Genomic DNA, 56392 nt, shown 5'->3' with positions numbered 1-56392 from the left:
GTCGGTGGTCGGGAACTTCCCGTTCGTGCACATGATGCTGGAATACGGAACGGCCGAGCAGAAAGCGCAGTTCCTGGAGTCGATGCTCACCCGGACCACCCGGATCGGATTCGGGCTGACCGAGCCCGAGCACGGCAGCGACGCCACCTGGATGGAGACCACCGCCGTACGCGATGGTGGCGACTGGATCATCGTGCACGAGAACCGCATCCGGCAGGCGGCCTCCGGGGTCGGGGCCGGCCAGTACTGCATCGACCGCAGCGTCTCCTACGCGCGCGAGCGCAGGACGTTCGGCCGGCCCCTGGCCACCCGCCAGGAGATCCAGTGGCCGCTGGTGGAGCTGCAGACCGAGGCCGAGATGGTGCGCGGGCTGGTCCGCAAGACGGCCTGGGAGCTCGACCGGGTCCCGCACATGCAGATCAGCGACAAGGTCTCGATGTGCAACTACCGGGCCAACCGGCTGGTCTGCGAGGCCGCCGACCGCGCCATGCAGGTGCACGGTGGGCTCGGCAACACCCGGCACGTGCCGTTCGAGCACATCTACCGCCACCACCGCCGGTACCGGATCACCGAGGGGGCCGAGGAGATCCAGATGCGCAAGGTGGCCGGCTACCTGTTCGGCTTCGCCGGGCCGGGCAAGGTGCGGTCGTGACCGCGCCCGGTCCGTCGGCCGACCGCCCGGCCGTCACGTGATGGCCGCCCGCGCGCGAGTAGCGTGGCCCGTCCGCCGCCCAGGCCCCGGCGGATCGGACGGGAGGTGGCCCGGTGGCGGGTGCGGCAGGCTCCGACCCGACCGCCCGTCCGGCGCCGGTCGGCGAGGCGGCGATCCTGCAGGCGGCGATCGCGGTGATGGCCGAGCACGGCTACCACGGCACCTCGGTGCGCGACATCGCCGAGCGGGCCGGGCTGAGCGCGGGCGCGCTCTACCACCACTTCGCCTCCAAGCAGGAGGTGCTGGCCACGATCATGGAGCGCGGGATCAAGGCCCTGCTCAGCCGCACCCGCACCGCGCTGGACGGGGCCGGGGACGACCCGGTCGCCCGGCTGCGCGCGCTGGTCGAGGTGCAGATCCTGTTCCACCTGCAGGACCAGCGCGGCACGCTGCTGGGCACCAGCGAGCTGCGGGCGCTGGAGGAGCCGGTGCGCACCCGGCACCTGGCCAAGCGCGCCCAGCAGCAGCGGTTGTTCGACGCGGTGGTGGCCGACGGCGTGGAGCGGGGTGTGTTCGCCACGCCGTTGGCGTCGGAGGCGTCGCGGGCGATCGTGGTCATGTGCACCGGCGTGGCGGCGTGGTTCTCCCCGTCCGGGCGGCTGTCCGGACGGCAGCTCGTCGCGCGCTACCAGCGGTTGGCGCTGGCCATGGTGGGCGGGCCCGCCCCGGAGGACGACACGGGTTGAGGGGCCGGCGATGACGGCTCGTCCGGTCGAGGGCGCCCGGCGCGCCGACCCGGCCGCCGCCGCGGATCCCGCGGTGCTCGCCGAGCTGCTGGCCGCCCGGTTGAGCGGTGTGCTCGGCGCGGGCGTGCGGATCGTCGACCTGCGCCGGCTGACCGGGGGCGCCAGCCGCGAGACCTGGTCGTTCACCGCGCGGCTCGACGGCGACGACCGGCGGCTGGTGCTGCGCCGCGACCCGCCCGGCATGGGCCGGCCCGCGGGCATGGCCCTGGAGGCGGCCGCGATCGGCGCGGCGGGCGCGGCCGGCGTCGCGGTGCCCCACCTGGTCGACGCCGGCACCGACCCGGCCGTCGTCGGCGCGCCCTACCTGGTCACCGAGCACGTCGACGGCGAGACCATCGCCCGGCGGCTGCTGCGCGAGGACCGCTACGCCACGGCCCGCGCCGGTATGGCGGCCGAGCTGGGCGCCACCCTGGCCCGCATCCACGCGCTGCCGCTGGCCGAGGTGCCGGGCCTGCCCAGCATCGACCCGCTGGAGCACCTGCGGGCCTCCTACGACGCGCTCGGCGAGCCGCTGCCGACCATCGAGATCGCGCTGCACTGGCTGGCCGAGCACCGGCCGGAGCCGGTGGCGGACACCGTCGTCCACGGCGACTTCCGCACCGGCAACCTGATCATCGCCGAGGACGGCCTGCGCGCGGTGCTGGACTGGGAGATCGTGCACCGCGGCGACCCCCGCGAGGACCTGGGCTGGCTGTGCGTGAGGTGCTGGCGGTTCGGCTCGCCGCTGCCGGCGGGCGGGTTCGGCTCCGTCGAGCAGCTGCTCGACGGCTACGCCGGCGTCGCGGGCTGGCGTCCCGACCCGGCCGACGTGCTGTGGTGGCAGGTCTACGGCACCGCCCGCTGGGCCGTGGGCTGCCGGGGGATGGCCGAGCGGCACCTGTCCGGGCAGAGCCGCTCGGTGGAGCTGGCCGCGATCGGGCGCCGGGTGTGCGAGCAGGAGCACGACGTGCTGCTCGCGCTGGGGCTGCCCGCCGAGCCGAGCCCGCCACCGTCGGGGGAGCCCCTGCCGTGGTCCGACCTGCACGGTCGGCCCGCTTCACCGGAGCTGGTCGCCGCGGTGGCCGAGTTCCTGCGCACGGAGGTCATGGCGGCCACCGACGGCCGGCTGAACTTCCTGTCCCGGGTCGCGGCGAACGTGCTCGACGGCGTCGAGCGCGAGCTGCGCCTGGGCCCCGAGCAGGCGGGTCGGCAACGGAGCCGGCTCGCCGCCCTGGCCCGCGACGACCAGGCCGGGCTGGCGGCGGCCATCCGGTCGGGCGCGCTGGCCGCCGACGACCCGGCGGTGCTGGGCGCCGTGCGCGCCGCGGTGACCGACCGGCTCGCCGTGGCCAACCCGCGCTACCTGCAGCAGCCGGGCCGGTAGCGCCGTCAGCGGGAGATCGACGACGAGGAGGTCGAGCAGATCGTGAGCCGGTACGAGGACATCCGCTACGAGGTGGACGGCCACGTCGGCGTCCTGACGCTGGACCGGCCGGACGTGCACAACGCCCTGCGCCGGCGTACCTACGACGAGCTGACCGAGGTCGTCCGGACGACGACCGCCCGCGTGCTGGTGATCACCGGCGCCGGCCGGTCGTTCTGCTCCGGCGACGACGTCCGCGAGCTGATGGGCGGCGGCGAGGCGAGCTCGGCCCCACGACCGGCGCCGCGGCTCACCCCCGCGGCCGGCGCGCTGCTGGGGTCCGACGTCCCGGTGATCGCCGCGGTCAACGGCCCGGCCGTGGGCTGGGGTATGGAGCTGGCGCTGATGGCCGACCTGCGGGTCGCGGCGCGGCGGGCGCGGTTCGGCGAGCTGTTCGTGAAGCGCGGGCTGTGCAGCGACGTGGCGGGCATCGCCCGGCTCGCCCAGCTGGTCGGTCGCGAGCGGGCCGCCGAGCTGCTGTTCACCGGGGAGGTGATCGACGCCGAGCGGGCCGAGCGGATCGGGCTGGTCGGCCGGGTCGTCGACGACGAGCAGCTGCTGCCGGCGGCGCTGGAGCTGGCCGGGCGGATCGCGGCCAACCCGCCGCTGGCGGTCGCGGCGCTCAAGCGCGGGCTGCGCCGGGCGCTGGACCCGGACTGGTCCGAGCTGGGGGAGTGGGTCAGCACGACGCTGGGCGAGCTGTTCGCCACCGAGGACCACCGCGAGGGCGTGCGGTCGTTCCTGGAGAAGCGCGAGCCGCATTACGTCGGGCGCTGAGCGGGCCCGCGGCCGTCAGCGCGGCGGGCGCAGCCGGTCGGCCAGCAACCCCTGGAAGTGCGGGCAGGCCATGAGGTCGTCGTGCGGGCACTCCAGACCGCCCTCGAGCATGTCGAGCGCGGCACGCGCCCGGGCGATCCGCTCCAGCAGCCGCTCGCGGTGCCCGGTCATGACCTCGTGGCGGGTGGGTGCCGACCGCGCGGCCAGCATCGTCCGGATGTCGGGGAGGCCGAAGCCGGCCTCCTTCGAGATCAGGATGGCCGCCACCCGGTGCACGTCCGCGTCGGAGTAGCGACGGCGGTCGCCCTCGCGCGCCGGTGCCAGCAGCCCTTCCGCCTCCCAGTGCCGCAGCACGTGCGTCGGCAACCCGAACCGGGCCGCCACGTCGCCGATCGACCACATGCCGTTCATTGCAGTACCGCGCCGGTGCGCGTGTCCACCGGTGTGCGCTCACCGCTCGTCGACGCCCAGGCGGTGGCGGGGGGCGCCAACGTGCGGCGCCGGTCAGCGGAGGCGGTGGGCCAACCGCCCGAGGGCCAGGGCATGCGTCCCCGGGATGTGGCAGCGCTGTTATATTAGCACTGTGACATCTTCGGATCCCACGAGGTCCCGAGGTCGGTGGCAGCCGCTGCGGGACCTGCTCGCCGAGATCGAGGCTGAGATCGAGAACGTCTACGCAGCCCGGGGCCTGCACGACGTGCGCCCGCGGTACGTCCATCCCCTGATCCGACTGGCCCACACCGGGCCACTGACGATCCGCGAGCTCGCCGAGTCGCTCGGTCGCACCCACTCGGCGATCAGCCAGACCCTGGCCGGCATGCGCCGGGAAGGACTGATCGACTCCGAGCCCGGCGAGGACGCGCGCACCCGGCGGATCACCCTCACCGAGCGGGGCCGCTCGCTCGTACCGTTCCTCGAGGCGGAGTGGCGGGCCACCGAACAAGCGGTTGCTCAGCTCGACGACGAGGTCATGCCTCACTCCCTGAGCCGAGCGGTGATCGCCACCACGGAGGCGCTGCGCCGGCGCAGCATGAAGGACCGGATCTCCGACCTCATCGGTGGCGCCATGCCTCCCCAGCCGCCGGACGACCAGAAGGCAGCACGGCAGGAGACGACCGGCGATGCCGGCGGCCCGGACGACGACGCTGATCCCGATGCCGGCTCGACGACATCGGGACCTGGTGCGAACAGGTGACCGGGCCGAGGCCGACAGCGCGGCGCCGGCCCGTTGCGGCCCAGCGGATTCGGGTTCGGCCGGCTGGGACGTGCCTGGGTCGGCACAGCCACGGGTCATCGGCCGCTGTCTCACTTCGCGAGGAGACGTAGTGCGGACGGGACTTCTGGACATCGGCCCGCTGCGGACATCGCCGGAGTTCCGCCGACTGTGGAGCGGGACGGTGGCGATCCGGTTCAGCGGGCAGATGGCCGTCGTCGCGGTGCTCTACCAGGTGTGGGAGCTGACCCGCAGCCCGTTGTGGACCGGCGCGATCGGTGTGGCGACGGCCGTTCCGACGATCGTGCTCGGCCTCGTCGGAGGGACGATCGCCGACACGTTCGATCGCCGCCGCGTGGTGCTGCTGACCAGCGTGGGTGCGGTCGTCGCAGCGGCGTTGCTGGCGGCGCAGGCGGTGGCCGGTCTCGAGTCTGCGGCGCTGGTCCTGGCCCTGGTCGCCGCGCAGACGTCCTGCACCGCGCTGGGCTTCGCGTCGCGGCGGGCGTTCATCCCCCGGCTGCTGCCGCGGCCCCAGGTCGCGGCCGGGGTGGCGCTGGAGATCCTCGCGTTCCAGGTGGCGATGCTCGTCGGCCCGGCGGTAGCCGGGGTGGTGCTGGCCCGCTGGGGTCTGGGCTGGGCCTATGCCGTCGACGCCCTCGCGATTCTGCTCTCGCTTTACGGGGTGGCCCGGCTGCCCTCCATGCGTCCCGAGGGCGGCACACCACGGGCGGGACTGCGCGCCACCGGCGAGGGACTCGCGTTCCTCTGGCGACGCCCGGCACTGCGCGGGGTACTGGCGACCGACCTGGCCGCGACCGTGCTGGCGATCCCGGTCGCACTGTTCCCGGCCATCAACCAGGAGCGCTTCGGCGGCGACCCGCACACCCTCGGACTGCTCCTCACCGCAGTCGCGGTCGGCGGCATAGCGTCCGGGCTGCTGTCGGGCGCGGTCACCAGCGCCGCCCGACCTGGCGCGGTGATGCTCGGTTCGGTCGGGGTGTGGGGGCTGGCGCTGGCCGGGTTCGGCCTGGTCGACGGCCTCGCCGCGACACTGACGTGCCTGGCCATCGCGGGCGCCGCGGACAGCGTTTCGGTGATCTCGGGAGGAACGCTCGTGCAGCTGGAGACACCCGACGGATTCCGCGGCCGAATCAACTCGGCGCAGTACGCCGTCGGTGCGGGTGGGCCCGGACTCGGCGACGCGCGGGCAGGGCTCGTCGCCGGCCTGGCCTCGGCCTCGGCCGCGGCCGTCAGCGGCGGGCTGGCCTGCGTGCTGGCGGTGGCCGTGATCGCGGGAACGCATCCTGCACTGCGACGGTGGCGACGCCGGGACCCTGACGACGACGAGGCCTGATCGCACCATCATCGAACGGCGGCCAGACCACCGAGGACTGCGGCGGTCCGCGGACATCGCCGTTCCGGTGGGCTTCCACGGTGCGGCGAGCCCGCGCACTGGTCGGCCCGGTCGGACGATCACCGCGGCCTGAACGCTTGTTATGTTGTCGCCGAGGTGCCCGACGACGACTCGGGCCCGCCCCACGAGGAAGTGGATGGTGCCCGGATGCGCATCGGACTGACCGGCTTCGGGACGAGCGTGGAGCAGGTGGTGCGCCAGGCCGAGCGGGCGGAGGCCGACGGCTTCGCCGCGCTCTGGTACCCCAGCGCCGTGCTGGGCGACCCGCTGGTCGCGATGGCGCTGGCCGGGCGGGCCACCTCCAGCATCGAGCTGGGCACCGCCGTGCTGCCCAGCTACACCTGCCACCCGGTCCTGCAGGCCGGCCGGGCCACCGGCACCGCAGCGGCCATCGGGGGCCGGCGGTTCACGCTCGGGATCGGGCCCTCGCACCGGCCGGTCATCCAGGACCGGTACGGGATGTCCTTCGCGACCCCCGGCCGGCACACCGAGGAGTACATCGGCGTCCTGGCGCCGCTGCTGCGCGGCGAAGCGGTGTCGTTCGACGGGCAGGAGTACCGGGTGCGGGCCCAGCCGCCCGCGCTGCCCGAGGGCGGTCCGGTGCCGCTGCTGCTGGCGGCGCTCGGGCCGCGGCTGCTGCGGGTCGCCGGGCAGCGCACCGCGGGCACCATCCTCTGGATGGGCACCGCCACCGCCATCGAGAAGCACGTCGCCCCGCGCATCCGCGAGGCGGCAGCGGCCGCCGGGCGGGCGCAGCCCCGGATCGTCGCCGGGCTGCCGGTCGCCGTGCACGACGACGTCGCCGAGGCCCGCGCGGAGGCCGCCTCGGTCTACTCCGTTTACGGCACCCTCCCGAACTACCAGCGCATCCTGGCCCACGGCGGGGTGGCCGGCCCGGGCGACGCCGTCCTGGTCGGCGACGAGGCCGCCGTCGAGGCGGGGATCCGGGCGCTGTTCGAGGCCGGGGCGACCGACGTCTGGGCGGCGCCGTTCCCCGTCGGGGACGACCGGTCGGCCTCCCGCAAGCGCACGCGGGCCCTGCTCACGGGGCTCGCTGCCGGGTAGCGCCCCGCTCGCCCGAATCCGCTTCGGGGTGCGGCCGATCGACTCTTGACTTCCCGCCACCGGGGCCCAGACTCAGAAACCGGTTCTAGGATCCGGTCCCGGCTGGATGGTCCTCGACACGTCAACGACGACAGGGGGAGTCGTGAAGGTGTCCTACGTGCGGTACCTCGACAGCTATCCGACCGGGCGACGCCGCGCGTTCCTGCTCACGATGGCCGTGCTCGCCAGCCTCATCACCTCCTACGAGGCGGCGATCGCGCCGGTGGTCCCGCTGCTGCTCGACGACCTGCAGATGACGCTGCCGACCTACGGCGCGATCTCCGCGGCGGCCGCGATCGCCGGGGCGGTGTCCGGGATACTGGCCGGTCGGATGACCGACAAGGTCGGGCGGGTCAAGCTCCTGGTCCCGGCCATGCTGATCACCGCTTTGCTGTGCTTCGCGATGACCCTGGTGACCACCCCCGGCGAGCTGCTGGTGGTGCGGTGCGTGCTGTCGTTCGTCGACGGCATCGCGATCGCCTGCACCGCCCCGCTCGTGCGCGACTTCTCCCCGCGGATGGGCCGTGCCACGGCGTTCGGCTTCTGGACCTGGGGCCCGGTCGGGGCGAACTTCCTGTCCGCGGCCATCGCCGCGGCCACGCTCAACCTCTTCGGCAACTGGCAGTCCCAGTTCGTGATCATGGGCGCGGTCTCGCTCGTGGTCTCGATCGTGATCGCGGCCAACATCGCCGAGCTCTCGCCGGCGCTCAAGGCCACCATCCGCCAGACCGAGCTCACCGCCGTGGGCAAGGCCACCGAGTCGCGCGAGCCGCGCATGGCCGACCTGCTGCGCAGCCGCTGCATCTGGGCGCACGTGCTGGGCATCTCGTCCTGGCTGGTCATCTACATCACGCTGCTCGTGTTCGGCCAGACGATGCTCGTGGCGACCTTCGGCGTCACCCCGGCCGAGGCCTCGCAGATCATGACCGCGTTCTGGATCCTGGACATCGTCGTGCTCATCGCGGCCGGGCGGTACTCCGACCGCCTCCAGCTGCGCCGCCCCTTCGCCGCGGTCGGCACCGCGCTCGCCCTGGTCGTGCTGGGCGTGCTGATCTGGATGACCGGCAACCCGGAGAGCACCTCGACGATCGGGCTGATGATCACCGGGATGCTGCTGGGCGGCAGCCTGGCGCTGGCCTACGCGCCGTGGATGGCGAACTTCTCGGAGAACGCCGAGGACATCGACCCGCGCCTGCAGGGCACCGCGTGGGGTCTGTTCGCGTTCGTCACCAAGGTCATCGCGGTGGTCGTGCTGCTGGTGGCGCCGCTGGTCGTGGCGTCGGTGGGCTGGTCGGGCTGGCTGATCGTCTCGCTGGTCTGCCTGGCCGCGTTCGGCATCGCGATCCTGTTCTTCGAGGGCCCGTGGCGGCGCTCGCAGCTGGCCGGGACCGCCGCGGGCGACGCGGTGCTCGCGCCCACCGCCTCGGCCGACTGACCGCGGGGCGCCCCGACCCCACCGGACGGCGGGTGGTGTGATCCACCCCGCCGGGATCGGTGGGGGAGGGGTGGCGGTGCTCGGGGTGCCGGTCTTCGCCACCGTCGGGCCCGCGGGGGTGGCCGTGTTCTGCGCGGTGTTCCTGCTGCTGGTCGGCATCGGGGTGCTCATCCCGGTCGAGGGCGGTGCCTTCGGGCTCTGAGCTCCGGCGCGGCCCCCTGGTCCCGGCGGCACCGCATCAGCTCTGGTCGAGGGGTACGGGTCGGCGCGGTCGGCTCCCCGGCAGCTGCTTGCGGGCGTACTTGTGGGTGTACATCCCGTAGTCGGCGCGGGCGAGCAGCTCGTCGGCGTCGACCGGGTCGTCGGGCTCCCCGAGCTGCACCGCCCCGGCGCTGACCTGCGCGGTGAGCTGCCGGCCCGCGATCGGGAACGGCGCGCGCAGCGCATCGGCGATGCGCGCCGCGCAGCGCTCGGCGTCGTCGCCGGACTCCAGCAGCACCGCGAACTCGTCGCCGCCGAGGCGGGCGACCGTGTCGCCGGCGCGGGCCAGTCCGGCGATGCGCCCGGCCACGCCGATCAGCAGCGCGTCGCCGGCCGCGTGCCCGAGCGTGTCGTTGACCAGCTTGAAGTCGTCGAGGTCGAGGAAGACCAGGCCGACCGGGCGCCGGTCGCGGGCGTGCAGCCCGAGGGCGTGCTCGAGCCGCTCGCGGAACTTCGTGCGGTTGGCCAGGCCGGTCAGGGCGTCGTGGTGGGCCGCGTGCTGCAGCTCCTCCTCCCGGGCCGCGACGCGCGCCACCAGCGCGGCGTTCTGGCGCAGCGCCAGGTACTGGCGGGCCAGCAGAAGGGCGATCAGCACGAGCGTGGCCAGCTTCTCGAGCAGCGACGAGCTCCGCCCGGTCACCTCGGTGCCGCTGACCACGATGAGGGCGAGGGCGACCGGCAGGTAGGGCAGCAGCCCGCCGGAGGGCACGATCGCCTCGCGGGTCGTGCGGCGTCGCCGTCGCCAGTCGCGGCCGGGGTCGAGCAGCGCCGCGACGGCCATGCAGCCGAACCCGAGGTTCCAGGTGACGTCCAGGACGGTCCCGGGCTCGTAGCCCTCGGTCGCGGTGAGGAAGACGAACGCGCTGTCGGCGACGCTGAGCACGAGCAGCCCGACGGTCAGCAGGGCCAGCGGCCGCCGGGGCGCCCCGGCCGGCACGCGGGCCATCGTGAGCACCGCCAGCACCGCGACCGCGATGTCGAGGACGGGGTAGACCACCGACACGGCCGAGGCCAGCGGTCGGACGTCCTCGGCCGTGCGCACCGCGGCCCCCAGCGCGGTGGCCCAGCTGATCAGCAGCAGCGCCGTGCTCGCGGCGAGCCCGTCGATGACGCTCTGCAGCCGCCGCACCCGTCCGCCGCGGACCGGCATCAGTAGCAGCCCGACGCAGGTCAGCGGGCCGAACCCGAGGAAGGCCAGGTCGGCGACCGAGGGGAAGGGCTCCCGGCCGGTGGCCTGCAACCACGTCCAGATCGCCTCGCCGACGGCCCAGCAGGCGAGCCCGGCCCCGAGGGCGGTCCAGGCGTGGCGGCGGCGCCCGGTGGAGCGCGACGCGCGCCAGAACCCGCACGCGGCCGCCATCGCCGAGGTGACCAGCGCGACCAGGTTGGCCACCAGCGTCTGGTCCAGGCCGGGGAGGTCGGGCAGGAAGAGCGCACCGACGGCGAGCGCCGTGACGGCGACGGCCGCGGGGATGGCCGGTGCGGAGTGCCGGCTCGGTGGTACGCCCATCGACCGTTCCTTTCGTGCCGATGGGCGATCATCGCCTGCGCGGGCCGGATGCGACATCACCTGAAAGCGGCTCAGGTGCCCGGGCAGGACCGGTTCGACGAGCCCGGGGTCGTGCGGGTGGCCACCGCGCCGTTCGCCGCCGCGGGTCAGGCCGGGTCGGCGACCACGCGGGCGAGCAGGTCGCGCAGGGTCGCCTGCTCGGCGGCGGTGAGCCGGCCCAGCTGCCGTCGGCCGCCCGCGCCGGCCAGCTGCGCGGCGCGCTCGCGCAGCTCCCGGCCCCGCGCGGTCGCGGCGACCAGCTTCGTGCGGCGGTCGTCGGGGGAGGGGGCGCGCCGCACGAGCCCGCGCCCGGCCAGCTCGTCGACCAGCGCGACGACCTGGCTGGGGTCAAGGCCGAGCGCGGCGGCGAGGTCGCGCTGGCTGATGCCGCCCTCGTGGTCGCAGGCCAGGACCAGCACCGAGTAGGGCCGCACTCGCAGGCCGATTTCGGCCAGCGACTCGTTGGTGGCCCGCACGACCAGCCCGCTCGCGCGGGAGAGCAGGAAGCCGAGGTCGTCGGCCAGCGGGGACATGATTTGCTTGATCTCCTCAACGATTGACAACGCCGACGTTAGCGGCCTGGTGTCGCCGCGGGAAGCGCCGGGCGACCACCGCGGATCCCGGCCGCGCCGGCGAGCGAGGGCTCTCAGTCGGTTCTGCGCGCCTTCCCAGCGGCGCGCGGTCCGCTGGGCGGGTCAGCTACAGACCCGCTCCTCGGAGGCCCGCATGAGCGTCCCCACCGTCCCGGCAGCCGCCGGGATCGACCCCGGCTTCAACACCTCGACCCCCCACCACCCCGATCTCGTGGTGCGCGCCACCGCGCCGGCCGACGTGGTGGCCGCGGTCCGGCTCGCCCGGGAGACCGGGCGGACCGTCGCGGTCCGCGCGACCGGGCACGGCGCCGGGCCCACCGGGCCGGGCACGATCCTGGTCGACACGGCCGGCCTGGCCGACGTCTCGATCGACCCGGTCGCGCGCACCGCCACCGTCGGGGCCGGCGCCACCTGGCAGCAGGTGCTCGACGCGGCCGCGCCGTTCGGGCTGGGCGGGTTGGCCGGCTCCGCGCCCGGCGTGGGAGTGGTCGGCTACACCCTCGGCGGCGGGCTCGGGCCGGTCGCGCGCACGTTCGGGCTGGCCGCCGACCACGTGCTGGCCCTGGACGTGGTCACCGCGGACGGCGGGTTCCGCCGCGTCGACGCCGTCGGCGATCCGGAGCTGTTCTGGGCGATCCGGGGCGGCGGGGCCGCGTTCGGGCTCGTCACCGGGCTGACCATGGGCCTGGTCGGCATCCGCGAGGTCTACGGCGGCGGGTTGTGGTTCTCCGCCGACGTCGCCCGGACCGTGCTGCGCGCCTGGCGCGACTGGACCGCGACCCTGCCCGCCTCGACGAGCAGCTCGCTGGCCCGGCTCAACCTGCCGTCCGCGCCGGAGCTGCCCGAGCCGCTGCGCGGGCGGCCGGTGGTGCACGTGCGGGTCGCGCACGTCGGCGACCCGGCGCAGGGGCAGCGGCTGGTGGCGCCGCTGCGGGCCGCGGCCACCCCGCTGCTCGACGGCCTGGGCGTGCTGCCCTACGCCGCCCTCGGCGCCATCCACGCCGACCCGACCACCCCGATGCCGGTGCACGAGCGCGGGGTCCTGCTCGCCGCCCTGCCCCCGGCCGCGGTCGAGGCGTTCGCCGACGTCACCTCGGTCGCCACCGGCCTGCCGATCGCGGCGGCCGAGCTGCGGCTGCTCGGCGGGGCGGTCGGCGGGCCCCCGGCGGTGCCCAGCGCCGCGCCGGGCCGCGACGCCGCCTTCACCCTGCACGCCCTCGGCGTGCTCGCCCCGCCGATCGCCGACGCCGTGCCCGCCGCGGTCGACGCCGTCCTGGCGCGGCTGGAGCCGTGGTCGACCGGCGGCGCGATGCCCAACTTCGCCGGCCCACCCGACGCGGTGGCCGGCGCCCGCATCCGCCGCGCGTTCGGCCCGGACGCCCTCGCCCGACTCGACGCGCTGCGCGCCGCCCTCGACCCGCGCGGCCTGTTCGCCCCCGCGGCCCGCTGGACGGCGGCCCGGTCGTGAGCGGGTGGCTGGACGCGATGCTGACCCGGGCGGCGCACCGGCACCGCACCGGTCCAGCGCCGCAGCCGTGAGCCCCGCTGCTCGGGGAGCGCCCGGCACCCGCTCAGCCGAGCAGCTCCCCGAGCAGCGCGTCGACCTCCGCGCGCCCGAGGTCGCGGCCCCGGGCGAGGTGGCGGGCCAGGTCGGCGGGGTCGAGCGCGGCGCGCACCGCCTCCGCCTCGCGCGGACCGTCCACCGGGTCCATCCGCCCGGGATGGAACCCCACCCGCTCGCCGAGCGCGTCGACCGCGCCCATCAGCGTCGCCGCCTCGGCGGCCCGGCCGGTCCCGGCGAGCACCCCGGCCGTCGTGTGCACCAGCACGAGCCAGGACGTGACGTCGCCGTCGGCACTCAGCGGCCCGCGCATGCGGGCCGCGGCGGCCAGGGCCGCGTCGAGATCGCCGTCGTCGACCGCGGCCTTCATCAGCGCCCAGGTCGAGGAGACCACGGCCCAGCCGTGCCCGGCCGCCTCGGCCACGTCGACGGCCCGGGCCAGCACCGGCCGCGCCGGCGCGGCCCCGGTGCGCCTGCGGGCCATGCCGGCGATCATCAGCGCCTCCGCGTGCACCCACGGCTCGGTGCCGGCGGCCGCCTCGGCGGCCGCCTCGGCCGCGGCCAGCGCCTCGGCCGCCGGGTCGAGGAAGGTCCGCATGTGCGCCAGCCAGGCCGCGGAGTGGGCGGTGAGCACCGCCTCGCCCGCGGCCGCGGCCAGCTCGGTGGCCGTGCGCAGGGCCCGGGCCGCGCCCGCCGCGTCGGCGGCGAGGTAGCGCAGGCCGCCCGTGCCGTGCAGCACCTGGGCGCGCAGGCCGTCCTCGACGGCGCCGGGCAGGTCGAGCGCGGCCGCGGCGAAGCGCAGGCCCTCGCCGATCGCCCCGTCGCGGTACCAGAACCACGACAGCGCCGCGCACAGCCCGGCCGCCGCGCTCGCGTCGCCCGCGGCCAGCGCCGAGCCCAGGGCGGCGCGGTGCTCGGCGCGGTCGCGGCGCAGCCCGGCCATCGTCGCGGCGGCCGCCGGACCGCGGATCTCCCGCTCGGCGGCCACCGCCGCGCGCAGCACGAACCGGCGGTGCGCGGCCTCGGTCGCGGCCCGTTCCCCGGCGCCCGCCCGCAGCAGCGCGAATTCGCGCAGCGTGCGCAGCATCCGGAACCGGCGCGGCCCCGCTCCGGGCACGGTGGCCAGCAGCGAGCGCCGGACCAGCCCGGCCACCAGCGGGACCGCGTCGTCGAACGGGTCGTCCGGGCGGGCGGTGCCCGGCTCGGCCAGCGCCGCGGCCGCGGCCAGGTCGAACGGCCCGGCGAACACCGCGAGCCTGCGGAACATCCGCCGCTGGGGCTCGTCGAGCGAGGAGTAGCTCCAGTCCGCCGTGCGCTCCATCCCGCGCTGGTGGGCCGGGGCGCCGCCCTGGCCGTCGGACGGCAGCGCCAGCCGCGACCGGTCGATCGCCGCCGCGAGCTCCTCGGCGGAGAGCACCCGCATGCGGGTCGCGGCCAGCTCCACGGCCAGCGGCAGCCCGTCGAGCTGCGCGCAGACCCGGGCGACCGCGGCCAGCTCCGCGGCGTCGGGCCGCCACCCCGGGGCCGCCGATCGCGCGCGCTGGACGAACAACCGGGTCGCCGCCCCGGCCGGGTCCAGCGGCGGCACCTCGCGCACCAGCTCGCCGGGCAGCTCCAGGGTGGCCCGGCTGGTGGCCAGCACCCGCAGTCCGGGGCAGCGCGCCAGCAGGTCCGCGAGCAGCCCGGCGACCGCGCCCACCAGGTGCTCGCAGTTGTCCAGCAGCACCAGCACCGCTCGCCCGCCGAGCAGCCCGGCCAGCGCGGCCGGTTCGGCCGCGCTCAGCCCGAGTGCCGCGGCCAGGGTCGTCGTCAGCAGGGCCGGGTCGTCCAGGACGGCCAGCTCGACGAGCACGGCGTCGGTCGCCGGCCCGAGCCGGGCGGCGACCTCCAGGGCCAGCCGCGTCTTGCCGACCCCGCCCGGCCCGGTCAGCGTGACCAGCCGGTGGTCCCCGAGGTCGGCGACGACCTCGGCGAGCAGCTCGTCGCGCCCGACCATCGCGGTGAGGGGCACCGGTATCGCGGCGCTCGGCGCCGGGGCCCGCGGAGCAGGCGCGGGGGGTGCGGTCTCCTGGGCCCGCACGGCGGCCTCGACCCGCAGCAGACCGGGCCCGGGGTCGAGCCCGAGCTCCTCGGCGAGCAGCCGGCGCACCGTGGCCACCGCGGCCAGCGCCTCGGCCTGGCGCCCGGCCCGCGACAGCGCCAGGACCAGCAGCTCCCAGCCGCGCTCGCGCAGCGGGTGGCGGGCGGTGTGCTCCCGCGCGGTCGCCACCGCGACCGCGGTGTCGCCGGCCCGCAGCCGGGCGTCGATCAGGTCCTCGGCGGCGGCCAGCCGCAGCTCGCCCAGCCGGGTCAGCTCCGGGGCCAGGAACCCGGCGTCGGCCACGTCGGCGTAGGCCGGCCCGCGCCACAGCCCCAGCGCCGCCTCCAGCAGCTCGACGGCCCGCGGCCGCCCGTCGGCCAGGGCCTGCGCGCCTTCGGCGGCCAGCCGGGCGAACCGCCGGGCGTCGACCGCCTCGTCCGGCAGGCGCAGCGCGTACCCCGGCCCCTGCCGGACGACGACCGCAGGCGGCTCGCCGCGCGCCCGCGACGGTTCCAGAGCGTGCCGGATCTGCGAGACGTAGTAGTGCAGCGTCCCGACCCCCGGCGCGGCGTCGCCCCAGACGTCGGCCAGCAGCCGGTCGACCGTGACGACCCGCGGGCCGGCCAGCACGAGCGCGGCGAGCACGGCGCGCTGGCGGGGACCGCGCAGGTCGACCGGGCGGCCGTCGACGGTGGCGGTGAGCGGCCCGAGCACCGACACCGAGACCGACCCCGGTGCCGTCACCGCGGGACCGGTCACCGGATCCGCCGCCGGACGGGTCATCGACGCTCCTCAGGCCTGCTCAGCGTGCCGACCGACGGTACCCGCCGCACCGTCCGAAGATCACTGGGAGCTCGCTCTCAGCGGCGTCCCAGTGATCTCCCAGCCGGGCCGGGGACGGTGGGGCCGACCGATCGGGAGGAGAGCGAGATGGAACGCGACCTGCACGTCGTCGTGGGCGCGACCGGGGGGACCGGCACCGCGCTGGTGCACGAGCTGCGCCGGCGCGGTCACCGGGTCCGGGCGGTCAACCGCGGCGGCACCGGGCGCCACGGCGCCGACGTCGAGGTGGCCGCGGGCGACGCCACCGACGCCGCGTCCATGCGGGAGGTCTGCCGCGGCGCCACGGCGGTCTACAACTGCGTCAACCCGCCGTTCGCCGCCTGGACCAGCACGTTCCCGGCCGCGGTGCGGGGCACGATCGAGGGCGCCGCGGCGGCGGGCGCCCGGCTGGTCTTCGCCGACGACACGTGGATGTACGGGCGGGTCGACGCGCCGATGACCGAGTCGACCCCGGCGCGCCCGGTCGGGGGCAAGGGCGTGCTGCGCGCGTGGCTCGCCGAGGCGGTGCTGGCCGCGCACGCCCGCGGCACCTGCCCGACCGTGATCGGGCGGGCCGGCGAGCTGTACGGCCCGCTGGTCGAGTCGGTGCTGGGTGCCGGGCTGTTCGGCGCGGCCGTCGCCGGGCGCCCCCCGCGGTGGATCGGCGCGCTGGACCGGCCGCTGACCCCGACCTACATCGGCGACTTCGCGCGCGTGCTGGCCACGCTGGGCGAGGAGCCCGACGACCGCGCCGCGGACCCGCTGCTGGGCCGCGTGTGGCACGTCCCGCACCCGGCCCCGCTGACCGGGCGCGAACTGGTCGGGCTGGTCCGGGCCGGCACGGGCTCGCGCGCCCCGCTGCTGCGGATCGGGAGCCCGCTGGCGCGCCGGCTGGCCGCGGTCTGGCCGCTGGCCCGCGAGGGGGCCGAGCTGGTCTACCAGTTCGAGATGCCGTTCGTGGTCGACGGCTCCGCCTTCGCCGCGCGCTTCCCCGGCTTCGACCCCGTGCCGTGGGCGGACGGGGTGGCGCGGACCCTGGCCTGGTACCGGGACCCGGTCCCGTCGCCGGACGCCGCGGCGGCGCCCGGTCGCGAGCGGGTTGTCACCGGGTAGGACCGTTGCTACGGTCGCTCCGTTGCGTTTCGCAACTCAACTCCGCGCCGACGTCGGAGCCGACGCCGGTGCCGACGGGAGGAGCGGCCGGTGAGGTACGCCGACGGGCCGTCCGTGCAGGTCGAGGTGCTGGTCGAGGCCCCCGTGCAGCGGGTGTGGGAGCTGGTGACCGACATCGACCTGCCGGCCCGGTTCTCCGCGGAGTTCGTCGGGGCCACCTGGCTGGACGAGGGCCCGCGGCTGGCCGCGCGGTTCGTCGGGCGCAGCCGGCACGACGCGCTGGGGGAGTGGGAGACCACCTCCACGGTGAACCGGTTCGAGCCGCCGCGGGCGTTCGGCTGGGCCGTCTCCGATCCGGACAACCCCTCCTCGAGCTGGTGGTTCGAGCTCGATGACGGCCCCGACGGCGTCCGGCTGCGCCAGGGCACCCGGATGGGTCCGGCCCGCTCCGGGCTGAGCCTGGCCATCGACCGCATGCCCGACAAGGAGGAGCGGATCGTGGCCCGGCGGCTGCGGGAGTTCGAGGCGAACATGCTGGCCACCGTCGAGGGCATCAAGCGCCTCGCCGAGGGGGCGCCGCGGTGACCCTGCGCGTCGGGGTGAACGCCCAGCCCGAGCAGCCCGGCATGGTCGACTACGTGCGCGAGGCCGAGCGGCTGGGCGCCGACTCGGCGTGGGCCGCGGAGTACTGGGCCGGCGACGCGCTGACCCCGCTGGCCTTCCTGGCCGCTTCGACCTCGACCATCCGGCTGGCCAGCGGGATCGTCCAGCTCGGCGCCCGGACGCCGGCCATGCTGGCGATGTCGGCGCTGTCGCTGCAGGCGCTGTCGGGCGGCCGGTTCGTGCTCGGGATCGGGGCCAGCGGGCCGCAGGTCATGGAGGGCTGGCACGGCGTGCGGTTCGACCGGCCCGTGCGGCGCACCCGCGAGACCATCGAGATCCTGCGCCGGGTGAGCGCCGGGGAGCGGCTCGAGTACCGGGGCGAGCTCTACGAGCTGCCGCTGCCCGGCGGCGCCGGCCGGGCCCTGCGCGCCCGGATGCCACCCACGCCGCTGCCGGTGCACGTCGCCGCGCTCGGCCCGGCCAACCTGCGGCTGACCGGCGAGCTGGCCGACGGCTGGATCGGCAACTCCTTCCTCCCCGAGACCGCCGCGACCTTCCTCGACCCCATCCGGGCCGGCGCGGCCGCCGCCGGCCGCGACCCCGGCGAGGTCGAGCTGACCGTGGCCGTCGGGCTGGAGCTCACCGACGACGTCGAGGAGGCCGGCCGCCGCCACGCCGAGGGCTACGCGTTCACCTTCGGCGCCATGGGCTCGGCCGGGGCCAACTTCTACGTCGAGGCGTTCGCCCGCCAGGGCTTCGACGAGGACGTGCGCGAGGTCCAGCGGCTGTGGTTGGCCGGTGACCGCGACGCGGCCCGGGCGCGGGTGCCCACCGCGATCGGGCTGGGCACCAACCTCGTCGGCACCGACGACATGGTCCGTAAGCGGCTGCGCCGCTACCGCGACGCCGGTGTCACCACCCTGCGGGCCGGTCCGGCCGGGGCGGACGTGCCCGCCCGGCTGGCCCAGCTCGCCCGGTTGCTGGAGCTGGTGGGCGAGGTCAACGCGGAGGCCCCGGCGGCGGCGGTTGCGCCAGCCGCGCGGCCAGGCCGTCCAGGATGACCTGGACGCCCAGCTCGAAGACCGCGCCGGGGTCCTGCCGATCGAACTCCGGGGCCACCCGGCGCAGGCTCGGGTAGGCCGCCATCCGCTCGCGCATCGCGGCGAGCTCGGCGGGGTCCGGACGGGGTCGCGGCGGCGGCACCGAGCTCAGCACGTGCGCGGTGAGCAACCGGCTGATCGCGGCGGCGTCGGGCCCGTCGAAGCCGGCCCCGAGCAGGATGCGCAGGGTCGTCTCGACGTGCCCGAGCCGGTGCGGCCCGGTGGGCGGGCGCTCGCGCAGCAGCTCGGCGACGTCGCGGTGGGCCAGCAGCAGCGCGCGGAACTGGCGCAGCCCGTCGGCCAGCTGGTCGCACCACGGCAGCGATGCGTCGATGTCGAAGGCGTCCGCGCACACGGCCTCGGCGACGAGGTCGAGCAGCGCGGCCTTGTCCCGCACGTGCCAGTAGAGCGTCGGTGACCGCACGCCGAGCTTCGCCGCGAGCCTGCGGGTCGACAGGCCGCTCAGCCCGACCTCGTCGAGGAGCTCCACCGCGGCCCGGGTGATGCGGTCGATGTCGAGGGGGGTGCGTGCGTCCACCGCCGCACTCTATCGGTGATAGGATCGCTCTATCAGTGATAGAGCGAGGACTGGGGTGGACACGCTCTGGACCCGCCCGTTGCAGGTGCTCACCGTCGTCTGCTCGGCGGTCTTCGTGCTCGGCACGGCGGCGCAGGCGTTCCTGGTCATCGACACCGACCTCGTCGCGCACGCGATGCGCCTGGCCGGGACGTCCGCGGCGGCGGCCGAGCGGGACGCGCCCGGCTTCGTCGCCGCGCTGCGCGTCACCGGCCTCGCCTACCTGCTCGGCAACGCCGTCGGTCTGCTCGCGCTCACCGGCCGCGCGTGGGTGTTCGCCGTCGTGCTCGTCGTGAACGCCACGCAGGCCGCGGGGGTGGTCGCCGGACTCGTGCCGGTCGTCGTGCTGCAGGCCTCGCACGACCGGTTCGGCGTTCCCGGGCTGCTGCCGACCCTGGTCACCGACGCCGGGGCGGCGCTGCTGGTGCTGGTGCTGGTCGGGTTCCTGGTCCGCTTCCGCGCCCCGTGGGCCCGCCGCCGGACCGCCGTCAGGGCCTGACGACCGGGGCGCCGCGCACGAGGGTGACCACCCGGGTCAGCGACGGGGCGCGCGGCGTCGAGCCGAACCCGAAGCGGACCGGCGGGTCGACCGGGGCGAGCGGACCGAGGTCGGTGCCGTCCCAGGTGGCACCGGCCGCCTCGATGCGGTGCAGGTCGAGGGCGCCGTAGAACTCCTCCCGGCCGGCCCCGGCGCTGCCCCGCGTGCGGACGCCGGGCAGCACCAACCGGGCCACGACGTCGACGGTCGCGATCCAGCCCGGCCGCACGGCCAGCGCGCGGGGTACCAGCCGCAGCAGCCTGCCCAGCGGTGCCCGACCGCCGGTGCTGAAGGCCAGGGCGAGCGAGGGCGCCTCGACCCGCCAGTGCACGCCGTCCGTCCGGGCGGTCACCGGGCCCACCCGGACCTCGTCGAACCGGTAGGTGGCCGCGATGAACTCCGCGACGGCCGCGGTCGGGGCCAGCAGCAGCCGGTGGCCGTCCGGCTGCTCGACCATGACGTCGGTGAACGGCCCGAACGGCGAGCGCGGCCAGTGCCCGACCACCAACCGCACGCCCGCCGCGGTGCCCAGCCCGGCGATGAACCCGTCGAAGCGCTCCGTCACGCGGTTGACCTACCCGGTCCGCGGCGCTCCCGCGCATCCGGCCCCCGTTCAGCCGCGGTCGGGTGCTCCTGCCGACCGGCGCCGCCCCGGGACGAAGATCACGTCCGGGCGGTTCGGCGCTGTCGGTGCACCCGGGCACAATGCGCGCAGTCGGGAGCAGGGGCGATCGGGTGAGAGGGGCAGGCACATGGTGAAGGGGGGCTCGCTGTCGGAGCAGGACCTGGCGGGGGCGCGGGCCGAGCTGGGCGAGGGCAAGGCGGTCACCGTGTGGTTCACCGCGGCTGCGGTGGGCGTGCCGGCCGGGGGCTCGGCGAAGGTCGTCTCCATCGGGGACCCGCCGGAGGGCGACTTCGTCCAGGTCCGCCCGGCCGGCTCGCGCGACACGATGTTCTGCGCGCCCAACGAGCTCACCCGCGTGCGCCCGACCCGCAAGCGCGCCCCGAAGGCGGCAGTGCCTGCGCCTGCACCTGCGCAGCAGGAGAGCGCCCCGGCGCCGCGGGCCCCGGTGCCGACTCCGCGGTCCGCTCCGGCCCCCGCGGCCCCCGCCCTCACGGTCGTCCCGCCGCCCCAGGCCGCCGACGGGCCGTCCGCACGATCGACTGCACCGCCGTCGTCCGCGCCGCCGTCGTCCACCCCGCCGTCCGCTCCGTCGTCCGCCGAGCGCGCCCGTCCGTCCGCGGGCCGGGCGCCGGCGCGGCCGCCGGCCGGAGTCGTGGTCACGCTGACCGCGACGCCGGAGGGCGAGTGGTCGGTGGAGGTGCTCGTGGGCAAGAAGCGCACGGTCCGGCCCACGCCGGTGTCGCCGGGGGAGGTGGCCAAGGCCGCGCGCGCCCTGCCGCCGGTCGTCACCGAGGCCATCGAGTCCTCGCTGGAAGCGGCCCGCACGCGCCAGCTCGAGCGGGTGGAGCGGCTGCGCGCCGAGCTGGAGGCCGCCCAGCGGGCCCTGCAGGACCTCAGCGACTGACCCCGCTACCCGTGCACGACCTCCCGCACCCACCGCTCCCGCGGCTGGGTGTGCAGGCGCCAGTAGTGCTCGGCGATGTCGTCGGGGTCGAACGCCGTCCCGGGAGCCACGGCGCCGGCCACGGTCACCATGGCCACGTGCACCCCGGCCGGTCGGTACTGCCGGTCGAGCAGGTCCACCAGCGTGCGCGCGGCCGCCTTCCCCAGTGAGAGCGAGACGTACCCGGGCACCGGCTCGGGCATGCCGCCGGTCACCAGGAACGAGCCGCGGCCCCGTGCGGCCATGCCGGGCAGCACGTGCTCCGCGGTGGTGAGCGCTCCGAGCACGTTCACCGCCCACGCCCGCTGGTGCTCGTCGACCGACAGCTCGCCGAGGGCGTCCGCGCGGACGAGCGCGGCGTTGTAGACCACGACCTCCGGCGGCCCCAGGCGGGCCGCGGCCTCGTCCAGCGCGGCCCCGAGCCGCTCGGGCACCGCGGCGTCGGCGGTCAGCACGACGGTGTCCGCATCGAGCGGCTCGACCCGCCGCCGGGCCACGAGCGCCACCGGCAGGCCCTCGCGGGCGAAGCGCCGCGCCACCGCCCGCCCGATCCCCGGACCCACCCCGACCACGACCGCTCCTGCCACGTCCCGCTCCTTCTCCGCACCCGGTCCGACGCCGCGACGCTAGGGTCTGACACCGGTGTGAAGGTCAAGCCGGACGTGCGGGGGCGGGCTGCGCGGCCCCTCACGCCTCCTCGACGACGACCTCCACGTCGTCCGGCGCGATCCTTCGGACCACGGCCACCCGCCGCGCCTCGGCCGCCAGCTCCGCGCGCTCGTCGCGGCGCAGCGCGCGGAACGGCTGCACGGTGAGCGCGAGCCGCTTCCCGCGCTTGCGGGTCCGCCACGCGCCGGCGACGTCCGCGCCGGCGAGTACGGCGCCGGGCGCCCCGAGGGAGGGCCACAGCGCCTTGCGGTGCGCCGGATCGGGCACCAGGACCTCGCGGTCGCGGCCCTGCAGCAGCGGGTCCGACGGCGGGAGGAGCCGGACGACCTCGGCCGGGCGGGCCGCGCGCAGGGCGTCGAGCTGGTCGGCCGGGACGTGCGCGGCCCGGCCGTCGACCTCGACGGCGACCAGGTCACCGGGCCAGTCGGGGTGCACGGACCGGCGGTTGGTGCCCAGGAAGCCCGCCGCGTCGGACTCGCCCGCGGGGGAGAAGAACCGCAGGTAGGTGGCGACCGCGCGGGCGAGGTCGGCGCCCTCGTCGGCGGGGGTCCCCGGCGGGTCGGGCAGCGGCTCGGCGACCAGCGGGGTGGTGTCGGGCCGGATGCGCAACCCGCCGGCCAGCCCGGCCAGGCGCAGCAGCTGCTCGGACACGTGGTGGACGCCGCACGGCTGGCAGTAGGGCGCCAGCTCGGGCCGGATCCGCCCGGTCACCGCGCTGCTCAGCTCGGACTTGGTCAGCGGGCGGTCGAGCACCGCCGCCACCGCCCCGGCGACCTCCCGGTACGCCGCCCGCGCGGCCATCCCCACCTTCGCCAGCCGGGCCCGCTGCCACCCCAGCCGGGCCGCGGCATCGGCGTCGTCGCGCGGCCAGCCGGCCGCGGCCAGTGCCGGCAGGTCCGCGGTGCGGTGCAGGTGCGGCGCCCCCCGGAAGGTCCAGACGATCGTCAGCGCCCCGTCCGCGGTGACGTCGGCGTCCGGCGCGAGCGGCTCGGCCAGCCGCGCCGCCAGCGCCACCCGCAGCGACCCGGGGGGCGTGTCCTGCACGCCCAGGTCGAGCACGGCGAGGTCGGTCAACCGCTCAGCCCGCTCGACCAGGCCGTGCACCGCCACCCGGTGGGCGATCACCTGGTCGCGGCTGAGCTTCTCGGCGGCGGGCACGGCCCCCATCCTGGCGCAGCCCGCCCGTCCCCCCGCCCCTCCCCGTCGAGAACGACGTTGTCGTCGGATCGAATCGATTCAGATGACAACGAGTTCGTTCTCGCGGGGGACCTCAGCACCGGGATGCCGGCGTCGCGCAGCGCGCGGGTGGTCAACCAGCTGCCCCGGGCGTCCTCGGAGACCGTTCGGGTCGGGGACGGTGGGGCGCGGCGAGTGATCTCGTGGTCACCGGGCGAGGCGCACCTCTCAATATGCGACAGTTAACTATGCGAGCGTCCTTCTAAGTGTCTCCTGATAGGGTGGGTGGCGAGGAACGGTTCGGTGGTGCGGGGGAGGTGGCGACGATGGTGGCGATCGACCTGCCGCGCGCGCAGATCGGCGCCGAGCCGCAACTGCTGCTGACCTCGCTGCTGGGCGACTTCTGGTACCGGCGCGACGAGCACATCCCCTCGGCCGCGCTGGTCCGCCTGCTCGCCGAGTTCGACATCACCGCCGACGGAGCCCGCGCCGCGATGCGCAGGCTGGCCGCCCGCGGCCTGCTCACGGTGGCGCGCAGCGGGCGGACCACCGGCTACGGCATCCCGGCCCGCACCTCCGAGGTGATCGTCGAGCGCACCCACCGGATGCTGACCTTCGGCGCGAGCGCGCCCGCGTGGGACGGGCAGTGGACCGTGGTGGCGTTCTCGGTCCCGGAGAACGCCCGGGAGGTCCGCGGGGCGCTGCGGGCGCGGCTGCGGGTGCTGCGCTTCGCCGCCCTCTACGACGGGGTCTGGGTCTGCCCGTACGACCGCGTCGAGCAGGCCAGGGCGGCCCTCGCCGAGCTGGGCGTGCCCACGGCGACGGTCCTGCGCGCCACCGAGCCCCCGGGCGGGGCGGGCGGGGGCGGCCCGGTCGGCGCGTTCGACCTGGGTCCGCTGGCCGAGGACTACCGCGCCTTCATCGAGCGCTACCGCCCGCTGCTGGCCGAGGTCGAGGCCGGTCGGGTCGGTCCGGCCGACGCGCTGCGGCTGCGCACCGCGCTGCGGGTCGACTGGCGCCGCTTCCCGGAGACCGATCCCGACCTGCCCGCCGAACTGCTGCCCCCCGACTTCCCGCGGGCCCGCGCGCAGCGCGTCTTCGCCCAGATCTACGACCGCCTCGGGCCGCTGGCCGAGCTGCGGTTCCGCCAGCTGCTGGGGGCGGTGTCCCCGGAGCTCGCCGCGCTGGCCCGCCACCACGACTCGGCCACGGTCGCCGAGCTGTTCGCCCAGCTGGGTGATCGGCGCGCGCGCGGCGACACGGCCTCCGAGCGGGCCGCGCAGGCCCGGCGGCTGGCCGAGGTCGACCCCCGGTCGCGATGACCGCGAATCCCGGCGCGGTCGCTGCGGGCGACGATCGTCGATCGGATCGACGTTCGTCCGCCCCGCGCCCCCGTCCGACGCGCCTACCGGTCGGCGGTCCTCGCTGTACGCCCTGACCTGCGCTCACTCGGACGGAGAAGCCTGCGTCCGAGGTGGTCACGGATTGCGGTGATATCCGTGGCACCATGACGCCTCGTTGGTCCTGCCGAGGGTGGTGGCACGCCTCTGGGGCAGACGCTCGTCACCTGTGGTGACTTCTGACGCCGGGCGTACCGCACCGGCGGCAGAACCGGGACGCCCCGCTCGATGTCCCGGCGCCACCCGACGCAGGGAGACCAGGAATGCGCCGTCCCGCCCCGGCGCGGTACCTCGCCGCCGTCGCGCTCGCCACCGCGCTGGCCACCGCGCTCGCGGGCTGCGGCTACTCCGAACTGCGGCCCGAGCACCTCCGCCGCGCCCCTCGACGCCGCGCCCGCGCTGCACGCCCTGCTGCCGCAGAAGGTCAAGGACGCGGGCGTGCTCGTCTTCGCCGCCGCCTCGCACCCGCCGTACCGGACCATCGGGCTCGACGGCACCATCACCGGCATCGACAAGGACCTGCAGGACGCCCTGTCGCGCGTGCTCGGCGTGCGGGTCGAGATGGAGCAGGTCGACGACCTGCCCGCGGCCCTGGACGGCATGCTCGCCGGCCGGTTCGACGCGTTCAACGGCCCGGTCAAGGCGACCGCCGAGCGCGAGCAGCAGTTCGACTCCATCACCTGGATGACCACCCACACCTCCTACGTCGTGCCGGTCGGCTCCGCGGCGGGGACCACCGAGCCCGAGGACCTCTGCGGCAAGCGGGTGGCCGTCGTGGCCGGCAGCGTGGTGGAGGGCCGGCTCGCCCGGCTCTCGGCGTTCTGCCGGCGCAGCGGGGCGGCCGAGGCGACCGCGGTGCTCGTCGGCGACACCAAGGCCACGCTCGACGCGGCCCAGGCGGGGCCCGCCGACGCGGCCGGCATGACCCAGGCCGCCGCGATCGACGTCACCACGGTGCGGAAGGGCGTGTTCAGCTACGTCACCCAGACGCAGGGCCAGGGCGCGAGCACCGACCTCCTGGCGATGCTCGTGCCCAAGGACGAGGCCTGGGCCCGGTCATGCTCAAGGCGTTCCAGGAGCTCTTCGACGACGGCACCTACGCCGACGTGATCGTCCGCTACGGCCTCGGCGACGTGACGCTGCCGGCACCGGTGTTCAACGTCAGCTCGGTGACCGGGGCCGGGGAGGCGCAGCCGCCGGGCGCGGGCGGCTGACCCGATGATGGGCGCCGACCCTCCGGAGGGAGCCCACCCATGCCCGACTCGACCTCGCCCCCACGGCCGACGACGACCCCGTCGCCGACCGCATCCGCGCCGGGGGTGTTCGCGGCGCTGCGCGAGCACAGGGCCGTCCGGCGCGGGGTCAGCCGCCCGAGCGCGAGGAACTCCGGCGGATGCCGCGCAGCGAGCGGCGGGCGGCGGTGATCGTGCGCCGGGCCCGGCGCAGGCCGTCGATCTGGGTGGCCTGGTGCAGCCGGAACTGCCACGCCGCCTGGTCGCCCCGCCTACCCAGCAACGAGTACGCGAAGCGCACCGGGTCGGCGCCGGTGGCGATCTCGGAGTCGACGTTCTCGAACCAGTGCATGCTGCGCCGGGCCATCGCCTGCACCCCGTCGAGGACCGGGCGGCGCCGGGCGTCGTAGTCGGGCAGGGCGGTCGCGAGGTCGGCCCCGCAGGCCCGGATCGACTCGGCCAGCGCGATCGCGTCCTGCACGGCCAGCACCGTGCCCGAGCCGATCCCGAAGTGGGTGGTGTGCGCGGCGTCGCCGACGAGCACCATGTCGCCCCGCCGCCAGGTCGTGTTGCGGACCTCGCGGAAGTTCCGCCACGGGGCCGGGCCCAGGCCGTCGGGCGGGGAGAGCAGCCGGTGGCCCTCCAGGGCGCGGTCGAAGATCCCCTCCAGCATCTGCAGCCCGGCCGCGGGGTCCATGGTGTCGAGCCCGAGGCCGGTCCAGGTCCGCGGGGCGCACTCGACGATGCAGGTGCCGGCGCTGGCCGTGGACGGGTAGGCGTAGAACCACACCCAGCCCGCCGGGGTGGGCTCGAACGCGAAGGTGAACACCGGCGAGATCCGCGAGGTGCCGAGCCAGACGTAGCGGTTGCGCCCGGTGGTGAGCGTGGTGCCGAAGTGCTCGGCGTGCGCGGTGCGCAGCCGGCTGCCGACGCCGTCGGCCGCGATGACCAGGTCGGCGTCGACCTCGTCGGCCGAGCCGATCTCGCGGCCGAACTCGAAGCGCACGCCCAACCGGTGGCAGCGCTCGGTCAGCACGTCCAGCAGGCGGGCCCGGCCCAGGCTGTAGCCGTACTTGCCGCCCAGGTGCACCGGTGCCCGGTCGGCGACGCGGACGACCTGCTCGGTCCACACCGTCGCCGCGTCGTGGATGGCCCGCGCACTCTCCGGGTCGTTGGCGTGCAGGTCGTCGAGGAAGTCCTCGCCGAAGGTGACCCCCCAGCTGTGGGTGGCGTCCGGGGGGTTGCGCTCGACGACCACGACCTCATCACCCGGCGCGGCCAACCTGGCCAGCGCGGCGGAGTAGAGCCCGGCCGGACCACCGCCCACACAGACGATCTTCATATTTTCTCCTGCCTCCCGCTCCCGCAACGGAGGGGAACGGAAGATAGCAACGGTCGGTCCGCTCACCCGTTCCGGCGATGCCGGTGCCGGCCGGAATCACCACCGGTAGTCGATTCGACCGGTGTCGGCGGGCAAAGGGTCGTGCACTACCGTCACGCCGCACTCGGTCGGTATTGCGGGGATCCGCCGATTCCGACATCGAAGACGAACGGGAGCGTTTCTCAGTGTTCGCGCGCAACATCGTCGTCGTCGGCACCGGCTATGTGGGGCTCACCACCGGAGCCTGTCTGGCATCCCTCGGACACCGGGTCCTGTGCGCCGACATCGACACGGCCAAGGTTGAAATGCTGAGAGCCGGAGACGTCCGGATATCCGAACCGGGGCTGGCCGAGCTGGTCGCCGAGGGAATGGCGGCGGGGCGGCTGTCCTTCGTCGTCGGCGCGGCCACCGCGCTGCGCGAGCGGGAGCCCGCGGAGGTCGTGTTCCTGTGCGTCCCGACGCCGATGGGCGCGGGCGGGGTCGCCGACCTGAGCGCCGTGGAGGCCGTCGTCGAGGAGACCCGCGACCTGATCCCCCCGGGCTGCGTGGTGGTCAACAAGTCCACGGTGCCGGTCGGCACCGCGGACCGCACGGCCGAGCTGCTCGACCGCGAGGACGTCGCCGTGGTGAGCAACCCGGAGTTCCTGCGGGAGGGCTCCGCGGTGCGCGACTTCCTCAACCCCGACCGGATCGTCGTCGGCTCGAACTCCTCGCCCGACGCCGCCGAGCGCGTCGCGGCGCTCTACGCCCGCCTCGGCGCCCCGACCGTGCTGACCGACGCGGCCAGCGCGGAGATGATCAAGTACGCGGCGAACTGCTTCCTGGCCATGAAGCTGTCCTACGTCAACGCGCTGGCCGAGCTCTGCGAGCGGCTCGACGCCGACGTCGCCGACGTCACCGAGGGCATCGGCTTCGACAAGCGCATCGGGCAGTCCTTCCTGGTGCCCGGGCCGGGCTGGGGCGGATCCTGCCTGCCCAAGGACGTGCACGCGCTGCTGCAGGTCGCCGACGCGGCCGACTTCGAGTTCCGGCTGCTGCGGGCCACCATCGACACCAACACCCGGCAGTTCCAGCGGATGGTCGAGAAGATCCGCACCGCGGTCACCGGGCGCCGCGGCGGCTCGCTGACCCGCAGGCGGCTGGCGCTGTTCGGGCTGACGTTCAAGGCAGGCACCGACGACCTGCGCGCCTCGCCCGCCCTGGAGGTCGCGGCGCTGCTCAAGCAGGCGGGAGCCGAGCTGGTCGGCTACGACCCCGGCCTCGCCACGGGCGGGTCGGCGCCGGTCGACCCGGCCCTGCTCACCGTCGTCGACGACCCGTACGTGGCCGCCAAGGACGCCGACGCCGTCGTCGTGCTCACCGAGTGGCCGCAGTTCCGCGGGCTGGACTGGACGCGGCTGGCCGACGCGGTGGCCCGGCCGACGCTGGTGGACACCCGCAACCTGCTCGACCCCGCGGTGGTGCGCCGGGCCGGGTTCAGCTGGGTCGGCGTCGGGCGGGCGGCGTGAGCGCCGGCCCGCGGACCGCCGGGGAGACCGGGCGGGCGCTGCGCCGCGAGCTCGGCGTCCCGCTCTACCTCAACGCCTACGCGCTGATGCTCAACACCGTCGTGAACTCAGGGTTCGGGCTGCTCTACTGGATCGTCGCGGCGCACGCGTTCTCCCCGGCCGAGGTGGGGCGCGGCAGCGCGCTGGTCTCGCTGATGCTGATGGTCTCGGTGCTGACCCAGGTCAACTTCGGGCAGGCGCTGATCCGGTTCCTGCCGCGCTCGGGCGCGGGGGCGCGCGGGCTGCTGCTGGCGGCCTACGGGATCTCGGCCGGGGTCGCGGTGCTCGGGGCGGGCGGGGTCATGGCGTACTGCCACCTGGCGCTCGACCCGGGCGACCCGCTGCACGTCTCGCTGCCCTTCGCCTGCTGGTTCGTCGCCTCGACCGCGCTCTGGTCGGTGTTCAACCTGCAGGACTCCGCGCTCACCGGACTGCGCGCCGCGGTCTGGCTGCCGCTGGAGAACGGCGTGTACGGGCTGGTCAAGCTGGGGCTGCTGGTGCTGGTCGCGCAGACCTCGCTGGCCGAGGGCGTGTTCACCTCCTGGACGCTGCCGGTGGTGGCGCTGCTGGTGCCGGTCAACCTGCTGATCTTCCGCCGGGTGCTGCCGCGCCACCTGCGCGACGCCGCGCCGCAGGACCGGACCCCGTCGCGCCCGGTGCTGGTGCGCTACATGGCCGGCGACTACACCGGCCAGGTCTTCACCCAGCTGTCCTCGTCGTTCCTGCCGGTGCTGGTCGTCGTGCTGCTCGGGGCCGAGCAGGGCGCCTACTTCCTGCCCGCGCAGACGGTGTTCGTGGCGATGACCATGCTGTCGCTGGGCATCACGTCGTCGCTGGTCGTGGAGGCGGCCAAGGACGAGGCGCGGGCGGCGCACTACGCGCGGGCCGTGCTGCGCCGGATCGGGGTGACGGTGCTGCCCGCCGCCGCGCTGGTCGCGCTGCTGGCGCCGCTGCTGCTCGCGCTGTTCGGCCCGCAGTACCGCGCGAACGCGACGCTGCTGCTGCAGCTGCTGATGGTCTCGACGTTCCCGCGGGTCGTCGTCTCGCTCTACATCACGATGTCGCGGCTGCACAACCGCACCGCGGCGCTGGCGGTGCTGCAGTTCGTGCAGGCCGTGGGCATGATCGGGGGCACCGTGCTGCTGTGCGGGCCGCTGGGCCTGGACGCCATGGGCTGGTCGGCGCTGGGCGTCGAGCTGCTGCTCGCGGTGGCGGTGGGCCCGCGGGTGGTCGCGTGGCTGCGCTCCGACCGCGGCGACCGCGCGGTCCCCGCCCCGGTGGGCTGAGGGAGAAGGCCGGGCCCGCGGAGGGGCTGGGCCGGCACCCGTCGGCCCAGCCGCGGGCGGATCAGCGGCGGACGAACCGGTCGGCCAGCGGCATGCCGAAGCGCCACAGCTCACCGAGCGCGCGGTCGAACTCGCGCGGCCGCAGCCGCACCAGGCCGCCGCCGGGGTTGTGGGTCAGCTCGCCGAAGTACACCCGGCCGTCGACGTCGTAGAGGTCGACGCGGACGAAGTCGAAGTCGGTGCCCAGCTTCTGGGCGACCTCGATCATCTCGGCGTATCCCGCCGGACGCCGGGGCAGCACCGCGGCGCTGTCGAAGCGCCCGGTCACCGCCAGCTCGCGCCAGTCGGGGGTGAGCAGCGTCGAGGTGTGCCGGGAGAACCGGTCCTGGTCGACCACGACCATCGCCGGCCTGCCGTGGAAGACGAAGAACTTGTAGTCCGTGGGCGGCGTGCGGCCGTCGCCGATGAACTCCTCGACGACGACGCGCCGGGGCAGCCCCCGGTACGGGCTCTCCCGCCACCCGGCCCGGTAGAAGTCGGTGTCGAGCCAGCCGCGCACCGTCGCCCGCACCGCCTCGTGGTCCAGCGCGGCCGGGTCGGGCACCAGCAGCGTCATGTCGCAGCCGTGGGTCCCCTTGATGACGCAGGGGCCCCGCAGCGCGTCGAGGTCGAGGTCGTCGGCGTCGTCGACGACCTGCAGCAGCGGGATCAGGTACTGCTCCCCGACCCGCTCGGCCACGTGCCTGCGCACGGCGTACTTGTCGGCGGTCGTGTGCACGAGCGAGGGCTGCGGACGCAGGTTCCTGGCCGCGAGCAGTTGGGAGTAGGTCCGCGGGCGGCGCAGCGTGGTCAGCTCGCCCTGGAACAGCGCGTGCATCGCCGATGCGAACAGCGGGTGCGGGAGGAAGCGCAGTCGGCGCGCGACCTTCACCCGGACAGAGAAAGACACGACCGAAAAGATAGCGGAGCGTCGAAATGTGTCGACCCCTCATTCCAACGAGTCGGCGCGAACGGTGCCGGTGACCCAGTGTCGCCGGTCCTCGCCCGCTCGGGCGGAAATTCACGCGAACGAATGAGGACGGGGTGACCGGACGGTTCACCATCCGTTCCGGCAATAGGCTGACCGGCGTGCGAAACCAGTCGGCTCTCGTCACGGTGATCACCCCGGCCTACAACGTCGAGCCGTGGATCGGTGAAGCCATCGACTCCGTGCTGCAGCAGAGCGAAGGGCGTTTCGAGTACATCGTCGTGGACGACGGCTCGACCGACGCCACCGCCGACGTGGTGCGCGCCCGCGCGGCCACCGACGACCGGATCCGGCTGGTCCAGGTGCCCAACGGCGGGTCCGGCGCCGCCCGCAACGTGGCGCTGGAGCAGGCGCGGGCGCCGTTCGTGGCCTTCCTCGACGGCGACGACCGGTGGGGCCCGCAGTTCCTGCGCTGCCAGCTCGACGCGATCGCCGCGGCCCCGCCGGAGGTGGGGGTGTCGTTCTGCCACACGCGGGTGATGACCGAGGGCGGGCAGGTCGTCGGCCTGCGCTGGCAGCCGGCCGGGCCGTGCGACGCCGACCGGATCCTGGTCGAGAACAACCCGCCCCACCACGGCAGCTCGCTGCTCATCCGGCGCAGCTGCTTCGACGAGCTCGGCTTCTTCGACCCCGGCATGCGCAGCGCGGTCGACTTCGAGATGTGGCTGCGCATCGCCACCCGCTCGTCGACCCCGCTGTTCTGGGGCGTGCGCCGCTACCAGGTCGACATGCGGCTGATGCGCACCGGCTGCATCAGCGCCGACCGGGGGGCGCGGTTCGAGGCGCTGGACCGGCTGCTGGCCCAGTACGCCCCGAAGATGAACCGCCTGCCGCCCGGGCTGGCCTACTTGCGCCCGGCGGTGTTCGCCTACCGCGACGGCTTCGACGAGCTCGCCTGCCGGTGGGCGGGCGAGGCGCTGACCGCCGGCACGACGGAGCTGGCCCGCAGCGTGTGGGGGCAGTCGCTGCTGGCGTGGCACAAGGCGGGCCCGGCCGGGCGGGAGCGGCTGCGCGCCGCCCGCACCGGCACCCGCTCCGCGCTCTACGGTGGCGCCACCGTCGCCTCGCGCGCGGTCCGCCACCTCGGGCGGCTCGTCTAGTCCGGTGGACCTTCCTGGTCGCCCCACTAGCCCGTCATCCCGCTGGGTCGGGCAGGACCGAGCGGCGCGTTCGGCCCACCTGCCTGCGCGAGCGCGTCGTCCGCTCGAGGCCGGGTGGGGGTCGGGCGAGGGAGCCGCCCGGCGATCATGTCCCGGTGAGCACTCCGCGCGTGCGGCGCATCGGCCAGGTCATCGGCGTCCGACCGGAGCGGCGGGACGAGTACCTGCGCCTGCACGAGGCCGTCTGGCCCGAGGTGCAGGCCACCCTGACCCGGGCCGGCGTCCGCAACTACACGATCTTCATCCACGACGACCTGCTGTTCGGCTACTTCGAGTACACCGGCGACGACTTCGCCGCCGACATGGCGGCCGTCGCCGCCGACCCGGTCACCCGGGACTGGTGGACGCACACCGAGCCCTGCCAGCGCCGGCTCACCGACGGCCCCGGCGGCCCGTGGACCGACATGGCCGAGGCCTTCCACATGGACTGAGGATGCGCGAGGGACCGGCGGTGAGCGCGTCGCGGCGGGAGGCCGTGTCACGATCGAGCCGGGTGCGCCGTCAGCACGGCATGGACGAGATCGTGGTCACCGGATCCACCGGCGTCATCGGCCGACGCGCGGTGCGCGAGCTGCTCCAGGCCGGCCACCGCGTCACCGGCGTGGCCCGCTCCGCGCCCGGCCGGGCGCGGCTGGCGGCCGACGGAGCGCACGCCGTCGAGGCCGACGTGCTCGACGAGGCGTCGCTGCGCCGCGCGTTCGCCGGGGCGGACACCGTCGTCAACCTGCTGACGCACATCCCGAGCACCGACCGCATGCCCGACCCGTCGGCCTGGGCGGAGAACGACCGCCTGCGCACCGCGGCGTCGGCCGCGATCGCCCGCGCCGCCCGGGACGCGGGCGCGCGACGGCTGGTGCAGGAGTCGATCGCGTTCGTGTACGCCGAGGGCGGTGACGCGTGGCTCGACGAGGACGCGCCGGCCGTCGGCGGTGGCGTGACGACGACAGCGCTGACGGCCGAGCGCAACGCCCGCGAGCTGTTCGACGGCGACACCGTCGTGCTGCGCTTCGGGCTGTTCCTGGGACCCGACAGCGAGTCGGCGCTGGCGGCGCTGGAGGCCGCGCGCGGCGGCGCCTCGGTCGCGGTCGGGCCGCCCGGCGCGTTCCGGCCGATGATCTGGCTCGACGACGCGGCGGCGGCCGTGGCCGCGGCACTGCGCGTCCCGGCCGGGACCTACAACGTCGCCGACACCGACCCGGCGACCAACGCCGAGATCGACGCCGCGCTGGCCGCCGCCGTCGGCGTCGGGTCCCTCCGGACGGGGACGCCGCAGCCCGGTCCGTTGGCGCGCTCGCAGCGCGTGTCGAGCCGCAGGCTGCGCGAGGCGGGCGGCTGGGCGCCGCGCATGCGCGCGGCCACGCAGGCCTGGACCCGGATCGTCGGATGACCGACCGAGGACACCCCGACGACGCGGAGCGCTTCGCGCTGGCGCGCCCGCGGCTGCTGCGGCTGGCCTACAGCGAGCTCGGCGACCTCGGCGAGGCGGAGGACGTCGTGCAGGAGGCGTGGCTGCGGCTGCAGCGCGCGGACGCGCGGGTGATCGAGAACCTGGACGCCTGGCTGACGACGGTGGTCGGCAGGCTCGCGCTCGACCGCCTGCGGTCCGCCCGCGCGCGCCGCGAGACCTACGTCGGCCCGTGGCTCCCGGAGCCGGTGCCCTCGCCCGACCCGGCGGACCGCGTCACCCTCGACGAGTCGGTGAGCTACGCGCTGCTGACCGTGCTGGAGCAGCTCTCCCCGGCGGAGCGCACGGCGTTCGTCCTGCACGACGTGTTCGACGTGCCGTTCCCCGACGTCGCCGAGGTGGTCGGCCGCTCGCCGGAGGCGGTCCGCCAGCTCGCGTCGCGCGCCCGCCGCCACGTCGCGCGGGCGAGCCCGCGCTTCGCGGTCTCCCGCGACGAGCACGACCACGCCGTGCGGGCGTTCGCGCGGGCGGCGTCCGGGGGCGACCTGCAGCGCCTCGTCGCGGTGCTCGACCCGGACGTCGTCTGGACGTCGGACGGCGGTGGGCGGGCGGTCGTCGCGCGCACGCCGCTGCGCGGTGGGGAGCGCGTCGGGCGGGCGTGGGCGGCGTTGGGCCGCGGGTTCACCGACGGGCCGGTCGAGGTCGAGCTCAACGGGCGGCTCGGGCTCGTGGTCGCCGGCGGAGACGGCCACCGCGCCGCACTCTCGTTCGTCGTCGTGGGCGGTCGGATCGCGCGCATCGACGCGGTCCGCAACCCGGAGAAGCTCCGCCGGATCTAGTGGCCCGTCCAGCGAGGTCGGTGGGTATGTCGGTGGATCCTGGTGTTCGCGGGCAAGGCGCCGGTCGGCCCTCGTACCAGGCGTACTCGGGTCGGCCGGCACCGCAGCCGGCGGGCACCTGGGCCGCCGAGATACCCGGCGAACCTTGCTGGACGCGCCATTAGGGTCGGACCATGGCCGACGGTGGCGCGGGGTTCGCGGGGTTCGAGCTGTCACGGGTGGAGCTGGGGGAGGTCACCCTGCGCGTGCGCCGCGGCGGCAGCGGGCCGGGGCTGCTGCTCCTGCACGGCTATCCGCAGACGCACCTGATGTGGCTGCGGATCGCGCCCGTGCTGGCCGAGCACTTCACCGTCGTCGCCCCCGACCTGCGCGGCTACGGCGAGAGCTCGAAGCCGACCGCCACCGCCGACCACGGCGCGCACAGCAAGCGGGCGATGGCCGCCGACGGCGTGGCGCTCATGCGCGAGCTGGGGTTCGAGTCGTTCCACGTGATCGGCCACGACCGCGGCGGGCGGGTCGCCTACCGGATGGCGCTGGACCACCCGGGCGCGGTGCGCCGGCTCAGCGTGCTGGACATCGTGCCCACCGCCGAGGTGTGGGCGCGCGCGGACCGGTCCTTCGCGCTGGGCTACTGGCACTGGTCGTTCCTGGCCCAGCGGGCGCCGCTGCCGGAGACCCTCATCGGCGCCGACCCGGAGTACTTCTTCCTCGACGCCCAGTTCGACGGGGTGCTGCGCGGGTTCCCGGAGGAGGCCGTGCGCGACTACCGGCGGGCGCTGGCCGACCCGGAGGTCGTGCACGCGATCTGCGAGGACTACCGGGCGGGCGCCGGGTTCGACCGCGAGCTCGACGAGCGCGACCGCGCCGCGGGCGCCACCGTCGACTGCCCGACGCAGGTCCTGTGGGGCACCCAGGGCGCGCTCCCGGCCTGGTACGACCCGCTGGAGGTGTGGCGGGCGTGGGCGCCGGGCGTGGTCGGCGGGCCCGTCGAGGGCGGGCACTTCTTCCCCGAGCAGAACCCGGCCGACACCGCCGCCGCGCTGAGCGCGTTCCACGTCCCGGGCTGAGGCCGGTCGGGGCGCCCCGTTCCCGCGCCCCGGCGGTTACCGTCGCGAAGATCGGGCAGCGGAGCCCGGTCGGGAGGGAACCGATGGACGCCGCGCACCACCTGACCCGCGACCGCCTGCACCCCTTCGGCGGCACCGACGTCTGGCAGCTGCTGCGCACCCGGGCGCGCACCCACGCGGGGCGCCCGTTCGTGGTGTGGCAGCCCTTCGACGCCGAGCCGGTGACCACGGCGTTCGACGAGCTGGCCGCGGAGGCGGCCGCCGTCGCGGCGGGGCTCGCGGCCCGCGGGGTGCGCACCGGCGACCGCGTGCTGATCCACCTGGAGAACAGCCCCGAGTTCGTGGTGTCGTGGTTCGCCTGCGCCGCGCTGGGCGCCGTCGCGGTGACCACGAACAGCCGCTCCACCGCCGACGAGCTGGCCTACTTCGCGCAGGACTCGGCGGCCGTCGGGGTGATCACCCAACCGCGCTTCGTCGACACCGTCACCGCCGCGGCGCCCGGGCTGCGCTTCGCCGCCTGCACGGGCAACGACAGCGGCGTGCCGTCCGACCACGCGGGTGGTGCGGAGGCGTTCGCGGCCCTGCGCGGCGACCCGGACGCGCTGCCGCCCCGACCCACCGACCCGCTGGCCCCCTGCTCGGTGCAGTACACGTCGGGCACCACCTCCCGCCCGAAGGGCGTGCTGTGGACCCAGGCCAACGCGCTGTGGGGCGCGCGGGTCAACGCCGCGCACGAGACCCTGCGCCCCGACGACTGCCACCTCGTCTACCTGCCGCTGTTCCACACCAACGCGCTGGCCTACTCGATGCTGGCCAGCCTGTGGGTCGGGGCCCGGTTCGTGCTCGTCCCCAAGTGGTCGACCAGCCGGTTCGCCGACATCTCCGTGCGCCACGGCTGCACCTGGATGTCGCTGATGGGGCTGTCGACCCGGGCGCTGGTCGAGTCGGCCCCGCCGCCGGGGCACTCCTACCGGATGTTCGGCGCCGGGGTGTGCGACCTGCCCATCGACGCCGCGTACGGGGTCAAGACGCTCGGCTGGTGGGGGATGACCGAGACGATCTCGCACCCGGTCGTCGGCGACGCCTTCGTGCCCAACCGGCCGATGAGCATGGGCCGGCCCAGCACCGACTACGAGGTGAAGGTCGTGCGCCCGGACGGCGAGCGGGTCGAGCCCGACGAGTCCGGCGAGTTGAAGGTCCGCGGCGTGCGGGGGCTGTCGATGTTCGCCGAGTACCTCAACCGCGCCGCCGACACCGCGGCCGCCTTCGACGCCGGGGGCTGGTTCGCCACCGGCGACCTGGTCACCCCGCACCCCGACGGCCACCTGACGTTCGAGAACCGGGTCAAGGACATGCTCAAGGTCGGGGCCGAGAACGTGTCGGCCGCCGAGGTCGAGCGGGTCGTGCTGGGCGTGCCCGGTGTGCTGGAGGTCGGCGTCGTCGGGCGCCCGGACGCCACGCTCGACGAGGTGCCCGTCGCGTTCGTGACCACCGAGGGCGACGCGCCCGCGGTGCTGGCCCGGGTGGAGGCGGCCTGCGCGGAACTGCTGGCCGACTTCAAGCGGCCGCGCGCGGTCTACCGGGTGTCGCAGCTGCCCCGCTCCACCCTCGCCAAGATCAACAAGGTGGAGCTGCGGGCCGTCGCGGCCCCGGACGCCGACCGGGCGGGTGCCGAGGAGCGCTGGATCGACGCCGCGCTGGCCGACCCGTCGGGCAACGCCGGCTGATCCCCGCCCGCTGATCCCCGCCGGTGTCACCGGCTGGTCGCCGACGCCCTTCCACCGTGTGATGTCGGGCGGTCCGGTCGGGAGCAGGATCGACCCGGGCGAGAAGCGGTGGCGATGGGCGCGACGACCGGCCGTTCGGCGATCGCCGCGCGGCCGGGTGTCGTCGCCGCGGCGGTGCCGGCGATCGTCGTCCTCCTGCAGCCCGACCTGCCCTGGCTCGACGACCGGCTGGCCGCGTACGCGGTCGGCATGGGCATGTCGACGCCGGCAGCCAGACCGGCGACGACGCGCACCGGCCGGCGTGGGCGTGGTCGAGCTGGGCCGCGGCGACCCGGTCCCATCGGCCGAGGAGATCCTCGCCCACGCCGACATCGCGATGTGCACCTCGAAGCGGCTGGCCACGCGGGCCGGGACGCCCCCGGTGACCTCCCGGTGACGCCCCGGCCGCGGGGTCAGCGGATCTTCGCCCCGTAGACGTTCTCGACGGTCATCGCCATCAGCACGCGCCGGTCGGAGACCATCACCGAGCGGTACTCGTCCCAGTCCGGGTGCTCGCCCGCGGCGGCCCGGTAGTAGTCGACCAGCGCCTGCACCTCCGGGCCGTCCGGGTCGGTGCCCGGGCCGGTCAGCGTGACGGTGCCGTCGGCGGTGGCCCAGGCCCAGCCGTCGGCGCTGGTCACCTCGAGCGCGGCGCGCGGGTCGCGGCGCAGGTTGGCCGTCTTGGCGCGGCCCTCGGTCATCGACACGAGGATCTTCCCTGCCGCCCGGTCGTAGAAGGGCGTGACCGGGGAGAGCTGGGGGCGGCCGTCGGCGCGGATCGTGGCCAGGACGCCGAGGCGGGCCTCGGCGAGCAGGGCGTGCGGGTCGAACGGTGTGGCGGTCGTCATGTCCGGGCCAACCCCCGCCGCGGGCGCCGAATTCCGCCTCCGGCGCCCGCGGCGGGGGAGCGACCTCAGCCCTTCGGCCCGCCGACCCCGACGGCCCGCCGGACCATCGCGGTGTCCTCGGTGACGTCGAGCAGGGCCATGGCGTAGTCGGCGCGCGTGAGCCGCCAGTCGCCGCCGGTGGCGTCGGGCTCGAAGTCGGTGTGCACCCGACCCCGCGCCGGGCCGTCGGCGAGCATCGTCGCCCGCACCACGCTCCAGTCCAGCGGACCGCCCTCGAGCATGCCCTCGGCCCGGGCGAGGTCGGCGTAGGGCCCGCGGAAGCGCCACCAGACCAGGTCGAGCACCAGCTTCGGCCGCGTGGCCACGACCGAGCGGCTGCTCGTCATGACCAGCCTGCGCACCCCGGCGTCGGCCATCGCGGGCGCCAGCGCGCGCACGATCGCGCTGCCGCCCACGGCCATGACCACCGCGTCCTGGCCGGCGACCGCCGCGGGCAGGACGGTCGGGTCGGTGGCGTCGCCGACGACCATCGCGTGCGGGCCGGCGACCGGGCGCCGCGCCAGCGCGGTGACCTCGTGGCCGCGGGCCGCGGCCTGCTCGAGCACGAGCCGCCCGGTGCGCCCGGCGGCCCCGACGACCAGCAGCCTCACCGCGCCACCGCCTGGCGGCGGGTGTTGTGGAAGGCGGTGACCCGCCAGCCGTCGCCGTCGTCGACCAGCACGAACGACGGGACGGAGTCGCGGTCCGCGGTGGTCCCGGGCCGGTCGGCCGGGCGCACGGCGCCCGCGGTGAGGACGTGCGCGACGTCCGGGCGCAGGAAGCGGACGGTGGGGGAGTCCTCCCCGGTGGACGTGGCGCCCATCGTGGAGCCCTTGAGCGGGCCGTCGAACAGCCACCGGTGGACGTCGACGACGGCGTCGCGGCCGACGAGCACGTGCCCGTCGAAGGTGACGTAGGTGGCGTCGGGGGTGAACCCGGCGCCGTACGCGGTGGCGTCGCCGGCGTTCCAGGCCGCGGCGAGGCGGTCGAGCGTGGCGCGGACCGCCGCCTCGGCGGCAGCGCGTGCGGATGGTGCGGACATGGGTGTCCTCCGTCTGAGCGTGAAGGGTCGCGGCGCCTGCGCGTACGCTCAGCGGTGCTGTTCCGGTGAGCCGTGCGCGGCGTCGGTCGTGCGGGGTTCCGGGTCCGGGAGGGGCGTTGGCGCGCCCCTCCCGGGCCGCTGCATCGTCGCGATGCCCGGGTCAGCCCATGCGCCGCCCCTCGGGCAGGAGGTCGACCAGGCCGGCGAACGCCGCGCCGTCCTCGTCGGGCCAGGCGGGCGAGCCGGCGCGCACTTCCGCGACGAACGCGGCCACCCAGTCGTGCTCGGCGCCGAGGCGGGCCCGTTCGAACTCGCTCTCCACGAGCAGCAGCCGGGGCACGGCCGCGGGCACGGTGGCCAGGCCCTCCTCCAGGCCGCGCAGCCGGGCGGCGAGGACCTCCAGCCGGGCGAGCAGCGCGGTGAGCGCCTGCTCGCGCGACAGCACGCCGATGAACGACAGCGCGGCGACGAACAGCGTGGCGTCGGCGTCCGGGACGGCGAGCAGCCGGCGGACCCGGTCGGCCAGCGCGGCGCGCCCGGCGTCGGTGAGCGCGTACACCGTGCGCTCCGGGCGCGGGCCCTCGCGCCGCACGTCGTGCACCGCGATGAGGCCGTCGCGCAGGAGCCGGTCGACGGCGTGGTACATGCTGCGGGGCAGGCCGGTGACGAAGTCCTTGTGGGTGTCGACGATCAGCCGGTGCATCTCGTAGGCGTGCCGCGGCCCGGTGAGCAGCAGCGCGAGCACGGTCAGGGCGGGCAGGTCCCGGTCGGCCCGACGCAAGTGCACACCCCACCTCCGACCGATCCTCACGTTGATGCAGGACGCAGTATGGCGGATTGCACTATCCGGCGGCAAGGACGGGTGACCGCAGCGAGGACGGCACGTCGACTCGATCCTGTCCCGATCGTCGGTCCTGCGGGCGCTGGAGAGCCACCCGATCGGGTACCCGCGCGGCGTGGGGATGCTCGGGGCGCTCGACCGCTATCAGCGCAAGCACAAGTGGCTGGGCCTGCCGCTCGCGGTGGTCTACAAGTTCGCCGACGACCAGGGCGCCTACCTGGCCGCCCTGATCACCTACTACGGCTTCCTGTCGCTGTTCCCGCTGCTGCTGATCATGGCCACGGTGCTGGGGTTCGTGCTGCCCGGCCACCCCGAGCTGCAGCAGCAGCTGATCGACAGCGCGCTGGCCCAGTTCCCGATCATCGGCGACCAGCTCACCAGCGGCACCCAGCCGCTGCGGGGCTCGGGGTGGGGGCTGGTCACCGGCATCGTGGTCGCGCTGTACGGCGGCCTCAACGCGGCCGTCGCGATCCAGAACGCCCTCGACATCGTGTGGGGCGTCCCGGTGAACAAGCGGCCCAACCCCTTCCTGGCCCGGCTGCGCAGCCTGGCGATGCTCGGGCTGCTCGGCGCCGGTGTGCTGCTCACCACCGCGCTCACCGTGGTCGGCGGGTTCGGCGAGCGGTTCGGCCCGGTGGTGCGCGTAGGAGTCGTGGTGCTGTCCGTCGCGGTCAACTGCGGGCTGTACATCGTCGCCTTCCGGGCGCTCACCGTGCGGGCGGTGACGGTGCGCGAGGTGGTGCCGGGGGCCCTGCTGGCCGCGGTCGGCTGGCAGGTGCTGCAGGCGGTGGGCACCGCCTACGTCGACGGCCAACTCCGCGGGTCGACCCAGGTGTACGGCCTGTTCGCCATCGTGCTCGGGCTGCTGGCCTGGATCTACCTCGCCGCGGTGGTCGTGGTGCTGTCCGCCGAGCTCAACGCCGTCGTGGCCGGGCGCCTGTGGCCGCGGGCGCTGCTGGGCCCCTTCATCGAGGACGTCGACCTCACCCGGGCCGACCGGCGCAGCTACACCTCCTACGCGACGTCGCAGCGCTACCGCGAGTCCGAGGAGATCGAGGTGAGCTTCCGCGGACCGGACGACCCACCGGAGGGGCGGGACCGCGACGGTTGACCCCGTCCCTCACACCAGGTCGTTGCGGCTCAGCACACCGACCAGCGTGCCCTCGCTGACGACCGGGACCACCCGCAGCCCGTGCTCGGCGACGAGCAGGCGGGCGTGCCCGATGGTGTCGTCCGGGTCGAGGGTGATGACGTCGCGGGTCATGACCGCGCCCACCGTGCGCCCCGTGCGCCGGGACAGCGGCTCGTCGCCCAGCAGGTCGGCCTCGCTGACCACTCCGACCAGCTTGCCCTCATCGTCGACGACGGGCAGCGAGGTCAACCGCTCGGCGACCAGCCGGGCCGCGGTCTCGTCGGCCGGGTCCGCGGCGGTCGCCGTGAGGACGTCGCTGGTCATGGCGTCGCGGACGTGGGCGGCGTCGGGTCGGGCGGTGCTGCGGCGGGTGGGGGCGACCTCGGCGGGCAACGCGCCGCGCAGCCGGTCGGCGAGCCGGGACAGCGCGCCGGGCCGGGAGCGCACGCGCAGCAGGTCGCTGCGGGTGACCACGCCGACCAGCACCCCCCGCTCCACGATGGGCATCACCCGCAGCTCGCCGTAGGTGCGCAGGCGGTGGGCGACCAGGGCCAGGCTCGCCCGCGGCGGCATGGACAGCACCTCGGGGTTCATCACCGCGCCGACCACCGCCGAGTCCTCGCCGCCGTCCTCGCGGTGGCGCAGCACGTCGAGCAGGCTGACGATCCCGACCAGGCGGAACCGCGCGTCGACCACCGGCAGCGAGCTGTAGCCCAGCTCGGTCATCCGGTGCACCGTGCGGGCGAGGTCGTCCTCCGGCCGGGCGGTGACGACGCGGCTGGACATGACGTCGCGAGCGTGCAGCGGCATGCACAGAACGTAGTACGCGCGACCCCGGTCGGTCGTCGTCCGACTCAGCGCCGACTCAGCGCACCCGGCTGGTGCTGTCGCGCAGCACCACCTCACCGCGCACCCGCACGGTGCGGGGCCGCTCGCCGGGTTCGGTGTCCAGGGCCAGCGCGGCCGCGCGCTCGCCCATCTCCTCCAGCGGCAGCCCGACCGTGGTCAGCGAGGGCACGAGGTCGCGCAGCGTGCGGATGTCGTCGAAGCCGGCCACCGACACGTCCTGCGGGATGGCCAGCCCGTGGTCGCGGAAGGCGGCCATCGCGCCGACGGCCATCACGTCGTTCACGGCGAACACGCAGGTCACGTCGAGCCCGGCGGTGACCAGTTCGGTCGCGGCCGCGTAGCCGCCGTCGCGGGTGAACGGACCGGGCACCGCGCGCACGGCCTCGTCGGGCAGGCCCGAATCGCGCAGGCCCTCGACGAAGCCCGCGTGCCGGTCGCGCGCGGTGAGCAGCTCGGGTGGTCCGGTCAGCACGGCGAGGCGGCGGTGCCCGAGTCGGGCGAGCTCGCGGGCGAGCTCGCGGGCACCGGCCCGGTTCTGCACCAGCACGGTGTGCGTGCCCAGCCGGTTCTGGCTGATGCACGCGACCCGCCCGCCCGACTCGCTGAACCCGGCGAGCTCCTTGGCCAGCCGCGCGGTCAGGTCGCGGCTGCGGGTCCGGCTGCCCACGATGATCACCGCGCGGGCCCGCTGGGCGCGCAGCGTGGCCACGTAGTCCAGCTCGCGCTCCGGGTCGCGGCGGGTGCTGGCCATGACCACGACCAGCCCGCGCTGCTCGCACTGGCGCATGACGCCGTCGGCGATCGCGGAGAAGTACGGGTCGGAGATGTCGTGCACGACGAGCCCGACGATGTTGCTGGCCCCGCGCGCGATCGCCTGCGCGTGCGGGTTGGCCCGGTAGCCGAGCTCGGCGGCCGCGGCCAGCACCCGGCCGCGGTGCGGCTCGCCGACCGAGCGGTGGCTGCCGTTGAGCACGCGGGACGCGGTGGCCAGCGACACCCCGGCCGCGGCGGCGACCTCGGCCAGCCGGACCGGGCCGCGGCGCGGGGAGGGATCGGTGCCGGGGGCGGGCTCTGCTGTCTCGGTGGGTTCTGCGGGCTCGGCCACGGATCCCCCTTCCCCGCCGATCCGGCCACCCCCGTGGTCCCCGGGCCGGTCGATCCCGTTCACCGCGGAGGGTATGGCACACCGACCGCGTCCGGGCGGTGCGTTCGAGCCCAGCGCGATACCGCCGCCTGGTTCAGTGATCCTTCCGCCACCAGGGCGCACCACCCTCGGCTGACCGTACTTCCCGGCGCCACCGCGACGGGGTCGTCGGCGGCCAGCTGGGAGCCGATCCCGGGGTAGCCCTCGACCCGCACGAACCACGGGTCGGCCGCGGTGGCCGCGCCGGTGCCGACCAGCGCCAGGGTGAACGGGTCGGGCCCGCGCTCGGTCCAGGCCAGCCAGGGCGCGACCACCCCGTGCACCGCGGCCTCGCCGACCGCGTCCTCGGCGGCGCCGCCCGCGCGCACCTCCGGCGCGGTGGCCGGCGGCAGCCGCCAGAACAGGCCCCCGTAGCCGGCGCCGGTGCGCCCGTTGGTGGCCGGGCTGCCCAGCCGCAGCGTCCGGTCCGTGGCGTTGGCCAGCTCGGTGACCAGCTCCAGCTCCCAGCCGTCGGCGTCCCGGTCGACCCACCTGCGGGTGGTGACCGTGCGCCGCTCGTGCAGCAGGACCTCACCGCGCGCCGCCACCCAGCGCAGCCGCTCGACGAAGCCGCTCGCGTCGCGGGCGTCGAAGCCGGCGTGCTCGATCCGGCCGTGGTCGTCGCGCCAGGTGTAGCCCTGCCCGCGCACGTAGGTGCGCCCGCCCCAGAAGTTGCCCCCGTCGACGTCCTGCACCGCGACGCCGACGCCGAGGTGCCAGCGGTGGTCCGCGGGCACGGCGTCGCTGACGACGCGTCCGCCCAGCGTGCGCACCGGGTGCAGGTGCGGGCGGGGCGCGAGCACGGGGTCGAGCTCGGCGCCGTCGACGTAGGTGGCCACGGCGCGCCCGGCCACGCGCAGCTCGGCCAGCTCAGCCACGGGGCACCGCCACGGCCGGGGCGGCCCACGCCAGGTCGAGCTCGGAGAACGGGGCCAGCTCGGCGGCGGCCCGCTCGACCGCGGCGTCGATCCCGGGAACCACCTCGCGCGGGTGCGGGCCGGTGGTGTCGGTGCGGTGGTGCCCGGGCCCGATCGGGCGCGGGTCGGGCGCCACCCGCACCGCCTCGACGACATCGGTGAATGCCGCGGTGGCCGGCAGCGGCGCCAGCAGCGCCACCGCCGGGTCCCGGGTGTGCGCGACCAGGTTCTCCAGCAGGTCGGTCGCGGGGTGCTCGGTGACGGTCACGTGGTCGTCGGCCTCCAGCCGGACGGTGTCGCTCTTGTAGTGCAGGACGATCCGGCCCCGGCTGCCGTGCACGACGACGAAGGGCTCGTGGTGGCGCTCGGCGCAGAGCGTGACCGCGACGACGACCGGGGTGCCGCGGGCCGTGGTGAGCCGCGCGCAGGCCGTGTCGTCGGCCTCGATCGGGTTGGCCCGGTACAGCTCGACGCGCACGTCGCGCAGCGGGTCGGCACCGGAGCCGTCGATGGCCAGCGCGGTGGCGGTGGCGTGCGCGAAGGGGTTGGTCAGCGCGCCGTCGACGACGTCGGTGCCGTCGAGCCTGCGCCGCCCGGCCCAGGGGGAGCGCGCCCAGTACGCGTGGTCGCGCACCCAGGCCCCGGCGGCGCCGATGCCGCGCACCTCGCCGATCGCGCCACCGGTCGCGAGGGCGCGCACGTGCGCCAGCGCGGCCGAGCCGAGGCTCTGGAAGCCCACCTGGCACGCCCGGCCGGTGGCGGCGACGCCCCGGACGAGCCGGCCGAACTCCGCCCGGCTCGGCGTCGGCGGCTTCTCCAGCAGCACGTGCGAGCCCGCGCGGGCGGCGGCGAGGGCGATGTCGACGTGGGTGGGGATCGGGGTGCAGACCACGGTGACCTCGGGCCGGACCGCGTCGAGCAGCTCGGTCAGGTGCGGGCCGGTGGGCACCCCGCCGACGAGCGCGAGCTGGTCGTCGGCCAGCGGCCGCGGCTCGCAGACGCCGGCCAGCCGCACGGGGGCGCCCGCGCGGCGGAGGCGGTCCAGGTTGCGCAGGTGCCAGCGGCCGTGGCCGTGCGCCCCGACCAGCAGGACCCGGGCGGGGGACGGGTGGGATGGGGGCATGCGCTGCGGTCCTCCTCGACGGGCGTCCGGGCCGGGACGGTACCGATCGGGAAAGCGGTTGCCAACCACTTCCTCGGAGACACTCCGGATTCCAGATCGTGACCTGTCCGGGATAAGTCCAGCTCAGACCGCCTCAACCCAGCGTGGAACGGCCGTACAGACGATCACCGCGATCGGTGGCCTGTTGACAAGGCGACCCGCGGACGGCTTCGCTAGAAAGCGCTTGCCCGCCCCTCCCGCTACCGCTCCCGGGCCCCCGCCCCGGGCGAGAGGTGACGATGACCGAGCTCAGTGACGAGACCCGGACCCCGGCCGCGGTGCCCGCGCACCCGCCGCCGCGGTCCGCATCGCCGCCCGCCCCGGCCCGGCGCCGCCGGTGGCGACTGCCCCAGGTGGGCGAGCGGAAGGTGGCCTACCTCTTCCTGGCGCCCTGGTTCATCGGGCTCGCGCTCATCACCATCGGCCCGATCCTGGGCTCGCTCTACCTGTCGTTCACCGACTACAGCCTGCTCGCCCCGCCCGAGTGGACCGGCCTGGACAACTACGAGCGGATGGTCACCGATCCGCGCTTCTACCAGTCGCTGCAGGTCACGTTCGTCTACGTGTTCGTCTCGGTGCCGCTGCAGCTGGCCTTCGCGCTGGCGCTGGCGCTGGCCCTGGACAAGGGCCTGCGGGGACTGGCGTTCTACCGCTCGGTCTACTACCTGCCCTCGCTGCTCGGGGCCAGCGTGGCCATCGCGGTGCTGTGGCGGCAGATGTTCGGCGCCGAGGGGCTGATCAACGCCGCCCTGGAGAACCTGGGCTTCACCGACCTGCCCGGCTGGGTGTCCGACCCGGACTACGCCCTGGGCACGATCATCATCCTGAACGTCTGGACGTTCGGCTCGCCGATGGTGATCTTCCTGGCCGGGCTGCGGCAGATCCCGCAGATGTACTACGAGGCCGCGGCCATCGACGGCGCGGGCGCCCTGCGGCGGTTCTTCTCGATCACGCTGCCGCTGCTCAGCCCGATCATCTTCTTCAACCTGGTGCTGCAGCTGATCGGGTCGTTCCAGTCGTTCACCCAGGCGTTCGTGATCAGCAGCGGTCGCGGCAGCCCGGCCGACTCGACTCTCTTCTACACGCTCTACCTGTACCTGCGCGGCTTCGGCAACTTCGACATGGGCTACGCCTCGGCGCTGGCCTGGGTGCTGCTGCTCATCGTCGGCGTGCTGACCGCGGCCAACTTCCTGGTCTCGAGGTTCTGGGTGTTCTATGGCGACGACTGAACCCGGGGAGCTGCACGGTCCGGGTCCGGACCTGGACTCCCCGCGCGGCCTGGCCCGCCCCGGTGGGCGCCCACGCGTGCTGGCCCACCTGTGCCTGATCCTGTTCGGGCTGCTGATGCTCTACCCGCTGATCTGGATGCTCGCGAGCTCCTTCAAGCCCGGTGAGGAGATCTTCAGCCAGCCCGGGCTGTGGTCGGAGAACTTCACCGCGCAGAACTACGTCGAGGGCTGGACCGCGCTGCCCCGGCCCTTCCACATCTACATCCTCAACTCGCTGATCGTGGTGGGCGGCTCCATCGTGGGCAACCTGCTGGCCTGCTCGCTGGCCGCCTACGCGTTCGCCCGCCTGGAGTTCCGGTTCAAGCGGTTCTGGTTCGCGGTCATGCTCGGCACGATCATGCTGCCGATCCACGTGGTGATCGTGCCGCAGTACGTGCTGTTCGCCCAGCTCGACTGGATCAACACCTTCTGGCCGCTGATCGTGCCGAAGCTGCTGGCCACCGACGCGTTCTTCATCTTCTTGATGGTGCAGTTCATCCGGGGCATCCCGAAGGAGCTCGACGAGGCGGCCCGGATCGACGGCTGCGGCCACTTCGGGATCTTCTGGCGGATCATCATCCCGATGTCGACGCCGGCACTGGCCACGACGGCGATCTTCACCTTCATCTGGACCTGGAACGACTTCTTCAGCCAGCTGATCTTCCTGGCCGACCCGGACCTCTACACCGTCCCGGTCGCGCTGCGCACCTTCGTCGACTCCAACACCCAGACCCCGTGGGGCCCGGTCTTCGCGATGTCGGTCGTCTCGCTCGCCCCGATCTTCGGCTTCTTCCTCGCCGGTCAGCGCTACCTCGTCCGGGGCATCGCGACGACCGGGCTCAAGTGACCCACCCAGCTGTGACCGCCCACTCGAAGGGAACTGCACCGTGGCAGCACCACCCCCCGCACCCGGGCCCACCGCGTCCCGGCTGCGCCGCACCCTGGTCGCCGGGGCGCTGAGCCTGGTCATGATCACCGCGACGGCCTGCGGCGGCGGTGGCGGCGAGCCCGCGGCCGGCGCCGAGGCCGGGCCGGTCACCCTGCGGTTCTACTGGTGGGGCAGCGACAGCCGCCACCAGTACACCCAGGAGCTGATCGACAAGTACCAGGCGGCCAACCCGGGGGTGACCATCGAGGCCGAGTTCAGCGGCTTCGACGACTACTGGGACCGGCTCGCCACCGCCACGGCCGGCGGTGACGCGCCGGACGTCATGCAGCAGGACACCCGCTACGTCGCCGAGTACGCCGAGCGCGGCGCGCTGGCCGACCTGACCGAGTACATGCCCGGTGTCATCGACACCGCGCAGCTCGACCAGCCGATGCTCAAGACCGGCCGGCTCGACGGCAAGACCTACGCCATCCCGACCGGCGTCAACGCCTTCGCCCTGCTGGCCAACCCCAAGCTGTTCGCCGACACCGGGGTCGCGCTGCCCGACGACGCCACCTGGACCTGGGACCAGATGGTGCAGCTCAGCGAGCAGATCAGCGCGGCCGGTGGCGGTCAGGTGTTCGGTGTGCAGGACCTGGGCTTCAACGAGACCAGCCTGGAGATCTTCGCCCGGCAGCGCGGGGAGGAGCTGTTCAACGCCGACGGCGACGTGGGCTTCACCCGCCAGACCCTGGTCGACTGGTGGACCACCATGGTCGCCCTGCGCGACACGGGCGGCACCTCGCCGCCGCCGATCAGCGTGGAGTCCCAGGCCGGCGGCGTCGACGGGTCGCTGACCGCGCAGAACCGCGCCGCGCTCGGCTCCTGGTGGACCAACCAGCTGCCCGCGCTGAGCACCGCGACCGGCCAGGACATGGAGCTGCTGCGCTGGCCGGGCGAGTCGCCCAGGGCCGGGATGTACCTCAAGCCGGCCATGTTCTGGTCGATCTCCGAGCGCAGCGAGCACCCGGAGGCGGCGGCGAAGTTCATCGACTACCTGATCAACTCGCCGGAGGCCGCGGAGCTCGCGCTCAGCGACCGCGGGCTGCCGATCAACACCGCGCTGCGCGAGCAGATCGTCCCCAAGCTCAAGGCGGCCGACCAGAGGTCCGCGGCGTTCGTCGAGGAGATCACCCCGTCCCTGGCCGACCCCCCGCCGCTGCCCCCGCAGGGCGCCGGTGAGGTGCAGCGGATCCTGCAGCAGCTGCACGAGCAGGTGCTGTTCGACCAGCTGAGCGTCGACCAGGCCGCCGACCAGTTCATGGGCGAGCTGGACGCGGCGACGGGCTGAGCCCGACGTCCGTCGCCGGAAGACCCCGGCGGGCGGCGCGACCCCTCCCGCGCCGCCCGCCGGGCCACCGCACCCCGAGGAGCTCCGATGACCACGCCGCGCCAGCGCTACGCCGTCGTCGGCACCGGGCACCGCGCGCAGATGTACGTCGACGCGCTGCTGGGCAGCCACGCCGACGTGGGCGAGCTGGTCGCCCTGTGCGACCCGAACCCGACGCGGATGGCCTACTACCAGGACCTGCACCGCGCGGCGCGCCCCGCCGCCTGCGACCTGCCGCAGTACCCGCCGGAGCGCTTCGCCGACCTGCTCGCCGAGCAGCGCCCGGACGGCGTGATCGTGACCAGCGTGGACGCCACCCACGCCGAGTACGTGTGCGCGTCGCTCGCCGCGGGCGCGGCCGTGATCTGCGAGAAGCCGCTGACCACCACCGCGCGGGACTGCCGGCGGATCGCCGAGGCCGCGGCGGCCTCGACCGCGCCGGTGGTCGTGACGTTCAACTACCGCTACTCCCCGCGCAACTCCGCGGTCCGCGAGGTGATCGCGGCCGGGGAGATCGGGGAGGTCACCTCGGTGCACTTCGAGTGGGTGCTGGACACGGTGCACGGCGCCGACTACTTCCGCCGCTGGCACCGTGACAAGGCCCGGTCCGGCGGCCTGCTGGTGCACAAGGCCAGCCACCACTTCGACCTGGTCAACTGGTGGTTGGACGACGAGCCCGAGCGCGTGGTCGCGATGGGCGGGCTGCGCTTCTACGGCGCCGGGGCGGCCGCCGGGCGCGGGGTCGGCGGCCGGCCCGAGCGCAGCCACGGCGACCCGGGCCTGGCCGAGGACCCGTTCGGCATCGACCTCGCCGCCGACCCCCGGCTGCGCAGGCTCTACCTCGACGCCGAGGCCGACGACGGCTACCTGCGCGACCGCGACGTCTTCGCCGAGGGCATCTCCATCGAGGACAACATGGCGGTGCTCGTCGGCTACCGCCGCGGCGCCACCCTCAGCTACTCGCTCAACGCGCACGCGCCGTGGGAGGGCTACCGCGTGTCGGTCAACGGCACCGCGGGCCGCCTCGAGCTCGCCGTCGTCGAGCGCGCCGAGGTGCACGGCCCCCGGGCCGGCGCGCGCAACGCCGTCGACCCGAGCGCGCACCCGGACGCCGACGGCGGCGAGCGGGCCCGGCGCCCCGGCGCGGAACTGCTCGTGCAGCGCCACTGGGAGCCCGCGCGCCGGGTGCCGATCACCGAGGGGAAGGGCGCCCACGGCGGCGGCGACGCGCTGCTGCTCGACGACCTGTTCCGGCCCGACCGGCCGGTCGACCCGCTGCGCCGCACGGCCGGCTGGCGCGACGGCGTGCGCGCGGTCGGCGTGGGCGTCGCGGCCAACGAGTCGCTGGAGACCGGACGGCCGGTCGACCTCGCCGAGCTGCTCGGCGCCCCGGTCTGACCAGCACCAACCGACATCGCGGAGGAGATCGCATGAGCGAGCTTGCGAGCGGATCATCAGGACGACGCCCGCTGCGCATCGTCATGAACGGCGTCACCGGCCGGATGGGGTACCGCCAGCACCTGCTGCGCTCCGTGCTGGCCATCCGCGACGACGGCGGCCTGCTGCTGTCCGACGGCACCCGGGTCCCGGTCGAGCCGGTGCTGGTCGGGCGCAGCGCGGCGCGCGTCGGCGAGATCGCCGACCGGCACGGCGTCGAGCGCTGGACCACCGACCTCGACGAGGCGCTGGCCGACCCGACCGCCCAGGTCTACTTCGACGCCCAGGTCACCTCGGCCCGGGAGAAGGCCATCACCGCGGCCATCGCCGCGGGCAAGCACGTCTACACCGAGAAGCCGCTGGCCGAGTCGTTGGAGGGCGCGCTCACCCTGGCCCGGCTGGCCGAGCAGGCGGGCGTGCGCTGCGGCGTGGTGGCCGACAAGGTCTACCTGCCGGGTCTGGTGAAGCTGCGCAGGCTGCTCGAGGGCGGGTTCTTCGGCCGGGTGCTCTCGGTGCGCGGCGAGTTCGGTTACTGGGTGTTCGAGGGCGACTGGCAGGCCGCGCAGCGCCCGAGCTGGAACTACCGCAGCGCCGACGGCGGCGGGATCGTCATGGACATGTTCTGCCACTGGTCCTACGTGCTGGAGAGCCTGTTCGGGCCGGTGCGGGCGGTGACGGCGCGGGCGGTCACGCACGTGCCCGAGCGGGTCGACGAGCAGGGCGAGCGCTACACCGCCACCGCCGACGACGCCGCCTACGGCATCTTCGAGCTGCCCGACGGGGTCGTGGCCCAGATCAACTCCTCGTGGTGCGTGCGGGTGTTCCGCGACGAGCTGGTGGAGTTCCAGGTCGACGGCACCGAGGGCAGCGCGGTCGCCGGGCTGCGCGAGTGCCGCGTGCAGCACCGGGCCACCACCCCGATGCCGGTGTGGAACCCCGACCTGCCGGTCACCGAGCCCTTCCGCGAGCAGTGGCAGCGGGTGCCCGACAACGCCGAGCTGGGCAACGGTTTCCGGGTGCAGTGGGAGCAGTTCCTGCGCCACGTCCTGGAGGGCGGCGCGCACCCCCACGACTTCCTGGCCGGCGCCCGCGGCGTGCAGCTCGCCGAGCTGGGCCTGCGCTCGTCCGCGGAGGGCAGGCGCTTCGAGGTGCCGGAGGTGCGGGCGTGAGCCGTCTCCTGCTGCCCGGCGCCGACGGCTCGCTGCGCGAGCACGTCCTGGGCGCGCCGGGGGACTGGACCCGCCCGACCCGCCCGATCGCCTCCCGCACGGCCTACGCCGCGGCGCACGTGGTCGCCGACCCGCTGGCCGACAACGCCCCCGGCGCCCCGGCCGTGCTGGACTGGGACGCCACCCTGGCCTTCCGCCGCCACCTGTGGTCGTGGGGGCTGGGCGTGGCCGACGCGATGGACACCGCGCAGCGGGGGATGGGCCTGGACTGGGCGGCCACCGCCGAGCTGATCCGGCGCTCGGCGGCCGAGGCGCACGCCGTGGGCGGCGCGCTGGTGTGCGGGGTCGGCACCGACACCGGCGCCGAGCTGCGCTCGCTCGACGACGTGGTCGGCGCCTACCTCACCCAGCTGGAGGTCGTCGAGGGCGCCGGGGCCGGGGTCGTGCTGATGGCCAGCCGCGACCTGGCCCGCCTCGCCGCCGGACCGGACGACTACGCGAAGGTCTACGCCCGGGTGATCGGGCAGGCGTCCGCGCCGGTGCTGCTGCACTGGCTGGGCGAGGTGTTCGACCCGGCGCTGGCCGGCTACTGGGGCTCCCGCGACGTCGACGAGGCCACCGCCGCCGTCGTGGCGCTGGTGCACGAGCACGCCGACTCCGTCGACGGGATCAAGGTCTCGCTGCTCGACGCGGCCCACGAGGTGGCGCTGCGGGCCGCGCTGCCCGCGGGGGTGAAGCTCTACACCGGCGACGACTTCCACTACCCCGAGCTGATCCGCGGCGACGGCACCGCGCACTCGCACGCCCTGCTGGGGATCTTCGACGCCATCGCCCCCGCCGCATCGACCGCGCTGCAGGCCCTCGACGCGGGCGACGCGGACGCGTACGAGCGCGCCCTGGCCCCGACGGTGGCGCTGTCGCGGCACCTGTTCGCCGCGCCGACCCCGCACTACAAGACCGGGATCGTGTTCCTGGCCTGGCTGGCCGGGCACCAGGAGGCGTTCGCGATGGTCGGCGGGATGACCGCGGCGCGCAGCCTGCCGCACCTGGCGGAGGTCCTGCGGCTGGCCGACGCGGCCGGCCTGCTGCCCGACCCCGAGCTGGCCGCCGCCCGGATGCGGTCGCTGCTCGCCGTGGCGGGGGTGCGGTCGTGAACGCGCCCGGGCTGGAGCGGCTGTCGCTCAACCAGAAGACCGTCGACCAGTGGGGCGTGCGCCAGGTCGTCGACGGTTGCGCGCGGGCCGGGATCGGGGCCGTCGGCCTGTGGCGCGAGCCGGTGGCCGACATCGGCCTGGAGAAGGCGGCCAAGCTGGTGCGCGACGCCGGGCTGCGGGTCTCGACCCTGTGCCGGGGCGGGTTCCTCACCGCCGCCGACCCGGACGCGCGCGCGGCCGCGCTGGCCGACAACCGCCGCGCGATCGAGGAGGCCGCGACCCTGGGCACCGGGGTGCTGGTGCTGGTGGTCGGCGGGCTGCCGGCCGGCGACCGCGACCTGCCCGCCGCCCGCCGCCGCGTCGCCGACGCGGTCGCCGAGCTGGCCCCGCATGCGCAGGCGCACGGCGTGCGCCTCGCACTCGAACCCCTGCACCCGATGTACTGCGCCGACCGTGCCGTCCTGTCGACGCTCGCCCAGGCGCTCGACGTGGCCGAGCGGTTCCCGGTCGACCGGGTGGGCGTCGCGGTGGACACCTTCCACGTCTGGTGGGACCCGCAGATCGACGCCCAGATCGCCCGGGCGGGGGCGCGGATCGCGACCTACCAGCTCGCCGACTGGGTGCTCCCGCTCCCGGCCGACGTGCTGCTCGGGCGCGGCTACCCCGGCGACGGCCACGTCGACTTCCCGGCGCTGACCGCCGCCGTCGGGGCCGCGGGGTACACCGGCGACGTCGAGGTGGAGATCTTCAACGCCGACGTGTGGGCACAGGACGGCGACGAGGTGATCGCCACGGTCGTCGACCGGTACCGCAGCCTCATGAGCTGACCTCGGGCGGCTCCCTGCGGCGATTCTCCGCCAGCCCTCCCCGAGGGGCACCTCGCAGCCCTGGCGGCGTCTTCGCAGCCCGCCGGCGCGCTGCGACGACCACCCCGGTGCTGCGGGGACACCAGGGGTCTGCGAGGTCGACCCGTCCGCCACCCCTCCGGGGGCTGCGCCCGCGTTGCGGTGGCGCTCCGCCCCACCCGTCCCCGACGATGATCACCAGCGGCGCTGACCGGGGCACCGGATACGGAGGTAACACCCGGGTCACGGCGCCGCATCGCTGTGCGCGCCGGGCGCGACCCGGCTTGCCAGCCGCTCCCGGCATCCCTAATGTATGCGTATGCATTTGACGGATGCGGAGAAGCGACGGCTCGGCGCCGCCGTCGAGGTCGTCAAGGAACCGACCGGTGCCGGGGCGGTGCAGGGGCGCGATCCGGAGGTCGTGGCCACCGTCTCGTCGATGCTGAGCCGCATCGAGCGCGAGGGCATGGACGCCGTCCTGCACTACGCCCGCGAGCTCGACGGGTTCACCGGGCGCTCGCTCGAGGTCCCCGCGGCCGAGCTGGAGCGCTCCGGCGACGGGCTGCCGCCCGCCCTGCGCGAGGCGCTGGACACCGGGGCCGAGCGCACCCGCCGCTTCGCCGGGATGCAGCGCTCCCGCCTGCAGGACTTCGAGGACGAGGTCGTGCCCGGGGTGGTCTGCGGGCAGCGCTTCGTCCCGGTCGACCGCGTGGGCGCCTACCTGCCTGCCGGTCGGTTCCCGCTGCTGGCCAGCGCGTTCATGACCGTCGGCGTGGCCAGGGTGGCCGGGGTCGGGCGGATCGTGGCCACCACCCCACCCTCGCGCGACGGCGGTGCGCACCCGGCCGTGCTGTACGCGGCCAAGATCACCGGGGCCGACGCCGTCTACGCCGTCGGCGGCGTGCAGGCGCTGGCCGCGATGGCCTTCGGGCTGCTCGACGGCGACCCCGCCGACATGGTCGTGGGGGCGGGCAACGCCTACGTGGCCGAGGCCAAGCGCCAGCTCTACGGGCGCGTCGGCATCGACGTGCTGGCCGGCCCGTCCGAGGTCGCGGTGATCGCCGACGACACGGCCGACGCGGCGATGGTCGCCGCCGACCTGCTGGCCCAGGCCGAGCACGGCCCGACCTCACCCGCCTCCCTGGCCACGACCTCGCCGAGGCTCGCCGAGGAGGTGCCCGCGGAGATCGAGAAGCAGCTCGCCGGCCTGGCCACGGGGGAGGTCGCCGGGGCGGCCTGGCGCGACTTCGGCACGGTCTACCTGGCCCGCGACCGCGAGGCCGCGGCCGAGGTGATGAACCTGCTGGCCCCCGAGCACCTCGAGGTGCTGGCCGAGGACCTGGACTGGTGGCTGGGCGCGCTGCGCAACTACGGCTCGCTGTTCCTGGGCACATGGTCGACGGTCGTCTACGCGGACAAGGGCATGTCCGGCACCAACCACGTGCTGCCCACCGCCCGCGGCGCCCGCTACACCGGCGGGCTGTCGGTCGCCGGGTTCCTCAAGCAGCTCACCTACCAGCGGGCCACCCGCGAGGCGACCCGCACCCAGGCCGAGCCCACCGTGGTCGTGTCGGACTACGAGGGGCTCGTCGGACACCGCGACAGCGCCCGGATCCACCTCGACGTCCTCGACAAGTGATCGTTACCTCGCCGCGCAGTACATCCGTATTCATCCGCCGGACGACGGTGTCCGGAGCCGAAGGAGCCCGAGTATGAGAAGACCCCGAGCGACCGTGCTGCGCGCGCTCGCCCTGACGTTCTCCGCCGCCGTGCTGGTGTCCGCCTGCGGTGCGGGCTCGCGGACAGCGGCCGAGACCGCGACCGAGGTCGCATGCGACTTCCCCGCCCCGGCCCAGCCGGTCTCGGTGAACGTGCTGGCCTACAACTCCTCGGCGATCGATCCGTTCACCAACACCATGGTCAAGAGCTGCAGCAAGAACCAGGTGACGGTCAACCACGAGCCGATCGACTTCGGTGGCCAGGTGCAGAAGACCACCGCCACGCTCGCCGGCGACAGCGGCACCTACGACATCGTCGAGACCTACAGCTTCGTCGTCCCGCAGTACGCCTCCCAGCAGAAGCTGATGCCCCTGGACGACATGCTCGCCGAGTTCGACGAGAAGTACGCCCTCGGCGAGATCAACGAGGACATGCGCAAGGCGATGTCCTTCGACGGCAAGCTCTACGGGCTGCCGATGCAGGCCCAGATGTACGTGATGGCCTACCGCAAGGACGTGTTCGACCAGCTGGGCCTGCAGCCGCCGACCACCTTCGCCGAGCTGCGCGACGTGGCCGCGAAGATCCAGCAGGCCGGCCAGATCCAGTACCCGCTGGCCCTGCCCATGCTGGCCAGCGGCGACATCGGCACCGTATACGACGCCACGCTCGGTTCCCTCGGGGTCGACTACACCGACCCGCAGGCGATGACGGCCAACTTCGACAAGCCCGAGGCCGCCACCGCGTTCGAGGAGCTGCGCTCGCTGCTGCCCTACATGGACCCGCAGGTCACCACGTTCGACCAGCCACGCGTGCAGCAGCAGATGTACAACGGCTCGGCGGCGATCGCGATCATGTTCTCCGGCCGGATGAACGACCTGAGCCAGGAGTCCAACAGCCGCTTCGCCAAGGAGTTCGCCTTCGCCCCGCCGCCCGCGGTGGCCGGTGGCGACACGCTGTTCAACACGCTGTCGGTGGACGGGTGGTCGATCCCGGCCAACGCCGCGGCCGACCCGAAGCTGCTCTTCGAGCTGATCGCCTCGGCGGTCAGCCCGGACGCCTCGAAGGCCTCGGTACCCGCGGCCTACCCGGCCCGCGAGGGCATCGTGACCCCGGAGTCCAGCCCCTACGCCGCCGCGGCCCAGGAGTCGATCGGCAAGGCCCCGCCCGCCGAGCCGTTCCCGTGGACCTCGCGGATCGCCAACGACACCCGCTCCGTCGTGGCCGACGTGATCCTGGGCAACACCCCGGTCGCCGACGGCACCGCGCAGATGCAGCAGATCGCCACCCAGATCCTGGCCGAGTACAAGAACTAGCAGCCGCGGCGGCCGCCCGAGGAGCCCCGGGCGGCCGCCGCCGGGTCGGACGACCCCCGAGGAGGTGGGGACATGCGACGGCGCGAGTTCCTG

55 protein-coding genes (1 of these 55 cut by a window edge) are annotated in these 56392 nt (G+C 75.2%); 37 read left to right on the top strand and 18 right to left on the bottom strand.

Going from position 1 to position 56392, the window contains the following annotated elements; genetic code table 11:
• From KDL28_RS01710 to KDL28_RS01695, 4 genes are all read left to right on the top strand, one after another.
• Window positions 1–652, top strand: partial view of an acyl-CoA dehydrogenase family protein gene (locus KDL28_RS01710; RefSeq protein WP_252435347.1) — the 3' portion only. Its footprint begins 344 nt before the window's first position; 652 of the gene's 996 nt are visible here — the last part of the coding sequence; its start codon lies off the left edge, out of view; the stop codon is at window positions 650–652.
• 113 nt (window positions 653–765) lie between these two features.
• A complete protein-coding gene (locus KDL28_RS01705) occupies window positions 766–1398 on the top strand; it encodes a TetR/AcrR family transcriptional regulator (protein ID WP_252435346.1) in 633 nt (210 codons plus the stop codon).
• 10 nt (window positions 1399–1408) lie between these two features.
• The gene (locus KDL28_RS01700; protein ID WP_252435345.1) at window positions 1409–2821 is read left to right on the top strand and encodes a phosphotransferase family protein; all 1413 of its coding nucleotides are present in this window, start codon (window positions 1409–1411) and stop codon (window positions 2819–2821) included.
• 42 nt (window positions 2822–2863) lie between these two features.
• A complete protein-coding gene (locus KDL28_RS01695; protein ID WP_252435344.1) occupies window positions 2864–3637 on the top strand; it encodes an enoyl-CoA hydratase/isomerase family protein in 774 nt (257 codons plus the stop codon).
• 15 nt (window positions 3638–3652) lie between these two features.
• Here the strand turns inward: KDL28_RS01695 and KDL28_RS01690 are convergent, their stop codons facing one another.
• On the bottom strand, window positions 3653–4039 hold the full coding sequence (locus KDL28_RS01690; protein ID WP_252435343.1) for a MerR family transcriptional regulator: 387 nt from the start codon (window positions 4037–4039) through the stop codon (window positions 3653–3655).
• Between the two features lie 295 nt (window positions 4040–4334).
• Between KDL28_RS01690 and KDL28_RS01685 the strand changes: the two genes are divergently transcribed.
• The 5 genes from KDL28_RS01685 to KDL28_RS01665 all read left to right on the top strand — a co-directional run bounded on the left by KDL28_RS01685 (window position 4335) and on the right by KDL28_RS01665 (window position 9005).
• On the top strand, window positions 4335–4832 hold the full coding sequence (locus tag KDL28_RS01685; RefSeq protein WP_252435342.1) for a MarR family winged helix-turn-helix transcriptional regulator: 498 nt from the start codon (window positions 4335–4337) through the stop codon (window positions 4830–4832).
• Entirely contained in the window at window positions 4759–6204 is a 1446-nt protein-coding gene (locus KDL28_RS01680) for an MFS transporter (protein WP_252435341.1), read from the top strand. The genes KDL28_RS01685 and KDL28_RS01680 overlap by 74 nt, the downstream gene beginning before the upstream one ends.
• A 207-nt stretch (window positions 6205–6411) precedes the next feature.
• Window positions 6412–7329 (top strand): TIGR03564 family F420-dependent LLM class oxidoreductase, encoded by a 918-nt coding sequence (locus KDL28_RS01675; protein ID WP_252435340.1) that lies wholly within the window; start codon window positions 6412–6414, stop codon window positions 7327–7329.
• Between the two features lie 148 nt (window positions 7330–7477).
• Window positions 7478–8803: an MFS transporter gene (locus tag KDL28_RS01670; RefSeq protein ID WP_252435339.1), complete on the top strand. Its 1326-nt coding sequence runs from the start codon at window positions 7478–7480 to the stop codon at window positions 8801–8803.
• Between the two features lie 37 nt (window positions 8804–8840).
• Window positions 8841–9005, top strand: coding sequence for a hypothetical protein (locus tag KDL28_RS01665; protein ID WP_252435338.1), 165 nt, complete (start codon window positions 8841–8843; stop codon window positions 9003–9005).
• A 36-nt stretch (window positions 9006–9041) separates the two neighbouring features.
• On the opposite strand, the gene KDL28_RS01660 is transcribed toward KDL28_RS01665, so the two are convergent.
• On the bottom strand, window positions 9042–10574 hold the full coding sequence (locus KDL28_RS01660; protein ID WP_252435337.1) for a GGDEF domain-containing protein: 1533 nt from the start codon (window positions 10572–10574) through the stop codon (window positions 9042–9044).
• Between the two features lie 146 nt (window positions 10575–10720).
• Window positions 10721–11146: a MarR family winged helix-turn-helix transcriptional regulator gene (locus KDL28_RS01655; RefSeq protein WP_305882167.1), complete on the bottom strand. Its 426-nt coding sequence runs from the start codon at window positions 11144–11146 to the stop codon at window positions 10721–10723.
• 193 nt (window positions 11147–11339) lie between these two features.
• On the opposite strand from KDL28_RS01655, the gene KDL28_RS01650 reads away from it, so the two are divergent.
• On the top strand, window positions 11340–12674 hold the full coding sequence (locus KDL28_RS01650) for an FAD-binding oxidoreductase (protein WP_252435336.1): 1335 nt from the start codon (window positions 11340–11342) through the stop codon (window positions 12672–12674).
• Window positions 12675–12777: 103 nt separating this feature from the next.
• Here the strand turns inward: KDL28_RS01650 and KDL28_RS01645 are convergent, their stop codons facing one another.
• Window positions 12778–15630 (bottom strand): AfsR/SARP family transcriptional regulator, encoded by a 2853-nt coding sequence (locus tag KDL28_RS01645; protein WP_252435335.1) that lies wholly within the window; start codon window positions 15628–15630, stop codon window positions 12778–12780.
• A 147-nt stretch (window positions 15631–15777) separates the two neighbouring features.
• Here KDL28_RS01645 and KDL28_RS01640 point away from each other — a divergent pair, with 147 nt between their 5' ends.
• The 3 genes from KDL28_RS01640 to KDL28_RS01630 all read left to right on the top strand — a co-directional run bounded on the left by KDL28_RS01640 (window position 15778) and on the right by KDL28_RS01630 (window position 18446).
• On the top strand, window positions 15778–16782 hold the full coding sequence (locus tag KDL28_RS01640; protein WP_252435334.1) for an NAD-dependent epimerase/dehydratase family protein: 1005 nt from the start codon (window positions 15778–15780) through the stop codon (window positions 16780–16782).
• A gap of 90 nt (window positions 16783–16872) precedes the next feature.
• The gene (locus tag KDL28_RS01635) at window positions 16873–17367 is read left to right on the top strand and encodes an SRPBCC family protein (protein ID WP_252435333.1); all 495 of its coding nucleotides are present in this window, start codon (window positions 16873–16875) and stop codon (window positions 17365–17367) included.
• Complete coding sequence (locus KDL28_RS01630) at window positions 17364–18446, top strand: LLM class flavin-dependent oxidoreductase (RefSeq protein ID WP_252435332.1); 1083 nt, start codon at window positions 17364–17366, stop codon at window positions 18444–18446. Before KDL28_RS01635 ends, KDL28_RS01630 begins: the two co-directional genes overlap by 4 nt.
• On the opposite strand, the gene KDL28_RS41240 is transcribed toward KDL28_RS01630, so the two are convergent.
• Window positions 18385–19023 (bottom strand): TetR/AcrR family transcriptional regulator C-terminal domain-containing protein, encoded by a 639-nt coding sequence (locus KDL28_RS41240; protein WP_252435331.1) that lies wholly within the window; start codon window positions 19021–19023, stop codon window positions 18385–18387. The two genes, KDL28_RS01630 and KDL28_RS41240, sit on opposite strands and share 62 nt — an antisense overlap.
• 55 nt (window positions 19024–19078) lie before the next feature.
• Here KDL28_RS41240 and KDL28_RS01620 point away from each other — a divergent pair, with 55 nt between their 5' ends.
• Complete coding sequence (locus KDL28_RS01620) at window positions 19079–19561, top strand: hypothetical protein (protein WP_252435330.1); 483 nt, start codon at window positions 19079–19081, stop codon at window positions 19559–19561.
• Here KDL28_RS01620 and KDL28_RS01615 read toward each other — a convergent pair.
• The gene (locus tag KDL28_RS01615) at window positions 19551–20165 is read right to left on the bottom strand and encodes a hypothetical protein (RefSeq protein ID WP_252435329.1); all 615 of its coding nucleotides are present in this window, start codon (window positions 20163–20165) and stop codon (window positions 19551–19553) included. The two genes, KDL28_RS01620 and KDL28_RS01615, sit on opposite strands and share 11 nt — an antisense overlap.
• A 187-nt stretch (window positions 20166–20352) precedes the next feature.
• Between KDL28_RS01615 and KDL28_RS01610 the strand changes: the two genes are divergently transcribed.
• Window positions 20353–21129 carry a DUF6319 family protein gene (locus KDL28_RS01610; protein WP_252435328.1) on the top strand — a complete coding sequence of 259 codons (777 nt, stop codon included), beginning with the start codon at window positions 20353–20355 and terminating at the stop codon, window positions 21127–21129.
• 5 nt (window positions 21130–21134) lie between these two features.
• Here the strand turns inward: KDL28_RS01610 and KDL28_RS01605 are convergent, their stop codons facing one another.
• Together KDL28_RS01605 and KDL28_RS01600 are read right to left on the bottom strand one after the other, a co-directional pair.
• A complete protein-coding gene (locus KDL28_RS01605; RefSeq protein WP_252435327.1) occupies window positions 21135–21755 on the bottom strand; it encodes an SDR family NAD(P)-dependent oxidoreductase in 621 nt (206 codons plus the stop codon).
• Window positions 21756–21855: 100 nt separating this feature from the next.
• On the bottom strand, window positions 21856–22995 hold the full coding sequence (locus tag KDL28_RS01600; RefSeq protein ID WP_252435326.1) for a DNA glycosylase AlkZ-like family protein: 1140 nt from the start codon (window positions 22993–22995) through the stop codon (window positions 21856–21858).
• 344 nt (window positions 22996–23339) lie between these two features.
• On the opposite strand from KDL28_RS01600, the gene KDL28_RS01595 reads away from it, so the two are divergent.
• The 3 genes from KDL28_RS01595 to KDL28_RS01585 all read left to right on the top strand — a co-directional run bounded on the left by KDL28_RS01595 (window position 23340) and on the right by KDL28_RS01585 (window position 25627).
• Window positions 23340–24335 carry a PaaX family transcriptional regulator gene (locus KDL28_RS01595; RefSeq protein ID WP_252435325.1) on the top strand — a complete coding sequence of 332 codons (996 nt, stop codon included), beginning with the start codon at window positions 23340–23342 and terminating at the stop codon, window positions 24333–24335.
• Window positions 24336–24641: 306 nt separating this feature from the next.
• Window positions 24642–25523, top strand: coding sequence for a transporter substrate-binding domain-containing protein (locus KDL28_RS01590; RefSeq protein WP_252435324.1), 882 nt, complete (start codon window positions 24642–24644; stop codon window positions 25521–25523).
• Complete coding sequence (locus KDL28_RS01585; RefSeq protein ID WP_252435323.1) at window positions 25472–25627, top strand: hypothetical protein; 156 nt, start codon at window positions 25472–25474, stop codon at window positions 25625–25627. The genes KDL28_RS01590 and KDL28_RS01585 overlap by 52 nt, the downstream gene beginning before the upstream one ends.
• A 148-nt stretch (window positions 25628–25775) precedes the next feature.
• On the opposite strand, the gene KDL28_RS01580 is transcribed toward KDL28_RS01585, so the two are convergent.
• Window positions 25776–26987: an FAD-dependent monooxygenase gene (locus KDL28_RS01580; RefSeq protein ID WP_252435322.1), complete on the bottom strand. Its 1212-nt coding sequence runs from the start codon at window positions 26985–26987 to the stop codon at window positions 25776–25778.
• A 224-nt stretch (window positions 26988–27211) separates the two neighbouring features.
• Between KDL28_RS01580 and KDL28_RS01575 the strand changes: the two genes are divergently transcribed.
• Entirely contained in the window at window positions 27212–28534 is a 1323-nt protein-coding gene (locus tag KDL28_RS01575) for a UDP-glucose dehydrogenase family protein (RefSeq protein WP_252435321.1), read from the top strand.
• Window positions 28531–29859 carry a lipopolysaccharide biosynthesis protein gene (locus tag KDL28_RS01570; protein WP_252435320.1) on the top strand — a complete coding sequence of 443 codons (1329 nt, stop codon included), beginning with the start codon at window positions 28531–28533 and terminating at the stop codon, window positions 29857–29859. The genes KDL28_RS01575 and KDL28_RS01570 overlap by 4 nt, the downstream gene beginning before the upstream one ends.
• A gap of 61 nt (window positions 29860–29920) precedes the next feature.
• Here the strand turns inward: KDL28_RS01570 and KDL28_RS01565 are convergent, their stop codons facing one another.
• A complete protein-coding gene (locus KDL28_RS01565; protein WP_252435319.1) occupies window positions 29921–30808 on the bottom strand; it encodes an ATP-grasp fold amidoligase family protein in 888 nt (295 codons plus the stop codon).
• A gap of 179 nt (window positions 30809–30987) precedes the next feature.
• On the opposite strand from KDL28_RS01565, the gene KDL28_RS01560 reads away from it, so the two are divergent.
• The 7 genes from KDL28_RS01560 (at window position 30988) to KDL28_RS40115 (ending at window position 37520) form a co-directional block, all read left to right on the top strand.
• Window positions 30988–31986, top strand: a complete 999-nt coding sequence (locus KDL28_RS01560; protein WP_252435318.1) for a glycosyltransferase family 2 protein — start codon at window positions 30988–30990, stop codon at window positions 31984–31986.
• A 155-nt stretch (window positions 31987–32141) separates the two neighbouring features.
• On the top strand, window positions 32142–32477 hold the full coding sequence (locus KDL28_RS01555; RefSeq protein WP_252435317.1) for an L-rhamnose mutarotase: 336 nt from the start codon (window positions 32142–32144) through the stop codon (window positions 32475–32477).
• A 62-nt stretch (window positions 32478–32539) separates the two neighbouring features.
• Window positions 32540–33433 carry an NAD-dependent epimerase/dehydratase family protein gene (locus KDL28_RS01550; protein WP_252435316.1) on the top strand — a complete coding sequence of 298 codons (894 nt, stop codon included), beginning with the start codon at window positions 32540–32542 and terminating at the stop codon, window positions 33431–33433.
• The gene (gene sigJ / locus KDL28_RS01545; protein WP_252435315.1) at window positions 33430–34290 is read left to right on the top strand and encodes an RNA polymerase sigma factor SigJ; all 861 of its coding nucleotides are present in this window, start codon (window positions 33430–33432) and stop codon (window positions 34288–34290) included. Before KDL28_RS01550 ends, sigJ begins: the two co-directional genes overlap by 4 nt.
• Window positions 34291–34463: 173 nt before the next feature.
• The gene (locus KDL28_RS01540) at window positions 34464–35357 is read left to right on the top strand and encodes an alpha/beta fold hydrolase (RefSeq protein WP_252435314.1); all 894 of its coding nucleotides are present in this window, start codon (window positions 34464–34466) and stop codon (window positions 35355–35357) included.
• 83 nt (window positions 35358–35440) lie between these two features.
• The gene (locus KDL28_RS01535) at window positions 35441–37084 is read left to right on the top strand and encodes an AMP-binding protein (protein ID WP_252435313.1); all 1644 of its coding nucleotides are present in this window, start codon (window positions 35441–35443) and stop codon (window positions 37082–37084) included.
• 301 nt (window positions 37085–37385) lie between these two features.
• Window positions 37386–37520, top strand: coding sequence for a hypothetical protein (locus tag KDL28_RS40115; RefSeq protein ID WP_256500582.1), 135 nt, complete (start codon window positions 37386–37388; stop codon window positions 37518–37520).
• Window positions 37521–37536: 16 nt separating this feature from the next.
• Here the strand turns inward: KDL28_RS40115 and KDL28_RS01530 are convergent, their stop codons facing one another.
• The 4 genes from KDL28_RS01530 to KDL28_RS01515 all read right to left on the bottom strand — a co-directional run bounded on the left by KDL28_RS01530 (window position 37537) and on the right by KDL28_RS01515 (window position 39839).
• Entirely contained in the window at window positions 37537–37971 is a 435-nt protein-coding gene (locus KDL28_RS01530; RefSeq protein WP_252435312.1) for a PPOX class F420-dependent oxidoreductase, read from the bottom strand.
• Window positions 37972–38036: 65 nt separating this feature from the next.
• A complete protein-coding gene (locus KDL28_RS01525) occupies window positions 38037–38621 on the bottom strand; it encodes an NAD(P)-dependent oxidoreductase (protein WP_252435311.1) in 585 nt (194 codons plus the stop codon).
• Window positions 38618–39052: an SgcJ/EcaC family oxidoreductase gene (locus KDL28_RS01520; protein ID WP_252435310.1), complete on the bottom strand. Its 435-nt coding sequence runs from the start codon at window positions 39050–39052 to the stop codon at window positions 38618–38620. Before KDL28_RS01520 ends, KDL28_RS01525 begins: the two co-directional genes overlap by 4 nt.
• Before the next feature lie 160 nt (window positions 39053–39212).
• Entirely contained in the window at window positions 39213–39839 is a 627-nt protein-coding gene (locus tag KDL28_RS01515; RefSeq protein ID WP_252435309.1) for a PadR family transcriptional regulator, read from the bottom strand.
• A 175-nt stretch (window positions 39840–40014) separates the two neighbouring features.
• Here KDL28_RS01515 and KDL28_RS01510 point away from each other — a divergent pair, with 175 nt between their 5' ends.
• On the top strand, window positions 40015–41004 hold the full coding sequence (locus KDL28_RS01510) for a YihY/virulence factor BrkB family protein (protein WP_252435422.1): 990 nt from the start codon (window positions 40015–40017) through the stop codon (window positions 41002–41004).
• 9 nt (window positions 41005–41013) lie between these two features.
• Here the strand turns inward: KDL28_RS01510 and KDL28_RS01505 are convergent, their stop codons facing one another.
• Genes KDL28_RS01505 through KDL28_RS01490 form a run of 4 tightly spaced genes read right to left on the bottom strand, consistent with a single transcriptional unit; the run spans window position 41014 to window position 45097 of the window.
• A complete protein-coding gene (locus KDL28_RS01505; protein ID WP_252435308.1) occupies window positions 41014–41835 on the bottom strand; it encodes a CBS domain-containing protein in 822 nt (273 codons plus the stop codon).
• 55 nt (window positions 41836–41890) lie between these two features.
• On the bottom strand, window positions 41891–42979 hold the full coding sequence (locus KDL28_RS01500) for a LacI family DNA-binding transcriptional regulator (protein ID WP_308215906.1): 1089 nt from the start codon (window positions 42977–42979) through the stop codon (window positions 41891–41893).
• Between the two features lie 59 nt (window positions 42980–43038).
• Window positions 43039–43935, bottom strand: a complete 897-nt coding sequence (locus KDL28_RS01495) for a DUF6807 domain-containing protein (protein WP_252435307.1) — start codon at window positions 43933–43935, stop codon at window positions 43039–43041.
• Window positions 43928–45097, bottom strand: a complete 1170-nt coding sequence (locus KDL28_RS01490) for a Gfo/Idh/MocA family protein (RefSeq protein ID WP_252435306.1) — start codon at window positions 45095–45097, stop codon at window positions 43928–43930. Before KDL28_RS01490 ends, KDL28_RS01495 begins: the two co-directional genes overlap by 8 nt.
• Window positions 45098–45375: 278 nt before the next feature.
• On the opposite strand from KDL28_RS01490, the gene KDL28_RS01485 reads away from it, so the two are divergent.
• From KDL28_RS01485 to KDL28_RS01445, 9 genes are all read left to right on the top strand, one after another.
• Window positions 45376–46365 (top strand): carbohydrate ABC transporter permease, encoded by a 990-nt coding sequence (locus KDL28_RS01485; protein ID WP_252435305.1) that lies wholly within the window; start codon window positions 45376–45378, stop codon window positions 46363–46365.
• Window positions 46352–47251 carry a carbohydrate ABC transporter permease gene (locus tag KDL28_RS01480; RefSeq protein ID WP_252435304.1) on the top strand — a complete coding sequence of 300 codons (900 nt, stop codon included), beginning with the start codon at window positions 46352–46354 and terminating at the stop codon, window positions 47249–47251. The genes KDL28_RS01485 and KDL28_RS01480 overlap by 14 nt, the downstream gene beginning before the upstream one ends.
• A gap of 40 nt (window positions 47252–47291) precedes the next feature.
• On the top strand, window positions 47292–48623 hold the full coding sequence (locus KDL28_RS01475) for an ABC transporter substrate-binding protein (RefSeq protein ID WP_252435303.1): 1332 nt from the start codon (window positions 47292–47294) through the stop codon (window positions 48621–48623).
• 87 nt (window positions 48624–48710) lie between these two features.
• Window positions 48711–50060 (top strand): Gfo/Idh/MocA family oxidoreductase, encoded by a 1350-nt coding sequence (locus KDL28_RS01470; protein ID WP_252435302.1) that lies wholly within the window; start codon window positions 48711–48713, stop codon window positions 50058–50060.
• A gap of 32 nt (window positions 50061–50092) precedes the next feature.
• A complete protein-coding gene (locus KDL28_RS01465) occupies window positions 50093–51268 on the top strand; it encodes a Gfo/Idh/MocA family protein (protein ID WP_252435301.1) in 1176 nt (391 codons plus the stop codon).
• Complete coding sequence (locus KDL28_RS01460; RefSeq protein WP_252435300.1) at window positions 51265–52422, top strand: dihydrodipicolinate synthase family protein; 1158 nt, start codon at window positions 51265–51267, stop codon at window positions 52420–52422. Before KDL28_RS01465 ends, KDL28_RS01460 begins: the two co-directional genes overlap by 4 nt.
• On the top strand, window positions 52419–53249 hold the full coding sequence (locus KDL28_RS01455) for a sugar phosphate isomerase/epimerase family protein (RefSeq protein WP_372496850.1): 831 nt from the start codon (window positions 52419–52421) through the stop codon (window positions 53247–53249). The genes KDL28_RS01460 and KDL28_RS01455 overlap by 4 nt, the downstream gene beginning before the upstream one ends.
• A gap of 337 nt (window positions 53250–53586) precedes the next feature.
• Window positions 53587–54906 carry a histidinol dehydrogenase gene (gene hisD, locus KDL28_RS01450; protein ID WP_252435299.1) on the top strand — a complete coding sequence of 440 codons (1320 nt, stop codon included), beginning with the start codon at window positions 53587–53589 and terminating at the stop codon, window positions 54904–54906.
• Between the two features lie 73 nt (window positions 54907–54979).
• Window positions 54980–56299, top strand: coding sequence for an ABC transporter substrate-binding protein (locus tag KDL28_RS01445; protein WP_252435298.1), 1320 nt, complete (start codon window positions 54980–54982; stop codon window positions 56297–56299).
• Window positions 56300–56392 lie beyond the last annotated feature (93 nt).

Source organism: Pseudonocardia humida, from assembly GCF_023898865.1.
GTDB classification, from domain to species: Bacteria; Actinomycetota; Actinomycetes; order Mycobacteriales; family Pseudonocardiaceae; genus Pseudonocardia; species Pseudonocardia humida.
This window is presented reverse-complemented; position numbering and strand designations above follow the sequence as displayed.

Coding starts and splice junctions, on each gene's coding strand:
- KDL28_RS01700 (WP_252435345.1), top strand. CDS start 1,409: ATGACGGCTCGTCCGGTCGAGGGCGCCCGGCGCGCCGACCCGGCCGCC.
- KDL28_RS01690 (WP_252435343.1), bottom strand. CDS start 4,039: ATGTGGTCGATCGGCGACGTGGCGGCCCGGTTCGGGTTGCCGACGCAC.
- KDL28_RS01680 (WP_252435341.1), top strand. CDS start 4,759: ATGCCGGCGGCCCGGACGACGACGCTGATCCCGATGCCGGCTCGACGA.
- KDL28_RS01675 (WP_252435340.1), top strand. CDS start 6,412: ATGCGCATCGGACTGACCGGCTTCGGGACGAGCGTGGAGCAGGTGGTG.
- KDL28_RS01660 (WP_252435337.1), bottom strand. CDS start 10,574: ATGGGCGTACCACCGAGCCGGCACTCCGCACCGGCCATCCCCGCGGCC.
- KDL28_RS01655 (WP_305882167.1), bottom strand. CDS start 11,146: ATGTCCCCGCTGGCCGACGACCTCGGCTTCCTGCTCTCCCGCGCGAGC.
- KDL28_RS01650 (WP_252435336.1), top strand. CDS start 11,340: ATGAGCGTCCCCACCGTCCCGGCAGCCGCCGGGATCGACCCCGGCTTC.
- KDL28_RS01645 (WP_252435335.1), bottom strand. CDS start 15,630: ATGACCCGTCCGGCGGCGGATCCGGTGACCGGTCCCGCGGTGACGGCA.
- KDL28_RS01640 (WP_252435334.1), top strand. CDS start 15,778: ATGGAACGCGACCTGCACGTCGTCGTGGGCGCGACCGGGGGGACCGGC.
- KDL28_RS01610 (WP_252435328.1), top strand. CDS start 20,353: ATGGTGAAGGGGGGCTCGCTGTCGGAGCAGGACCTGGCGGGGGCGCGG.
- KDL28_RS01595 (WP_252435325.1), top strand. CDS start 23,340: ATGGTGGCGATCGACCTGCCGCGCGCGCAGATCGGCGCCGAGCCGCAA.
- KDL28_RS01590 (WP_252435324.1), top strand. CDS start 24,642: ATGTCCCGGCGCCACCCGACGCAGGGAGACCAGGAATGCGCCGTCCCG.
- KDL28_RS01585 (WP_252435323.1), top strand. CDS start 25,472: ATGCTCAAGGCGTTCCAGGAGCTCTTCGACGACGGCACCTACGCCGAC.
- KDL28_RS01580 (WP_252435322.1), bottom strand. CDS start 26,987: ATGAAGATCGTCTGTGTGGGCGGTGGTCCGGCCGGGCTCTACTCCGCC.
- sigJ (WP_252435315.1), top strand. CDS start 33,430: ATGACCGACCGAGGACACCCCGACGACGCGGAGCGCTTCGCGCTGGCG.
- KDL28_RS01540 (WP_252435314.1), top strand. CDS start 34,464: ATGGCCGACGGTGGCGCGGGGTTCGCGGGGTTCGAGCTGTCACGGGTG.
- KDL28_RS01535 (WP_252435313.1), top strand. CDS start 35,441: ATGGACGCCGCGCACCACCTGACCCGCGACCGCCTGCACCCCTTCGGC.
- KDL28_RS01530 (WP_252435312.1), bottom strand. CDS start 37,971: ATGACGACCGCCACACCGTTCGACCCGCACGCCCTGCTCGCCGAGGCC.
- KDL28_RS01520 (WP_252435310.1), bottom strand. CDS start 39,052: ATGTCCGCACCATCCGCACGCGCTGCCGCCGAGGCGGCGGTCCGCGCC.
- KDL28_RS01510 (WP_252435422.1), top strand. CDS start 40,015: ATGCTCGGGGCGCTCGACCGCTATCAGCGCAAGCACAAGTGGCTGGGC.
- KDL28_RS01505 (WP_252435308.1), bottom strand. CDS start 41,835: ATGCCGCTGCACGCTCGCGACGTCATGTCCAGCCGCGTCGTCACCGCC.
- KDL28_RS01490 (WP_252435306.1), bottom strand. CDS start 45,097: ATGCCCCCATCCCACCCGTCCCCCGCCCGGGTCCTGCTGGTCGGGGCG.
- KDL28_RS01485 (WP_252435305.1), top strand. CDS start 45,376: ATGACCGAGCTCAGTGACGAGACCCGGACCCCGGCCGCGGTGCCCGCG.
- KDL28_RS01480 (WP_252435304.1), top strand. CDS start 46,352: ATGGCGACGACTGAACCCGGGGAGCTGCACGGTCCGGGTCCGGACCTG.
- KDL28_RS01470 (WP_252435302.1), top strand. CDS start 48,711: ATGACCACGCCGCGCCAGCGCTACGCCGTCGTCGGCACCGGGCACCGC.
- KDL28_RS01465 (WP_252435301.1), top strand. CDS start 50,093: ATGAGCGAGCTTGCGAGCGGATCATCAGGACGACGCCCGCTGCGCATC.
- hisD (WP_252435299.1), top strand. CDS start 53,587: ATGCATTTGACGGATGCGGAGAAGCGACGGCTCGGCGCCGCCGTCGAG.
- KDL28_RS01445 (WP_252435298.1), top strand. CDS start 54,980: ATGAGAAGACCCCGAGCGACCGTGCTGCGCGCGCTCGCCCTGACGTTC.